Genomic DNA, 57,671 nt, shown 5'->3' on the forward strand with positions numbered 1-57,671 from the left:
AGCATGCCGCCCAGGGCATCGTAGTCGGCCTGCAGGTCGGCCTGCTGCTGCGCGTTGTGCTCGGCCACCAGGTTCGTGTCGATCACGGGATTCTTAATGTCGGTCATGTTCGTCTCCTTCAAGTACCGCCGCCGCGACGGAGCGCGGCGGCTTTCATTTGGCTATTTATAGTACTGGCAAATGCGCTCGGCCAGAAAGCTGTCAGCGCGTGAACGCAGCGGCGTTGCCGGCATCCACGTTCAGCACGTTGCCGGTGCTCTTGCCGGCCTTGTCGCTGGACAGGAAGTACACGGCTTCGGCGATGTCTTCCGGCAGCACCGAACGCTTCAGCATGCTGCGGTCGCGGTAGAAGGCTTCCACGTCGTCCGCCTCGATCTTGTTCGACTGGGCGCGTTCCTGCTTCCACTTGCCGTCCCAGATCTTCGAGCCCTTGATCACGGCGTCCGGGTTGACCACGTTGACGCGGATGCCCAGCGGTGCGCCTTCCAGCGCCACGCAGCGCGCCAGGTGGATCTCGGCGGCTTTCGCGGTGCAGTAGGCCGAAGCGCCGGCCGATGCCACCAGGCCGTTCTTCGAGGCGACGAACACCATCGAACCGCCCAGCTTCTGCGTCTTCATCATGCGGAAGGCGGCGCGGCTGGCCAGGAAGTAGCCCTTGACCAGGATGTCCTGGTTACGGTCCCACACTTCCAGCGTGGTGTCTTCCAGCGGTGCCGAGGAGGCGATGCCGGCATTCGAGATCAGCAGGTCGACGCCGCCGAAGCGCAGGGCCGATTCCGTGAACACCGCTTCCACCTGCTCTTCGCTGGTGATGTTGCCGGTGATCGTGGCCACGTTGTCCTTGCCGGCCACTTTGGCCAGCGACGCCTTGGCTTCCTCGAGGGCGCCGCCGTCGATGTCGGTCAGCAGCACGCAGGCGCCTTCGGACAGCAGCTGCTTCGCCACCGCCTGGCCGATGCCGCCGGCGCCGCCGGTGACGACCGCGATGCGGCCGGCCAGCGATTTCGGCTTCGGCATGCGCTGCAGCTTTGCTTCTTCCAGCAGCCAGTACTCGATGTCGAACGCTTCCTGTTCCGGCAGGCCGACATACTTGTCGACGCCGTTCGCGCCGCGCATCACATTGATCGCGTTGACATAGAACTCGCCGGCGATGCGCGCGGTGGCCTTGTCCTTCGCGAACGACAGCATGCCCACGCCCGGGATCAGGTAGATGATCGGGTTGGCGTCACGCACCGCCGGGCTGTTGTCGCGCTTGCAGCGGTTGTAGTAGGCGGTGTAGTCGGCGCGATAGGCTTCCAGCGCATCGTCCAGGCCGGCGGCAACGGCGTCGAAATCCGGCTTGGTCGGGTCGAAGTCGACGACGAACGGGCGGATCTTGGTACGCAGGAAGTGGTCCGGGCACGAGGTGCCCAGCGCTGCCAGCGGTGCCAGGTCGGCGCTGTTGACGAATTCCAGGATCGTGTCCGAGTCCTCGAAGTGGCCCAGCTTGTATTCGGTCTTGCTGATCTTGCCGCGCAGCAGGGGCATCAGTTTCGCGGCGAACGCGGCGCGCTCCGCTGGTGGCAGTGCCTGGTGCTTCTGGCCGCCGAACACCGGCTGGGCGATGTTCGCTTCCAGCCATTCCTCGGCGCGCTTGATGATCGCCAGCGTGGTTTCGTACGCTTCCTTGGCGGTGTCGCCCCAGGTGAACAGGCCGTGGCCTTCCAGGATGATGCCTTTCAGGTGCGGCTGTTCGGTCGACAGTTTTTCCAGGTCCAGGCCCAGGTCGAAGCCGGGGCGCTTCCATGGCAGCCAGCCCAGCACGCCTTCGAAGATCTTCTCCGTCAGGGCGCGGCTGTTGGCCGTGGCGGCGATCGCGATCAGCGAATCCGGGTGCATGTGATCGACGTGCTTCTTGTTGATGTAGGCATGCAGCGGCGTGTCGATCGAGGCGGCGCGCGGGTTCAGGTTGAAGGTGGCATGCGGCAGGTAGCCGACCATCTCGTCTTCGTGTTCCAGGCCGCGGTAGCGCTTCTTCAGCGCATGCAGCTTGTCCAGGTACAGCGTCGAGAAACCGTCCAGCTTGATGCTGCCCAGGTCGCCGCCCGAACCCTTGACCCACAGTACCTCGACTTTTTCACCCGTCAGCGGGTCATCCATCATCACTTTCGCCGACGTGTTGCCGCCGCCGAAGTTGGTGATGCGCAGGTCCGAGCCCAGCAAATTGGAGCGGTACAGCAGCAGCTCCGGTTCGCTCATCGTTGCGGCCTTCTCGTCATCCCACAGCGACGTGATGGGCTGTTTCTGCTTCGGTTGGTTCATGTGGTCTCCATCGTTGATTTGCATTCGGTTTTGTTCCCGTTTCCGCTCATTTTTTCGGCCGGGAAGCAAGCGGAGTCAGTAGAAATCAGAGCCCTTGGGGGTGTCAATGCACAAGCGATCAACATCGTGACCAAGAATGAATTAATCATTTACTTGAGCGGAATGATCAGAACGTGACAAGCGATTTTGGAAAAAATCATACATTTGAGCGGAGGATGATTGACCTAAGCCTTTCTTAAGCGTTAGGCTTGCCCTTAATAAATAGACCACTCACGGCACCCGCCGCGAAGTAGGATCACGACAAGGAGACGGAAACATGGTGAATCACAAGCGCCGTAAACGTTTGCTCAAACTGCTCGCCGAGCACCAGAATGCCAGCGTTCCCCAGCTGGTCGAATGGCTGAGCGCTTCCCCTGCCACCGTGCGCCGCGACATCAGCTGGCTGGCCGCGCGCAACCTGCTGACCCGCACCCGCGGCGGCGCGGCGAACCTGGCGCAGAAGAAGCGCAACCTCACGCTCACGAGCGAAACCTTCGAACACAACATCCAGTGCTTTGCCGACCGCAAGCGCGCCATTGCCCGCTACGCGGCCGGCATGTGCGAGGAAGGCGAAACGATCGTCATCAACGGCGGCACCACCACGTTCATGATGGCCGACTTCCTGGTCGACAAGCACCTGAAGATCCTGACCAATTCCTTCCTGATGGCCGAGCGCCTGCTGCTGTCGTCGGAAAACGAAGTGATCCTCCCGGGCGGCAAGGTGTACCGTGAGCAGAACGTGATTCTTTCGCCGTTCGACAACGACATCACCCAGCACCACTACGCGGCCAAGATGTTCATGAGCGTCTACGGCCTTTCCCTGCTGGGCCTGATGGAAGCCGATCCGCTGCTGATCCAGGCCGAGAAGCGCCTGATCGGCCAGGCCGAGGAACTGATCGTGCTGGCGGACAGTTCGAAATTCGCCAAGAAGGCCGGCCTGATCCTGTGCGGCCTCGATCGCGTGTCGTGCGTGATCACCGATACCCATGCATCGGACGCCGCCGTCCAGCTGCTCGAGCAGTCCGGCGTCAAGGTCGTCACCGTACAACCGGAAGCCGTGCCGACCCAGGTCGGTTCGCTGCAATTCTCGCACGGGTTCGACTTCCCGGCTTCGTCGCTGTTCCATCCGGAGGCTGCACATTGAAACGCAAGACTTTTATCCTCGCAGCGCTGGCCGCCGCGGTCAGCGCAACCTGCATGACGGGCTGCGGCCAGAAGACTGACAGCGCCGCCGCCGGTGCAGGCGGCGAAAAGATCCGTATCGCGATGGTCGTGAAAAGCCTGGGGAACGGCTTCTTCGATGCCGCCCACACGGGCGCCAAGGAAGCCGCCGGCGAGCTGAAAGACGTGGAAATCATCTACACCGGCCCGACCACGCCGTCGGCCGAAGGCCAGATCGAAATCGTCAATTCGCTGATCAGCCAGAAGGTCGATGCGATCGTCATCTCCGCCAACGATCCGAACGCGCTGGTGCCGATCGCCAAGAAGGCCATGCAGCGCGGCATCAAGGTGGTGTCGTTCGACAGCGGCCTGGCGCCGGAAGGCCGCCTGATGCAGCTGAATCCTTCGAACGCCGAACTGATCGCCCGCAAGCAGCTGCAGATGGCGGCCGACTCGATCGGCGGCGCCGGCGAGATCGCGATCCTGTCGGCTTCGGCGCAGGCGACGAACCAGAACATCTGGATCGACGTGATGAAGACGCAGCTGACGCAGCCGGAATTCTCGAAGCTGAAGCTGGTGGCCACCACGTACGGCGACGACCAGTCAGACAAGAGCTACCGCGAGGCGATCGGCCTGCTGCGCAGCTACCCGAACCTGAAGGCGATCATCGCGCCGACCACCGTCGGCATCGTCGCGGCATCGAAGGCCATCGTCGACGAGAACGTCGTCGGCAAGGTGTTCGTCACCGGCCTGGGCCTGCCTTCGGAGATGGCCGGCCACGTGAAGAGCGGCGCCGTGAAGGAATTCGCGATCTGGAACCCGATCGACCTGGGCTACGCCGCCACCTATGCGGCATATGACTTCGTCAAGGGCGCGCCGGATACCAAGGCGGGCGGCAAGTTCGCCGCGGGCCGGATGGGCAATATCGCGATCGACGCGAAAGGCGAGGCCGCGATGGCCGAACCGTTCACGTACAACCGCGACAACGTCGACAAATTCGCCAAGATTTTCTAAGCCATGCAACAGACAACGAACACACCTGCCGGGAGTGCCATCCCGGCAGGCGAGGCCGTGCTGCGCCTCGAGGGCATCTGCAAGCGCTTCGGCGGCATCACCGCGCTGAACAAGATGGCGCTGACGGTGCGCGCCGGCGAAGTGATGGCCCTCCTGGGCGAGAACGGCGCCGGCAAGTCCACGCTGGTGAAAACGCTGACCGGCATCTACCAGCCGGACGAAGGCACCATCACCCTGAACGGCCAGCAGGTGCGGTTCGCCAACGCGCAGGATGCGATGCACGCCGGCGTCACGGCGGTGCACCAGGAAAGCGTGATGTTCGACGAGCTGACCGTGGCCGAGAACATCTACGTGGGCCGCCAGCCGCAAAAAGGCGGGCGCATCGACTGGGGCCGCATCGAGCGCGAAGCCGAGCAGCTGTTCGCGCGGCTGGAAGTACCGCTGCCGGTGCGCACGAAAGTGAAGGACCTGTCGGTGGCGCAGCGCCACTTCGTGGAAATCGCCCGCGCCCTGTCGCAGGATGCCCGCGTGGTGATCCTCGACGAGCCGACCGCCGCGCTGTCGCAGCGCGAGATCGGTGAGCTGTACCGCATCATCAATCAACTGAAGGCGGCCGGCACGGCCATCATCTTCATCACCCACAAGTTCGACGAGATCTACGCCGTGGCGGACCGCTACACGGTGCTGCGCGACGGCCACTACATCACCGAAGGCGTGCTGGCCGACATCACCGAAGGCGAACTGGTGTCGCTGATGGTGGGCCGCGCCGTGACGCAGGCGTATCCGAAGGCGGACGTGACGCCGGGCGCCACGCTGCTCGAAGTGAAGAATTTCTGCCACCCCACCGAATTCGACGACGTCTCCTTCTCGCTGAGGAAGGGCGAGATCCTGGGCTTCTACGGCCTGGTGGGCGCCGGGCGTTCCGAGGTCATGCAGGCGCTGTTCGGCCTGACGAAGCCGTCGCGCGGCACCGTGCTCATCGACGGCAAGGAAGTGAAGATCGGCTGCGCCGCCGACGGCATCGCCCATGGCATCGCCTACGTGCCGGAAGACCGCCAGCACCAGGGCGCGCACCTGACGATGCCGATCCTGCACAACATCACGCTGCCGATCCTGGACAAGATGGGCTGGTTCCTGCGCGGCGGGAAAGCAAAACGCGAATCGCTGGGCGTGGCGCGGCTGTACAGCGAGCAGCTGGAGCTGAAGGCGCATCACCTGCGCCAGAACGTATCCGAACTCTCCGGCGGCAACCAGCAGAAGGTGGTGCTGGGCAAATGGCTGGCCACCAATCCGAAGGTGATCATCCTCGATGAGCCGACCAAGGGCATCGACATCGGTTCGAAGGCGGCGGTACACCGCTTCGTCGGCGAGCTGGTGAAGCAGGGCCTGTCGGTGATCCTCGTATCGTCCGAACTGCCGGAAGTGCTGGGGCTGTCGGACCGCATCGTGGTGATGCACCAGGGCCGCGTCGAGCGCGTGTATGCGCGCGGCGAGGCGACACCCGAGAATGTTTGCGCGGCCGCCTCGGGCGCCGTGCTGGAGGAAGCCGCATGAAGCTGGCGAAACGGGAATTATTGCTGGCCGCGTCGATCGTGGTCCTGATCGTCGGCGTGGGCATGCGCGCGCCGGTGTTCGTCACCGGCGCCAGCCTGGCCAACCTGCTGACCGACAGCACGCTGCTGGTCATGCTGGCGCTGGCGCAGATGCTGGTCATCGTCACGCGCGGCGTCGACCTGTCGGTGGCATCGAATCTCGCCCTGTCCGGCATGGCCGCGGCCCTGCTGGCCGCCAACAATCCGGATCTGCCGCTGCCGGTGATCGTGCTGGCCGCCGCAGCGCTGGGCCTCGTGCTGGGGCTCGTCAACGGCTACCTGATCGGCTACCTGGACCTGCCGGCGATCGTCGTCACGCTGGGCACGATGAGCGTGTACCGCGGGCTGGTGTTCGTGCTGTCCGGCGGCGCATGGGTGTCTTCGCACCAGATGCCGGAAGCATTCATCGCCTTCCCGCTGACAAAATTCCTCGGCGTGACGAACCTGGTGTGGATCGCCGCGCTGGCCGTGCTGGCCGCCTGGTACCTGGCCAGCCACAGCCGCTTCGGCCGCGACCTGTACGCGGTGGGCAATGCGCCGTCGTGCGCACGCTATGTCGGCATCCCGATGGCGCAGCGGCTGCTGTGGACGTACGGGATTTCCGGCCTGGTGGCCGGCGTATGCGGCTACCTGTGGGTGGCGCGCTACGCGGTGGCCTACACCGAGATCGCCTACGGCTTTGAATTCACCGTGATCGCCGCGTGCGTGATCGGCGGCATCAACATCGCCGGCGGCACCGGCTCCGTGGCCGGCGCCGTGCTGGGCGCGCTGTTCCTCGCCGTGATCGGCAATGCGCTGCCGGTGGTGAAGGTGTCGCCGTTCTGGCAAAGCGCGCTGACCGGCGCCGTGATCCTGATCGCCGTGCTGATCAACGCCCGCGACCGCAAGAAGGAAGGCCGGCAGATCCTGCCGCTGCACCTCGATACCCATCCCACCGTGCCTGTGCGGAGTGCCGCGTGAACACCATGACCGCTACCACCAATTCAACCGACGCTGCGAACACCGAGACGGGCGCCGGCAAATCCCGCTACACCATCCTCGACCAGCCGAAGCTGGGCCTGAAGGGCGTGCTGGGCAAGTGGGAAACCCTGCTTGCGCTGCTGTTCCTGCTGGCCTTCGTCACCAACGGCATGCTGCTGCCGCACTTCCTTGATCCGTACAACCTGGCGGACGGCACGTTCAACTTCAGCGAGAAGGCCCTGATCGCGCTGCCGATGGCGCTGCTGATCATCTGCCGCGAGATCGACATCTCGGTGGCCGGCATCCTGGCCCTGTCGTCGGTGGCAATGGGGCTGGCGATGAACGCCGGCTTCCCGCCCGCTTCGCTGCTGTTCGTGGCGCTGGCCACCGGCGTGGCGTGCGGCACGCTGAACGGCGTACTGGTGACGCGCTTCGGCCTGCCGGCCATCGTCGTCACGATCGGTACCGTGTCGCTGTTCCGCGGCCTGGCTTCCGTGGTGCTGGGCGACAAGGCATTCACCGGCTACCCGCAGGTGATGACGGACTGGGGCCAGGGTTATTTCTTTGATTTCATCCCGCGCGAATTCGTGATCCTGCTGGTGTTCGCGGCAGTTTTCGCCTTCGTGCTGCACGCAACGCGCTGGGGCCGCCGCATCTACGCGATCGGCAACAACCCGATCGCCGCGCGCTTCTCCGGCATCGAGGTGGACCGCTACCGCATCGTGCTGTTCATGCTGACCGGCGCGATGGCGGGCCTGGCGGCCTTCCTGCTGACGGGCCGCATCGGCAGCACGCGCCCGAACATCGCCATGGGCTGGGAGCTGGAAGTGATCACGATGGTGATCCTGGGCGGCGTGTCGATCGCCGGCGGCGCCGGCACCATCGGCGGCGTGATGCTGGCCGTGCTGACGCTGGGAACCGTGACGTATGGCCTGTCGATGGCCAACATCCCGGGCATCTACATGACGATCGTGATCGGGCTGCTGCTGCTGGTGACGATCGCGCTGCCGCGCCTGCTGCGCGGGAAGAAGGTGGCGAAATGAGCGCAGGTGCGGTTGATAGCGTGAGTAGCAGCGTGGGCAACATCATCGTCCTCGATATCGGCAAGACCAATGTCAAGCTGGCCCTGATCGATGCAGCCGGCGAGCAGCTGGCCGAGCGCCGCAAGGCCAATACCGTGCTGCGCGACGGGCCGTATCCGCACCACGACACGGAAGGCATCTGGAACTGGATGCTGGACACGATGAAGGAGTTCGCGGCCATGGCGCCGGTGCGGGCGATCGTGCCGGTGACGCATGGCGCCACGGCGGCGCTGGTCGACGATGCTGATCTGGTGCTGCCGGTGCTCGACTATGAGTTCGAGCCGCCGGCCGCGCAGCGCGCCGACTACCTGGCCGCGCGTCCCGCGTATGACACGACGTATTCGCCGTCGCTGCCGGCCGGCCTGAACCTGGGACGGCAGCTGGCGTGGCTGGCATCGGCCTTCCCCGCCGATTTTGCGCGTACAAAGCACATCCTGATGTATCCGCAGTACTGGGCGTGGCGCCTGTCCGGCGTGGCGGCCAGCGAAGTGACGTCGCTCGGCTGCCATACGGACCTTTGGCAACCGTCGCGCCAGCAGTATTCGCAGCTGGTGGAGGGATCGGGCTGGACTCCGCTGATGCCGCCGCTGCGCAACGCGTGGGATGCGCTGGGCCCCGTGCTGCCGGCGCTGGCTGAACGCACCGGACTGCCGGCCGACTGCCAGATGGTCTGCGGCATCCACGACAGCAATGCCTCTCTGCTGCGCCATCTCGATGCCACGGGCAGCCATGCGGCGCCGCCGGCCATCCTGTCGACCGGCACGTGGGTCATCGCCGCCCTGCCCGGTGGCCAGCTCGACGGCCTGAAGGAAGCGTCGGACATGCTGGCCAACTGCAGCGCGCTGGGCCAGCCGGTGCCGTGCATCCGCTTCATGGGCGGCCGCGAATTCGGCGCCCTGGCAGGTGCGGACGCGGTACCATGCAGCGTGGCCGACCTGCAGCAGATCATCGACCAGGGCACGTATGCCTTGCCCGCGTTCGCCGAAGCGGGCGGACCGTTCGCCGGACGCAAGGGCTCCGTCGTCGGCCCTGCCCTGCCCACCGATGCCGAGCGCACCGCGCTGGCCACGCTGTACTGCGTGCTGATGAGCGACTGGTGCCTGACCGCGCTGGGCTCGGCGGGCGACATCGTCGTCGAAGGCAGCTTCACCAACAACCCGCACTTTGCCCCGCTGCTCGCCGCCCTGCGGCGCGGCCAGCAGGTCACCGTCACCGACGACGCCAGCGGCACCACCAGCGGCGGCTGGATGCTGGCCCACTGGGGCACCGCCCCCGCCGTGCGCTCGCACGCCGCCGACGCCATCGCGCTGCAAGGCTGGGCGCAATACCGCGAACGCTGGCTCGCCCAGCTGTCCTGAAAATAAACTGGGGACGTACCCCTGTTTAGAGGAAATTTCCTCTAAACAGGGGTACGTCCCCAGTTTTTCCTTACCGTCGTTTATCTGCGACCGGTGGGCCGAAGTCCGGGGTGCCGTCGGCGCGCCACGAGATGGCCTGGGCGCGCGTGTGCCGGTCCGGATTGCGCAGCGGGTCGCCGGCGATGTCGCGGTAGTTGCGTGCGTGGTAGACCAGGATGTCGGTCTTGCCGTCCGGCGTGGTGGTGAACGAGTTGTGGCCCGGGCCGTATTGGCCGTTTTGCACGCTGCTGGCCAGCACCGGCTGGGCCGACTTGGTCCACGATTTTTTGTCCAGCAGGTTGGCGTCGGCGCGTGCGGTCAGCATGCCCAGCGCGTAGTTGGCATCGGTGGCGGAAGCCGAATACGTCATGAATACGCGGCCGTTCTTCACCAGCACGGACGGCGCCTCGTTGACGGCGTGCTTCACCTTTTCCCACGCGTATTCGGGCTCGGTCAGCAGCACGGCCGGCCCGGAGATCGACAGCGGCGTATCCATCGGCGCGATGTAGATGTCGGTCTGCTTCTTGCCCTCCTCTTTCGGGCGCTGCGTCCACAGCAGATAGCGCCTGTCGTTAAGTTCAAACGTGGTGGCGTCCAGCGCGAACGATTCCCAGCCCGTTTTCAGCTGGCCGCGTTCCTTCCATGGCCCGCGCAGCGGATCGTCCGACTCGCATTCGAGCACGTACAGGCGGATTTCCCAGATCGCGTCGGAACGGCCGGCGGTGAAGTAGATGTACCACTTGCCGTCGATCCTGTGCATCTCGGGCGCCCAGATATGCGCGCCCATCTCGCCCTTGGCATGCTTGCGCCAGACCGTGTGCGCTTCGGCCTTGCCCAGCTCGTCGAGCGAGCGCGCGCGCCGCACTTCGATGCGGTCGTACTCGGGCACCGTGGCGGTGTAGTAGTACCAGCCGTCCGGCTGCAGCGTCACGTGCGGATCGGCGCGTTGCTTGACCAGCGGGTTGTTGAACTCAGGCGCGGCAGCGGCAGCGGTGGAAGCTGCATGCGCGGGCGCCCCCAAAAGGAAAAGCGCCGCCATTGCGGCAGCGCTTGAGCGTAAAGCTTGTCTCGTCATTGTCAGTATTTGTACGATGCACTCAGGAAGTAACGGCGGCCCGAGAAGGCGAGTTCGTTGACGCGGAACGGATCGCCGGCATCGGTGACCTGCTCCTGGTCGGTGAGGTTCTTGCCTTCGATCGAGAACGTGAGGTTATCGTTATACCGGTATTGGAACTTGGCGTCCAGGAATCCGGTCTTGTTCTGGAAGACCGGGTTGCCCGACACGTCGTTGTTCCCCGTGAAGAAGCGGTCGCGGTAGGTGTAGGCCAGGCGGGCGTTGTACTTGCCCAGGTCGTACCACACGGCGGCGTTGTAGCTGTTCTTCGACAGGCCCGGATACGGCAGCACGGTACCATCGAGTACGTTCAGGCGCTCGGTGCCTTGCGAGTACTTGAACGTCATGCGGGTGTAGTTGCCGTCCACGCCGAAGCCGGACAGCCAGCCGGGCAGGAAGGTCAGCGCGGTACGCGCGGTCAATTCGATACCCTTGGTTTGCGCGCCTTCGCCGTTGATCGGCTGCGTGACGTCGTAGCTCGAGCCATCCTTGAAAAGGTCGACGCCCTTCACCACCGTGCGGTCGAGGATGTAGCTGGTGATCTTCTTCTTGAACAGCGCCAGGCTGACCTGCGAATCGCTGTTCGGGTAGTACTCGAACGACAGGTCGTAGTTCTTGGCGCGGAACGGCTTCAGGTCCGGATTGCCGGCCGTGCAGTCGTCTTCGCCGTCGCCGCCGAATGCCTCGCTGCCGCTGCCGGCGATGCAGTTCGCGTTCGGCGCCAGCAAGTCGATGCGCGGGCGGGCCATCACCTTGCCGAAGCCGGCGCGGACCAGGAACTCGTCCGGGATCGCCCACATCATCACGTTCGCGCTCGGCAGCCAGTCGTGGTACGTGTTGTCCACGGTGGCGACGCTGTTCGAGACGACGAGATCGGTGTAGCCGGTCGTTCCGGTACCGGAGGCTACACGCACGCGCTGGCTGCGCGAACCGGTGGAGATGTCGCGGGTGCGGGTGTAGCGCACGCCGACATTGCCCGAGATGCCGCGGTCGAATAGTTCCGTGTCGAAGTCCAGGCGACCATAGGCTGCCTGGGTTTTCTCGCGCACCTTCCAGGCCGGGATCTGCGCGTACATGTTGCCGTCGCTGCCCGGCGCGTTGTACAGGTACTGGTGGCTGAAGTTCGACGTGTCGAAGTTCGGCGCCGCGGCACTGTAGTTCGGCGAATTCCACGACGTCGGCAGGCCGCTGACGCCATCGAAGCCCTTGAAGAAGGTGCCCGGCGAACGGCCGCTGATCGACTGGACCAGCGCCGCCATCTGCTGCGCGTTGATGTAGTTCGTGGCGTTGAACTGGCTCATGAACGCGAACTTGTCCGGTGCGCGGTTCACGCCGGCCGGTGCCAGCGGATCGAAGATCAGCGTCTGGTTGATGTTCGAGCCCACCACCGTGACGTCGTCGGCCGCGGAATTCAGGTCAGCGCCGTTGCTGGCCAGGTAGCCGCCGCCGTTGTAGCGCTTGCCGGCCGTGTCGCGTGCCTGGGCGCCGAACCACACCTTGCTGAAGAACGGCGTATCGAGCTTGTATTTCAGGTCGATCTTGGCCTGGTCTTCGCGGTTGGTGGTTTCATAGGGGCGGTACTGCAGCTGCACCTGGGTGTAGGCATTCGGATTGTCCGGCGAATACGCTGCCGGGAAATCGAAATGCGGCACGCCCTGTGCGTCGAGCGACACGCGCAGGCCCGGCGCGTTTTGCGTCATGACGACGCTGTTCGAATTGTTGGTGTACTGCGAATTCGAGGTGCCCAGCAGGCCTTCGACTTCCCACTTGCCCTGCTTGTAGTTGAAGCCCGTGGTGGTGTATTTCGAATCGATGTCGAGGGCGAAGTCACGCGCCGACGTGCTGAACGCGCCCTGGCCGCCCTGCCCCGCCGCATACAGGCAATTGCCGACGGTGTACTGGGTGACGTGGTGGTTGTCGACGATCACGCCTTCGGGCGTGGTGGTGGTCGACGCCGCCGTGCAGTTGCCGCCGGACGGAATGCCTGCCGCGTTGTAGGTCGGCGCGGTACCGGCATTGGCCAGGCGGTTGACGTTGCCCAGGTCGGTGCCGAAATTGCGGTCGTTGAGGCGCTGTTCCTGCTTGTTGTGCTGGTAGCTGACATAGGCATTGAAGCTCTTGCTGAACTCGTATTGCGCGGTCAGCTCGGCCGATGCGCGCTTGTGGTCGCGGGTCCAGATGCCATAGCGGGCAATGCCCGGCGAGTAGTCGTTCCACTGGTTGGTACAGGCTGTCTGCTGCGCCGCGGACAGGCCGCTGGTGCCGCAGCCGGCCTTGCTGCCGACGGCCGCGACGGCCGGGTCCTGGCTGACGACGGTCTTGTCGGCCGAAAAATCCCAGTCCCGCAGGAAGCGCCACGAGGTGTTGCGCGCATAGTCGTTGCGCGTCAGTACCTTGTCGTAGACGATGTTGGCCATCACGCCCAGCTTGTTGTCCAGGAAGCGGTCCGCCGCCAGCAGCGACAGGCGCGGCTGCACGCCGCCGCGGCTCGACGACTGCTCGGCCGAGACGGTGGTGGCGATGGTGCGCTTCTTGAAGTCCAGCGGCTTGCGGGTCTTGATGCTGACGGTGCCGCCGACGCCGCCTTCGGTCATGTCGGCGGTGGTGCCCTTGTACACGTCGATCGAGGCGATCAGTTCCGACGCCAGCTCGCGCAGCTCGGCGCCGCGGCCCGCTTCGCCGTTGGTGCCCAGCACCGACATGCCGTTGATCTCCACCCGGTTCAGGTCCGGCTCCACGCCGCGGATCGCTACCTGCGAGCCTTCGCCGAAGTCGCGCGACAGCTGCACGCCGGTGATGCGCGACAGGGCCTCGCCCACGTTCTTGTCGGGGAACTGGTTGATGTCCTCGGCGATGATGGAATCGGATACCGTGGCATTGCGGATCTTGCGGTCGATCGCCGAGGCAACCGACTTGCGGGTGCCGACCACGGTCACCACGGCGCCCTGCCCGACCGCCGGTTCGGCGGCCGGCGTTTGCGGCTGGGTGGGGGCCTGCTGTGCCAGCGCGGCGCCTGCCGCCAGCATCGATGCGGCGATGGCAAAGACGGTCCTGCGGTTCAGGCGGCCAGCTGCCTGCACCTTGTTCGAGTGCTTCGTCACGATGAATCTCCTCCGATTGCCGGCCTGGCGAGCAGGCCGCTAGTAAATGACTATTTTTTTGCAATTCTATGTGAGTCAACCGGATGCAAAGTAGCGCGCAGGCAAAGAATCAAAATGATGATTAGGGAGCGATTTTGCTCAATAAACTGAGCATTTCACGCAATGGCATGCGCGGCGGTGTGGAAACGTTCCCGTAGGCAAGCTCGGACATGCCATGCCCGACCGCGGGCGGCGCAGCGCGGCGCCGCCGGTACAGGCGTAAAAAAACCCGCCATGGCTTGCGGCCCGGCGGGTTTTTTATCGGCTGCGCCGAAAAGCTTACGCTTCGCGCGATGCCTTCTTGCGCTCGTGCTCTTTCAGGAAGCGCTTGCGCAGGCGGATCGATTTCGGCGTGATCTCGACCAGTTCGTCGTCCTCGATGAATTCCACCGCGTATTCGAGCGACATCTGGATCGGCGGCACCAGGCGCACCGCTTCGTCGGTACCGGACGAACGCACGTTGGTCAGCTGCTTGCCCTTGATCGGGTTGACGACCAGGTCGTTGTCGCGCGAGTGGATGCCGATGATCATGCCTTCGTACACCGGGTCGTTGTGCGACACGAACATGCGGCCGCGGTCCTGCAGCTTCCAGATCGCGTAGGCCACGGCGGCGCCGTCATCCTGCGAGATCAGCACGCCGTTGCGGCGGCCAGCCAGCTCGCCGCGGGTGTTGTCGACCGGTGCGTAGGCGTCGAACACGTGGCTCATCAGGCCGGTGCCGCGCGTCAGCGTCATGAATTCGCCCTGGAAGCCGATCAGGCCACGGGCAGGAATGCGGTACTCGAGACGCACGCGGCCCTTGCCGTCCGATTCCATGTTCTGCAGGTCGCCACGGCGGCGGCCCAGTTCTTCCATCACGCCGCCCTGGTTGACTTCTTCCACGTCGACCGACAGGTTTTCATACGGCTCGTGGCGCACGCCATCGACCATCTTGAAGACCACGCGCGGACGCGACACGGCCAGCTCGAAGCCTTCGCGGCGCATGTTCTCGATCAGGATCGTCAGGTGCAGCTCGCCGCGGCCGGACACTTCGAAAATCGTGTCGTCGTCGGTCGGTGCCACGCGCAGTGCCACGTTGGCCTTCAGTTCCTTGTCCAGGCGGTCGCGCAGCTGGCGCGAGGTGACGAACTTGCCTTCGCGGCCGGCCAGCGGCGAGTTGTTGACCATGAAGTTCATCGTCAGGGTCGGCTCGTCGACGGTCAGCATCGGCAGCGGGTCCGGGGTATCCGGTGCGCACACGGTGGAACCGATGCCGATTTCCTCGATACCGTTGATCAGCACGATGTCGCCGGCCACGGCTTCATCGACCAGCACGCGTTCCAGGCCCTTGAAGTTCAGCACCTGGTTGATGCGGCCCTTGATCGGGGTCGCGCCTTCGCCGTCGACCACCACGACATCCTGGCCGGCCTTGATGCGGCCGCGCGAGATGCGGCCGATGCCGATCTTGCCCACGTAGGAGGAGTAGTCCAGCGACGTGACCTGCATCTGCAGCGGGCCGTCCGGATTGTCGTCGCGCACCGGCACGTATTTCAGGATGGCTTCGAACAGCGGCTTCATGTCGCCGCCGCGCACGGATTCATCCATGCCGGCATAGCCGTTCAGGCCCGATGCGTAGATGATCGGGAAGTCCAGCTGCTCGTCGTTGGCGCCCAGCTTGTCGAACAGTTCGAACGTCTGGTTGATCGCCCAGTCGGCGCGCGCGCCCGGACGGTCGATCTTGTTGACCACCACGATCGGCTTCAGGCCCAGCGCCAGCGCCTTGCGCGTGACGAAGCGGGTCTGCGGCATCGGGCCTTCCTGGGCATCGACCAGCAGCAGCACCGAGTCGACCATCGACAGCACGCGTTCCACTTCGCCGCCGAAGTCGGCGTGGCCCGGGGTGTCGACGATGTTGATGTGCGTGCCTTCGTACTCAACCGCGCAATTCTTCGACAGAATCGTGATGCCGCGTTCCTTTTCCAGGTCGTTCGAGTCCATGACCCGGGTGTCGACCTGCTGGTTTTCGCGGAAGGTGCCGGACTGCCGCAGCAGCTGGTCCACGAGGGTCGTCTTGCCATGGTCGACGTGTGCGATGATGGCGATATTGCGAATTGCGCGTTTAGTATTAGACATAGTCGTTGTGTTTGTAAAAACGGGTGGGACGCCGAAGCTGCGGGGTACTCGTGAAGCTGACGTCTGCTGAGCAGGCGCCCCGGCAAATGCGGATGCACTGAACCCACTAGTATAGCATGGGCTTGTGACGTCTCAAAGACAGGCGGACATGTGTGACCTGGACCACCGACCGCCGGTTGCCAGACTGGCATCATTGACCGATGGATTTCCAGGATACCGATGAGTGATCAACTGCCTGACCCGGGTGCCCTCTTCGGCGCCCTGCCCGCGCCCTGCCTGCTGCTGAGTCCTGATTTCACCATCGTCCAGGCCAGCGACGCGTACCTGCGCGCCAACGGCTACCGCCGCGAGCAACTGGTCGGCCGGGATCTGTTCGCCGTGTACGGCGCCCAGCCTGCCGATCCGCGCGCCGATGCCAGGACGATGGACAGCCTGCGTGCTTCCCTGCGCAAGGTACTGGCCACCGGCAAGCCCGACGAGATGGCGGTGCAGCGCTACGAACTCCCGGTGCCCGGCAAGCCGGGCCGGTTCCAGCAGAAACACTGGATCCTGGCCAATTCACCGGTGCCCGACGCTGACGGCAACGTGGCCTGGATCGTCCACCATGTGCGGGACGTGACGGCGCGCGTGCGCGGCACGGCGCGGCGCGATGCGCTGCTCAGCCTCGCGGACGCCTGGCGCGACGTGCGGGCCCCGCGCGATATCGTGCTGGCGGCGCTGGCGATCCTGGGCGAACTGCTGGGCGTGAGCCGGGTTTCCTTCGGCCGCTACAACGACGCCACCGATACGCTGTACGTCGGCGCCGACTGGTGCATGCCCGGCATTCCGTCGCTGGAAGGCACGGTGCACCTGCGCGAATTCGGCTCCTTCGTGGACGAGATGCTGCAGGGCCGCCCCGTGGTGGTCGATGACGTGGCGCAGGATCCCCGCACGGCGGCGCACGCGGGGCCGTTCCGCCGCCATCACGCGCAGTCGTTCGTCGACATCCCGGTGATCGAGCAGGGTAAATTGAAAAGCATCCTGGTGGTCAGCGATACCGTGCCGCGCCAGTGGGCCGCGGAGGACGTGACGCTGATGCGCGAGTTCGCCGAACGCATCCGCACCGCCAGCGAACGGGCGCGCAGCATGGAAGCGCTGGCCACCAGCGAGGCGAAGTTCCGCATCATTACCAATGCCATGCCGCAGATGGTGTGGTCGACGCTGCCCGATGGCTGGCACGATTACTACAACGAGCAATGGTACGAATATACCGGCGTGCCGCCCGGTTCCACCGACGGCCCCGGATGGAACGACATGTTCCATCCCGACGACCGCGAGCGCGCGTGGGCGGCGTGGCGGCACAGCCTGGCCACCGGCGAAGTGTACGAGATCCAGTACCGGCTGCGGCACCGCTCCGGCGAATACCGCTGGACGCTGGGTCGCGCGCTGCCGGTACGCGACGAAACCGGCCGCATCATCCGCTGGATGGGCACCTGCACCGACATCCACAACCAGAAGCTGGCCGAGGATGCGCTGCGCGAAGCGGCCGCGCGCAAGGATGAATTCCTGGCCATGCTGGCGCACGAGCTGCGCAATCCGCTGGCGCCGATCGGCACCGCCGCGCAGTTGCTGAAACGCGGGCTGGCGGACGAGAAGACCCGCATCGCCGCCAGCGACATCATCTCCAGGCAGGTGCGGCACATGGCGCACCTGGTGGACGACCTGCTCGACGTGTCGCGCGTGACGCGCGGGCTGGTGCAGCTGAACATGGCGGACCTGGACCTTGCCGACGCCGTGGCCAGCGCCGTCGAGCAGGCCTTGCCGCTGATCGAGGAACGGCGCCATGCCCTCGACCTGCATCTTGCGGAGACGCCGGCAATGGTGCACGGCGACCGCACCCGTCTCGTGCAGGTGATCGCCAACCTGCTGAACAATGCGGCGAAATACACGCCGCCCGGCGGCCGGATCGCGCTGCGCCTGGACGTGGAGGACGGCCGCGCCCGCATCACGGTGCGCGACAACGGCAATGGCATCGCGCCCGCGCTGCTGCCGCACATCTTCGACCTGTTCATCCAGGGCGAACGGAATCCGGACCGCGCGCAGGGTGGACTGGGGCTTGGCTTGACGCTGGTGAAAAGCATCACCACGCTGCACGACGGCTTCGTGACGGCCCATAGCGACGGGCCCGGCCAGGGCAGCGAATTCTCGATCTGCCTGCCGCTGCGCGATGCCGCGCCGGCGCCGGCACCCGGCGCGCCGCCCGAGGCGGCGGCGCCGGTGCGTCCGTTGCGGCTGCTGGTGGTGGAAGACAATCCCGACGCGGCCGGCGTGCTGGCCGAACTGCTGCGCGCCGAGGGGCACGACGTGGCAGTGGCCGAAGATGCGGAAACGGCGCTGCGGCGCGCCGACCTGGCGGCCACCGACGCCTTCATCCTCGACATCGGCCTGCCCGGCATGGATGGCTACACGCTGGCGCGGCGCCTGCGCGCCGACCCGGCCACGGCAGGCGCCACGCTGATCGCGCTGACCGGCTACGGCCAGCCCAGCGACCGTGCCCAGTCGCACGCCGCCGGATTCAACCGGCACCTCGTCAAGCCCGCCGATCCGGCTGAATTGCTGATGGCGCTGGCCGCCGTCTGAGACGGAGCGGCCGCTCAGGCCTGCTTGCGCTTGCGCCGTGCCGTCCAGCCCAGCAGCCCAAGGCCGGCCAGCAGCATCGCGTAGGTGCCCGGCTCCGGCACGGCCGACACGGACAGGTGCAGGTCGTTCACGGTCGGCCAGATGCCAAAGCCGTCCTCGCCCGGCTGGTCGCCCGCCGATACCGACAGGGAGACGATCTGCGCGTCGGACACGAAGCCCAGGAAGGTGTCGCGCAGCGGGTTCTCGAGCGTGTACTCCAGCGTGGCACCGGTGCTGTCGGTGGCGGTGACGAGTATCCACGGGGCGATGACCGTATAGCCGGCGATGTCGCCGCCGAAGAAGAAGCCGCCGGCGCCGGCAATTGGCTGGTCGAAGCTGGCGAAGGTCATCGAATCGGTGCGGCGGGCCGGCGTCAGGTACCAGTCGTAGTCGTCGTCGCTGGCGCCAAAGGCGTTCGGGTTGCCCGGGCCGGTCGTGGCGACATAGCCGATGTCGCCCGCGGTGCGGGGAAATGGCGTGGCGTAGGGGTCGAGGTCGAGGTCGTCGAAGGTGTCGACGCCGGTGCTGCCCACGGCGGCGAGGTAGGCCGACTGGCTGGTGTAGGTGGTGAGGGCGGCATTTGCCGCCGAGGCGGCGAACAGCAGGATGGCGGAAGCTGCAACGGTGGTAACCGGACGATACGTCTTGCGCACGGTGTGCTCCTTGTGGAAGTGGATGAGGAAGACTGATTGAGATACTTCGGCGCCGAAGCAAGCCAATGTAGCGCTACCTTCTTGCAATCTCAACAAGGTATCGAGAAAGCGTAATAATGATCATCAATGAACGGTAATCCGTTGCGTATCGGCTCAACGTGCCAAATGGGGAATTGACAGGCACCGCATTCCCTGCCGCCAGTCCATGGCCGCGTTGCGCGCGGAGGGAAAATTTTTCGCCGTGCTGGCGAAGCAGGATGCGCCTGCTACACTGAAAAACAGTCGCTTCCCGCCACAGGCCGAAAGGAGCCGCGATGAGTGCAGCGGACATCACGATCCGGCGCGAACTGCTGTATGCGGGCCTGGGCTTCGGGCGCCTGCTGAGGCATGCGCCCGCCATGCGTACGGTGCGCATCGCGCTGCTCGACGGGTTTGCCGATACCTCTGTGTTGCCCGGCTTGCCTGGAGCGGCAATGGCTGGCAGCGCGATGGTCCGCAGCGGCATCGATGGCGGCACGCCCGATGGCGGCACACTCGATGGCGCAGCCGCAGCCTCCGAACACGCCACCGCGATGGCATCGCTGCTGGCGATCCCCGGCGCAAGCGACGGGTATGCGCTGCTGTGCTGGCCGACTCTCGCCGCGCCCGAAGCATGCGCCGCCCACCTGGCGCAGGCCTGCGCCGCCGCTCCCGACTTCATCCTGCTCGGCTTCGAATTCCTCGGTGGCCCGCGCGCGTTCCAGGCATCCGTTCATTCCGCCCTCGACGGCGCGCTGGCCGCCGGCATTCCCGTGCTGGTCCCGGCCGGCAACCACGGCGCCGCGGTCGCGCAGCCGCTGTATGCCCATCCCGCCCTGGTACCGGTCACGGCGGCCGGGCGCGCATGGGGCCCGGTGGTCGCCGCGCGCGGCCTCGCCGCGCCGGGCGACGACATTCCCGTCGTGCTGGCCCGCGCCAGGCATCGCAACGCCAGCGGCACCAGCTTCGCCGCCGCGCTGGCCGCCGCGGCGCTGGCGGCACTGGCGGCACGCACCCGGCTGCCCGCCCGCCAGCTGTGCGCCGCCCTGCGCGCCGGCGCAACGGGCGGCAGCCGTACGCAGCCACCCGCCCTCGACGTGTGGCGCGCCTACCGGCACTTGTCATTGTCCTGAAAGGAGCCCCATCATGATGGAAGCCATATCGGACCAGGCGGGCATGCCGGTCCCGCCCGCCCGGCACCCGCAACATCCGGCACAGGATGCGGCACCGGCGGCGCATGCGCCCTGCCCTGACTGCGCGGCCCGCGCGCAGCCGGCACCGCAGCAGTTCGTGTATGCGCTCGGCCGCATCGAGGCGCGCTTTCCCACGCTGGGCCTGGAACGGGAATACCGGCAGCGCGAACGCGCGCTGGGCGATGCGCCGGACGACCGGCTCGCGCGCCTGTGCGCCGTGCTGCAGAAGAACCCGCACCTGGCGGCCCAGGCATGCTATGTGTTCGCGATCGGCGGCAGCCCGGCCTATATCCTGGCGCCGGCCGGCAACTACCTGCGTGGCGAGCTGTTCGAAGCGCTGGCCGCCGGCGAAAGCCAGGATGCCTACGCGGTCGCCGTCGGCCGTCTCGGGCCGATGGCGCCACCGCAGGCGTGCGGCGGCGTGCTGGCGCCAGTGGTGCTGGTGGACCAGCTGTACACGTTCCGCCTGGCCGACTGGCAGGCCGTGCTGGCGCGCTCCGTGGCGAAGGCGCTCGAGGAACGCGGCATCCCGGAAGACCGTTTCGGCGAAACCGCCGCCGCGCTGTTCCGCCGCATCGTGCAATCGACGGAGAACGTGGGCGCCACGGATGTGCACCGCGCGCTGAACTACCTGCTGATGCAGCACCCCGGCATCTTCCTGGTCGCGGCGGAAAAGCACGAGCGCCACCTGCTCGACCGTATCGAGACCCGCCTCGTCCAGGGCGTTTCGGGGCGCAAGCAGGTAGCCGTCATCCTCGGCTTTGTCGAGCGCTCCACCGGCATCCCCGAACGCTGGTTCACGCGCGTGGATGTCACCGAGGAATGGCCCTTCGTGTCGGACGCGGAAGGTGGCAGCGGCCCGCTCGGCCTGCTGCCATGGCTGGAAAACTCGATGCTGGGCATGCCGCTATGAACCTGGCCGCAGCCGCGATGCCGCTGCTCGGCACCGCCGCCGCGAACGTCGAGTACAGCATCGATCACCGCCCCGGCGTGCATGGCATCACCGTGCCGCTGCGCGGTGCCATCCATGCGGAACTGGGCCGGGTTGCCGCGGCGGCCGGCTTTCCCGGCACCTGGCTGTCCACGGTGTCACGCCTGCTGGATGCCATGCTGCCGGACACCGTGCTGCTGCGCATCGACACGGACGGCCTGCGCATCGGCGCGCTGACGGCTTACCTGCGTTTTACGCGCGAGCCGGAAGCGGCCACGCTGCAGGCGCTGCTGGCCGCGGCGAGCCGCCTCGCGGCGCAGCCGGCGCCACTGGCCGCGCTGGCCCAGGCGCTGCGCTGCCCGGGTGCCCGCGGCCTCGGCGTGCGCACCGGCGTGGATGGCGCGGAACGGCTGTCGGTGTACTTTCGCGTCGAGCGCGACCTGCAGTCGTTCGGCGCCGACACCGTGCGCGATCTCGCCGCCGTATTCGGCTGGCCTGACGCGCACTGCGCGCAACTGGCGCAGGCGCTGCGCGCGCTGCACCCCGGCGGCAGCGTGGGCGTGATCGGCACCGACCTCGACGCCGGCGGTGCTCCGCAGACCCTGAAATGCGATCCGGCCAACGTGCCGCTCGCACGCGCGCTGCCGTTCCTGCTCGCGCACGGCGCGGACACGGAGCGCTGCCTGGCACTGTGCCGCACGCTGCGCGCCCGCACGCTGAGCTACCTGGGCGTCAAGTACGACGCCACCGGTTTCGCCGGCTGGCGTGCCTATTTTTCCTGTCGGCCGCACGGCCCGTCGCGCAACGGCCAGCCGGCGCTGCTGACCGACACGCGCGGCAGCGCCGCGCAACGCATGCCCCACTACTGATCGAGGAGATCGCCATGCTGCCCGGATTCACTGCTCTCGGCGCCATCACGCCGCATTTCACGCCGCACGTCACGCCGCCCATCGCCGCAGCCGGCGTGTGGGATACCCCCAGCCAGGAAGAATGCCGCTACGCGCGTACCGACACGTTCTGCACGCTGCTCGTCATGTGGTGCAAGGAAGTCTACGTGTGCAACAACAATACGGTCCACGGCTATGAGAAGACCAAGACGCCCTACCCGTGTGGCGTCTGTTTCGGCATCAGCGATCCATCGGACTGGTGATGGACGCTCTCGCCGCCGAGGCGGACGAGGCGATCGCCCAGGTGGCCCTGGCGCTGTCACGGCGCCAGGACAGCGACGGCTTCTGGCGCGAGTTCGCGCTGCGGCCCGGGCCGTCCGAAACATGGAGTACCGCATGGACGGGCTGGGGCCTCGCGCACGCCCCGGCGGCCGGGCCCGCCGTGCGCGGCGCGCTGTACCGCGCGACTACGGCGCTGGCCGCCAGCGCGCGGCCCGCCGGCTGGGGCTATAACCGGCTGACCGGCTGCGATGCCGACAGCACCGCCTGGGCCATGCTGCTGCTCGCGGTCACGGCGCCTCCACTGGCGCGCGCCGCCGTGCCGGCCCTGCTGAAGCATGTGGATGCGGCAGGCAATGTGCATACGTTCGCCGAACCGCGCTACGGCGACTGGAGCGGCGCGCATGGCGAAGTGACGGCGTTGGCGGCACTGGCACTTGCCGCGGCCGGCTGTCCGCCAGGCCAGTTTGCGCCGCTGCGCGGCGCGTTGCTCGTCCACGCCCCGGTACCGTTCTGGTGGGACACGGCCAGCTACGGGAACGCCTGGCGCGTCGCCGCGCTGGCCGGCACGGGAGGCATCCCCGCCAAAGCCGCCGGGCAGGCGGCCGCATGGCTCGAGGGCGGGGCCGGACAGGAAGCCAGTCCGTTCGAACATGCGCTGCACCTGCTGGCACTCGGCCATCTGCAGCGGCATGCGTCCGCATATGGAGAACTCGCCGCCTGGCATGCCCACCGGCTGCTGGCGGCGGCCACGCCGCAGGGCTGGCCGGGCAGCTGCGTGCTGCTCGTGCCGGCGCAAGGGCGTGGCGGCAGCGGCACGCTGCCGCGCGGCCCGCACCACGACAGCGGCACCATGACCAGCGCGCTGGCGCTGGCCGCGCTAGCGCGCTGGCGCCGGGCGCAATTGCCGGCACCGGTGCGCCGGCCTGGATGGGGAATTTCGGAAGGAGGTACAGCATGGAACGCAAACACCATCGCGGACGCACGCCCGCCAGGCGGATCGCCGCCGCCGTCGCACTGGGCGCCGGCCTGACGGGATGCCCGCTCCCGCCCGGCGGTCTCAAGATAGCGACGATCCACTACAGCCAGCTCGGCGCGTGCAATTCGGCCCAGTTGCCCGACGGCACGGTGACTGCGCCACCGCACCACGCGATCGTGGTGTTTCGCATCAACTACATCGACAACACGTCGCCACCCGTCGCATGGCAGTTCGATCCCGGCACGCTGCAGGTGAATCCGCCCTCGGACGAGCAGGCCAACCTTGGCAGCAACGGGCCTCCGGTAACGGTGCCGGCCAACGCCACCGTCACCGTCAACCGGCCGGTCGGCATCATGGTCGGCACCAGCAACGCGAACGGCTCGGATGCGGCCACCTACAAATACCAGTTGCTGTATCCGCTGGTGCCGCCCGCGCCGGGCACGATCAGCGTCAACGACACGCTGAATGCTCCCGGCTTCCCGTGGAACCCCAACTGCAACGCGCTGTTCGGCGGCTGAGCGGCGGATGAGCAGCGGGAGTTATTGCGCCGCGGCGATCAGCCGTTCAGGCTTCAGGATCGCCCACTGTTCGAACAGGCCGGTGCCGAGCAGCCGGGCGCCGTCGCCGGCGGGCCCGTACACGCGCACGCGGCCTTCGTACGGCGCGGGCGTCTGCACCTCCGCCTCTTTGCCGAGCGGCAGCCGCTGGCCCTGCAGGAAGCGCTTCGCCAGTTCGGCGGTCAGCTCGATGCGGGGGAACGACGACAGCAGCGCATCCACCGGAGCCAGCAGGGAGAGCGGCGCGGCATGCGCCTGCACGTCCTCCAGCGTCACCATGTTGTCGGCGTTCAGCGCGCCGACACCCGTGCGCCGCAACGCGTTCAGGTGCGCGCCGACACCGAGCGCGGCGCCGATATCCTCGCCCAGCACGCGGATGTAGGTACCCTTGCTGACCGTGGCGGCCAGCCGCAGGAACGGCGCCTCGTACGACAGCAGTTCCAGCTTGTGGATGACGACGTTGCGCGCCTCGCGCTCGAGCGTGATGCCGGCGCGGGCATATTCATACAGCGGCTTGCCGTCGCGCTTCAGGGCCGAGTACATCGGCGGCACCTGCGCGATCGGGCCGCGGAAGCGCGCCAGCACGGCTTCGATTTCCTCGATGCCGATGGAGGCAAGGTCGCGGTCCAGCGCGGGATCGGCGTCGAGCACCAGGCCTTCGGTATCGCCCGTGTCGGTACGCACGCCGAGGTGCACGGTCGTTACATAGGTTTTATCGGCTTCGAGCAGGTCCTGCGAGAACTTGGTGGCCTCGCCGAAGCACAGCGGCAGCAGGCCGGTGGCGAACGGGTCGAGCGTGCCGGTGTGGCCGGCCTTCTTCGCGTTCAGCACGCGCTTGGTCCTGATCAGTGCATCGTTCGACGACAGCCCGACCGGCTTGTCGAGCAGCAGCACGCCGTCGACCAGGTCGCGTACCCGCTTGACGCGGGCAGCCTTGACTTCTTCGGTCATTCTTTTGCTTCGCCCGGATCTTCTTCATAGTCGGCCGCGCGCGTGGCGTTGGCCTGGTCGATCAACGCGGACATCGCCATGCCGCGCGAGGCCGACGTGTCGTGCACGAAGTGCAGCTGCGGCAGCGTGTGGATGTGCAGCCGCTTGCCCAGCTGGTTGCGCAGGTAGCCGGCGGCGGCCTGCAGGCCGGCCAGCGTGTTCTTCACCGTGTCCGGGTCGTCCTTGAGCATCGTGAAGTAGATCTTCGCGTGCGCGTAGTCCGGCGTCAGCTGCACTTCGGCGAGCGTGAGCATGCCCACGCGCGGGTCCTTCAGCTCGAAGGCGATCAGTTCGGAAAGGTCTTTCTGGATCTGGTCCGCCACGCGCAGGCCGCGCGCGGGGATCGATTTGCTGTGTTTAGCCATGATGTTCTACCAAATAAGAAAATGGCGGGTGCGCCCATCCGCTTGCGCGGAGTGGGCGGCACCCGCCACGGATACCGCGTTCCCGATTACAGGGTACGTGCCACTTCCTGGATCTCGAAGACTTCCAGGGTGTCGCCAACCTGGATGTCGTTGTAGTTCTTCAGCGACAGGCCGCACTCGAGACCGGCGCGCACTTCCTTCGCGTCGTCCTTGAATCGCTTCAGCGAGTCGATCTCGCCGGTCCACACGACGATGTTGTTGCGCAGCAGGCGTACCGACGAGGAACGCTTGACCACGCCATCGGTGACCAGGCAGCCGGCAATCGCGCCGACCTTCGACACCAGGATGACCTGGCGGATTTCCACCTGGCCGGTGATGTGCTCGCGCTTCTCCGGAGCCAGCATGCCCGACATTGCCGCCTTCACCTCTTCGATCGCGTCGTAGATGATGTTGTAGTAGCGGATGTCCACGCCGTTCGTCTCGGCCAGCTTGCGCGCCTGGGCGTCGGCACGGGCGTTGAAGCCGATGATGACTGCCTTCGACGCGGTCGCCAGGTTGACGTCCGATTCCGTGATGCCGCCGACGGCCGCGTGCACGATCTGCACACGCACTTCGGAGGTCGACAGTTTCTGCAGCGAGCCGACCAGCGCTTCCTGCGAACCCTGCACGTCGGTCTTGACGATCAGCGGCACGTTCTGCACTTCGCCTTCGGCCATCTGGTCGAACAGGTTTTCCAGCTTGGCGGCCTGCTGCTTGGCCAGCTTGACGTCGCGGAATTTACCCTGACGGAACAGGCCGATTTCACGCGCCTTGCGCTCGTCCGCCATGACCATGACTTCCTCGCCGGCGGCCGGCACTTCGGTCAGGCCCTGGATCTCGACCGGGATCGACGGACCGGCTTCGGTAATCGCCTTGCCGTTTTCGTCCAGCATCGCACGCACACGGCCATACGACGAACCGGCCAGCACCACGTCGCCACGCTTCAGCGTACCGGACTGCACCAGGATCGTGGCGACCGGGCCGCGGCCCTTGTCCAGGCGGGCTTCGACCACCAGGCCGCGCGCCAGGCTTTCCACCGGTGCCTTCAGTTCCAGCACTTCGGCTTGCAGCAGCACGTTTTCCAGCAGCGCATCGATGCCCTGGCCGGTCTTCGCGGACACCGGCACGAACGGCGATTCGCCGCCGTATTCTTCCGGCACCACGCCTTCGGAAATCAGTTCCTGCGTCACGCGTTCCAGGTTGCCGCCCGGCTTGTCGATCTTGTTGATCGCCACCACCAGCGGCACGCCGGCCGCTTTGGCGTGGGCGATCGCTTCCTTCGTTTGCGGCATCACGCCGTCGTCCGCCGCCACCACCAGGATGACGATGTCGGTTGCCTTGGCACCGCGGGCACGCATTGCCGTGAAGGCTTCGTGGCCCGGGGTATCCAGGAACGTGATCATGCCGCGCGGCGTATCGACGTGGTATGCGCCGATGTGCTGCGTGATGCCGCCGGCTTCGCCCGACGCGACCTTGGCGCGGCGGATGTAGTCCAGCAGCGAGGTCTTGCCGTGGTCGACGTGACCCATGACGGTGACCACCGGTGCGCGAGGCTTCGCTTCGAAGTGCGTCTGCTCGCCCTGGTCGGCCAGGATCGCTTCCGGATCGTCCTCGGCTGCGGCATGCGCCTTGTGGCCCATTTCCTCGACGACGATCATCGCCGTTTCCTGGTCCAGCACCTGGTTGATCGTGCACATCTGCCCCAGCTTCATCAGCTGCTTGATCACCTCGGATGCCTTGACGGCCATCTTGTGCGCCAGTTCGGCGACGGTGATGGTTTCCGGCACGTGCACTTCCTTGACGATCGCTTCCGTCGGTGCCTGGAAGTTCGATTCGCGGTCATCGTGGTGCGAGTTGCGGCCACGGCCGCCACGGCCGCCACCGGCACGCCAGCCATCGCGGCTGGTCGGCCCGGTGCTCGTGCCGCGGCCCTTGCCGCCGCCCGGCGCGCCGCGCTTCTTGGCATCGTCCGACCAGGTCGACGACACGTTGGCCGACTTGATCGACTTGCGATCGCCCGGCTTTTTATCGTCTTTCTTGTCGGTCGTCGCAGCCGTGGTGGTGCCCGGCTTCTTGTCGGCCGGCTTGTGCAGCGTGCCAGCCGGCGCAGCCGGCTTGGCGGCCACGGGTGCCGGTTCCGGCGCCTTGATCACGCGGCGCGGCTGCGCCATCATGGCCTTGATCTGGGCCACTTCGTCGGCGACGGCCTTGCGGGCACGCTCGGTGGCCGCGGCACGTTCGGCGGCTTCCTTGGTGGCCTGCTCGGCCTTCTTCTTGGCTTCTTCGGCGTCGGCCGCGCGTTTCTTGTCGGCGGCGTCGGCTTCGGCCTGCTTCTGCGCGTCGCGTGCACCGGCCTTGTCGGCGGCGGCCTTCTCGGCGGCGGCTTTCGCGGCTTCCTCGTCGGCGCGGCGCTTGGCTTCCGCTTCTGCAGCAGCGGTGGCCTTGGCTTGCGCTTCCTTCTCGGCGTCCAGACGCGCCAGGGCCTCCTGCTTCTCGCGCAGGTCCGCTTCCTGGCGGGCGATCAGCTCGGCCTGGCGGCGTGCATCTTCCTCGCGGCGGGCGTTCTCGGCCTCGTCGACCACCGGTGCCGCCGGAGCGGGCGTGGTGGTTGCGGGCAGATCGTCGCGCTGCACGAAGGTGCGCTTCTTGCGCACTTCGACCTGGATCGTGCGGGTCTTGCCGGAGGCATCGGCCTGCTTGATCTCGTTGGTTTCCTTGCGCGTGACCGTGATTTTCTTCTTCTCAGCCTGACCTGCCGCGCCGTGCGTGCGGCGCAGGTGCTCCAGCAGCTTGTCCTTATCATCTTTCGACAATGGATCTGACGCCGAGCTCTTCTCGACGCCGGCGGATCGCAGCTGCGTCAGCAGCAGGTCTGCAGGCATCTTCAGTTCGGTGGCAAATTGGGCTACGTTGTTACTCGCCATTCAGTCCTCTTTTCTATGTGTCGCGTAGATGAATAATTACAAGCTTGGCTGGTTGGGGTGTCCAGGGCGCTCAGGCCTTGGCCGCCTCGGCCAGCGACCATGCCTTGGCCTGCAGGGCCTTGGCGCGATCGTCGTACTTTCCGTCGACCAGCTTCATTTCATCGTCGGTCACATCTTCAAATTCATTTTTAATCAGTTCAGTTGCACGGTCCGTCGACAGGGCCAGGATGGCGCCGAATTCGTCGTATGCCAGGCCGGCGAACTGTTCCAGCGTCTTGATGCCCGCCAGACCCAGCTTGCCAGCCGTGATGCGGTCCATGCCTTCCAGGCCGACCAGCCCTTCGTCCATGCCTTCCAGGCCTTCTTCCGAAGCAATCGCCTCCGTGACCAGCGCATCGCGGGCGCGGGTACGCAGTTCGTTGACGGTGTCTTCGTCGAAGGCTTCGATGTCCAGCATCTCGGAGATCGGCACGTAGGCGATCTCTTCCAGGCTGCTGAAGCCTTCCTCGACCAGGATGTCGGCCACTTCCTGGTCCACATCGAGCTTTTCCATGAACAGCGAGCGTACCGCCGCCGTTTCCTGGGCTGCCTTGTCGGCCGATTCCTCGGCCGTCATGATGTTGATCTTCCAGCCGGTCAGCTCGGAAGCCAGGCGCACGTTCTGGCCGGAACGGCCGATCGCGATCGCCAGGTTTTCCTCGTCGACGACGACGTCCATCGCATGCTTGTCTTCATCGACCATGATCGACGACACGTTGGCCGGAGCCAGCGCGCCGATCACGAACTGCGCCGGGTCTTCGGACCACAGCACGATGTCGACGCGCTCGCCGCCCAGTTCGCCGGTCACGGCCTGCACGCGCGAACCGCGCATGCCGACGCAGGTACCGATCGGGTCGATGCGCTTGTCGGCCGTGAAGACGGCGATCTTGGCGCGCACGCCGGCATCGCGGGCGGCCGATTTAATTTCCAGCATGCCCTGCTCGATTTCCGGCACTTCCAGCTCGAACAGCTTCATGATGAATTCCGGCGCGGTGCGCGACAGGATCACCTGCGGGCCGCGCATATTGCGGTCCACGCGCAGGATGTAGGCCCGCACGCGGTCGCCGATGCGCAGGTTTTCCTTCGGGATCATCTGGTCGCGCGGCAGGCGTGCTTCGATCTTGCCGGACTCGACGATCGCATCGCCGCGTTCCATGCGCTTGATCGTGCCGGTCACCAGCGCGTCGCCGCGCTCGAGGAAGTCCTGCAGGATCTGTTCGCGTTCGGCATCGCGCACGCGCTGCAGCACGACCTGCTTGGTGTCCTGCGCGAAGCGGCGGCCGAATTCCACCGATTCGATCGGCTCTTCGATGTATTCGTCGACTTCGATATCGGGGATCTGTTCCTTGGCTTCGAACAGCAGCACTTCCTGGTCGGGCAATTGCAGGCCGGCTTCGTCGGGCACCACGTGCCAGCGGCGGAAGGATTCGAATTCGCCGGAATCGCGGTCGATCGAAACGCGAATGTCGACTTCGCCTTCATAGCGTTTCTTCGTGGCTTGCGCCAACGCGAATTCGAGCGCGCCGAATACCACGTCCTTGTCGACGTTCTTTTCGCGCGCAAGCGCGTCCACCAATAACAAAACTTCGCGACTCATGCTTTGCGGCTCCTAAAATCCACCTGTGGCACCAAGCGTGCCTTATCCATATCCGCGAGCGTGAAATTCAGCACCGCAGGACCATCTTTACTTTCAAATTCAATTCCCAGCTGGTCACCCTCGGGTGCCTGCAGGATGCCCTGGTAGGACTTGCGGTTGGCGGTGCCCGGCAGCGCCATGCGCAGCTTGACGATTGCCTCGTGGCCGGCAAAGCGCTCGAAATCGGACAGCTTGCGCAGCGGCCGGTCCAGGCCTGGCGAGGAAATCTCCAGCCGTTCGTACGGCACGTTTTCCACCGTCAGCACGTGCGACAGCTGGTGGCTCACCGTAGCGCAGTCTTCCACCGTGATCGGGCCCTTTTCCTCTGCGTCCGCAGGGAGGAAATCGATATACACGCGCAGCAGGCCGCGTTCGGCCCGTTCAAAATCGACCAGGTCGTAGCCGAGACCCGCGACGGTCTTCTCAATCAGTTCCGGCAGTTGCAAAGGAAAATCTCCAGATCGGGGTCTCGCGCACGCCTGAGCGGCGGACCCAATAAAAACATTTACTGAGCAGCTTGCTTCTCGCTTGCTTATTGCTTGCTTATCGCTTGCTTATCGCTCATTTCCTGCCCACGTTTCGCTAACTTCCGCGCTTACTTTTCCGTGAGCAAAAAAAAAATGGGCAACTGCCCATCTTCTTGTACTACCAGCCAGATGAAAGCATCTTTTGAGGAAAGGATCCTTACGAAGTAAGAAACAATCCTTTTGAAGAACTTTTACTAGGCCGCTTATTATAACGGCATATCCATTTCGCTGCAATGCCGCATAGGCAAAGCGGACGCCGTTACAACAGAGTCAAGGTTGTTTTTTCTGCCGAGAAAAAGCTGGCAGCGGGGACAATTCCGGTATCGGACAGCGTTGCATCAACGCAGGACAGCTATCTGCGGCCGCCGCGCCGGAATTCAAGCCCTGCCGGCCCATCGGCCGGCAGGCTTGTTCCCGCCTTAACCCTTGCGACGCCGCGGCATGCCGTGGTCCGTCGCGCCACCGCGCGGCTGGGCGCCACGGCGTTGCGGCTGGGCGCCAAAGCCGAACGTCGTCTGCAGCGGATCCGGCTGGCGCGGACGCCCGCTCTTGCCCTGTTGCGGGCGGCCGCTGCCCTGCTGCGGACGGCCGCTGCCCTGGTCGCCCAGCCCGGCACGGCCGACACCACCGGCACCCCGGCCGGCACGGCCGATGTTGCCGGCGCCGAAGTAGCTGCCGGCGCCCTGGCTGCCCGGACGGCCACGCGGCGCCTGCGGGAACGGATCGGCGTTTTTGTTGGAAACATCCATCCGGTTGAAATTCGGTTCGCTGTCGCGCTCGCGATCACGGCCGCGGCCGCCGGGCTTTTCGCCGCGTTCGCCACCATTGCCCCGTTCGGCACCATTGCCGCGCCCGCCACCATTGCCGCGCTCACCGCCCTGGCGTTCGCCGCCCTGGCGTTCGCCACCCTGGCGCTCGCCGGCTTTCTTCTCGCCGCCGGGCGCCTTCTTCTCGACACCCACGAAGGCCATCAGGTCGCGCACGGTGTTTTCTTCCATCTCTTCCCAGCGGCCGCGCTTCAGGTTCGACGGCAGCGTCAGCGCACCGTAGCGGGTGCGGATCAGGCGCGACACGGTCAGGCCCACGGCTTCGAACATGCGGCGCACTTCGCGGTTGCGGCCTTCGCCGATCACCACGCGGTACCACTTGTTGACGCCTTCGCCACCGCCGTCGGCGATCTTCGAGAACTGCGCCAGGCCGTCTTCCAGCTCGACGCCGGCCAGCAGTTTCTGGCGCATGCCCTCTTCCAGCTCGCCGAGCGTGCGCACGGCGTATTCGCGGTCGATGTTGTAACGGGGGTGCATCAGGCGGTTCGCCAGGTCGCCGGACGTGGTGAACAGCAGCAGGCCTTCGGTATTGAAGTCCAGGCGGCCCACGGCCAGCCATTTGCCGACCTTCATCTGCGGCAGGCGGTCGAATACGGACGGACGGCCGTCCGGATCGTCATGCGACACGATCTCGCCGGCCGGCTTGTGGTACACCAGCACGCGCGGCGGCTTCTTGGTGACTTTCCGCTGGATCAGCTTGCCATTGATGCGCACCGCATCGGTCGGCAGGATGCGCTGGCCGATGTGGGCCGGCTCGCCGTTCACCGACACGCGGCCGGCAACGATCAGGTCTTCCATGTCGCGGCGCGAGCCCAGGCCCGCCTCGGCCAGCACCTTGTGCAGCTTCGGCGCGTCGTCGTCGGCCGTCAGGTCGCGGCGCACGGGCTTTTGCTGCCCCTTGCCGCGCGCGCCGTCTTCCTGGTCGAACGCGTCGGACGTGACGAACGAGAACACGGCATCGGCTTCGCTCGGCTTGCCGCCCCCCTGGCGCTGGCCTTGCGGGTTCTGGCGCTGGCCCTGCCCCTTGCCGCGGGCGTTCTGGGCATTCTTGTCGTTGCCGCCGCGGTTGGCTTCATTACGATTGGTGTCGTTACGATTGGCTTCGTTACGATTCCTGCCCTTGTTGCGGCCACCTTCGCGGCGCGCTTCACCGCCCGCGGCGCGTTCCTGCGCGGCGGCTTCGGCCTGTACCGGCGCCACGGCGGGCGCTTCCGCAGGCTGCGCGGCCGGCTCGGCCGGCTGCAGTTCGGCAACGGCCGGTGCCTGCTCGGCTTTCAGCGCCTCGCGCACGGCACGCTCTTCGCGCATCTGGCGCGGACCACGCGGCGCGCGGGCCTTTTTCGGCGCCGCTTCCGCGTCACTGCCGGCTTCGGCAGGCTTGGCGGCCGCTTCAGTGGCCACCCTGGCCGCCGGTTGCGCTACCGCGGCGGCTGGTGCCGCTTCGGCAGGCGCTTCGGCCTTCGGCTTGCGGGCACGGGGCTTCTTCACGGGGGCGGCGTCGTCCGCGGCCGGAGCGGCAGCGGCAGGCACCTCGGCGACCGCTGCTTCCGGAGCGGGCGCAGCTTCCACCTTCTTGCGCGTGCGCTTCGGCTTGGCTGGCGTTTCGGCCGCCGCGGCCTGTGCCGGCGCCGCGGTTTCGGCGGGCGCGGCTGCCGCTTCGGCGGCGATCTGCGCCTTGGTGCGGCGCTTCGGCTTCACAGCCGGGTCGGCCGGCGTGCCGGTCTCAATGATGTTCTCAGTATTGTTCATGCGTGTTTTCTTGCGTGGGCTCAGCGTCAGGCGCCTGCACCGCATCGGTGGCGGGTGCTTCCCCGGGCGCTGCATTGTCAGTGACATCGGCGGCATGCGCCGCCTTCTCGAAATTCTCCTGCAGCGCGGCTTCGAGCATCTCGATCGAATTGGCGTTCTGCGTATCGCTGATTTGCTGCAAAGGCGGCAGCTGGGACAGCGACTGTAAGCCCAGATCGTCCAGGAACTGTTTCGTGGTACCGAGAAGCGCCGGACGGCCCGGCACGTCGCGGTGGCCGATCGTGTCGACCCAGCCGCGCTCTTCCAGCATCCGGATCGTCTGCGAATTCACCGCCACGCCGCGAATCTCCTCGATATCGCCGCGCGTGACGGGCTGGCGGTAAGCGATGATCGCCAGCGTCTCGAGCGTGGCCCGCGAATACTTCTGCGGCTTTTCAGGATTCAGGCGGTCCAGGTACTGCTTCATTTCGGGCCGGCTCTGGAAACGCCATCCGGAAGCCAGGCTGACGACTTCGACACCCCGGCCCTGCCAGTCCTGCCGCAACTGCTCGAGCAGGGCCCGGATCTCCTCGGTACCGGCGCCCTCGGCCAATGGGCGGCCCGCATCGTCGACATCGACGAACAGCCGGCGCAGGCTGTTCATCGACAACGGCTCACGCGCGCACAGCAATGCGGTTTCGAGGACTTTTTTCGCCTCAGCTGTATCCATATGCCAACATGTGGTCGCCGCGTTCCGGCTGAAAAAATCCAGCTAATTTCTGCGAATTGCCGGAAACACCGGGGCGTAACTGCCCGGGGCCGCACGGGCGTCAGTTATCAAACCAGGGCGTAAATTATCAATAAGGTCAATGATGGAGAGAAGTGTTTTCAAGACCTGAAAACCTTGTCGGCCTTACCCGGAAGAATTGCTGGATCGGGTGGCGCCGTTTCATCCAATGACGGGCATTGTACTCCATAAAACCGCGGGAAGTGCAATTCGCGGTTGAGGCGTAACGAGACAGTGTACCCGATCAGGCGCCGAGGCGCTCGGCAAGGATTGCGGAAACGCCAACGAAGGCCGGATATTCCGCAGTGATGACAAAGGCCGGAATGCCCGACAGGTACTGGCGGAAGCGGCCTTTCGCCTCGAAGCGGGCGCGGAAGCAGGAGCGGTCGAAGCGCTCGCCCAGCTTCGGCACGATGCCGCCGCCGATGTAGATGCCGCCCTGCGCGCCCAGCGTGACCGCGAGATTGGCGGCGATCGTGCCCAGCATGCCGCAGAAGGTTTCGATCGCCTCGTCGCACAGCGCACAATCGCCGGCCAGCGCGCGGCGCGCGATCTCGGCCGGAGCGAGCGCCTCGGCCGGCAGCTTGCGGCGATCGGCCAGCGCGCGGTAGATCAGCTCGATGCCGGCGCCGGACATCAGCCGTTCGGCCGACACGTGCTCGAATTCGCGCCAGGCAAACTGCAGGATCGCCACTTCGGTTTCATTGACGGGCGAGAAGCTGACGTGGCCACCTTCGGAAAGCAGTGCCGTCCACCCCGAGGCGCTGGGGATCAGGCCCGACACGCCCAGGCCGGTACCGGCGCCGATCAGGCCCAGCGGCGCATCCGGCACCGCCGTGCCGCCGCCCACCTGGCGCTTGTGCGCCCCCAGGAACGGCAGCGAACGGGCCAGCGCCGTGAAGTCGTTGACGACCGCCAGCACCTCGAAGCCGCACTCCTGGCGCATGCCTTCGATCGAGAATTCCCAATGATGGTTGGTCATCCGCACGTAATCGCCGGTCACGGGATTGGCGATCGCGATCGCACCGTGGCGCACGGCGGGCGCGGCGGCCGCCACGTCGGGCAAGGCCAGGTAAGCCTGCAGTGCCGCCGCCAGCGTCGGATACCCGGCCCCCGCCAGCACGTGGATGTGGCTGACCTGCCCCGGCGCCGACTCCAGCGCGAAGCGCGCATTGGTACCACCCACGTCGGCCAGCAGCCGGGGCCCACCGGGAAAAGCGGAAACAAGGGTCTGCTGCGCGGGAGTCGACATGGCGTTCATGGGCATGAAAGAAAAAGTTGAAGCCCAATGCTAGCGGATTTCTTGGCGAACGCGCAAGAGTTGACTGTAGTTTGGGTACAAACCGCGCCTCAACTGTGGGGCAGCTGCAAAATCGCCGCAGTAGTATGACTACCAAACCGGTGACAGGCTCCGATTATTCCGAAACGTTTCCCTGGAACTGGAGCCTGTGCCCGTTTCTCGGCAGGGTGCGTCAGCGGTCCGTGGCGGGGATCTGCTCGCCGACCAGCACCGTGTCGCCGGCGCGGAACGCGGTGTTGTAGGCTTCGAGCCCGCCATGCAGGGGTTTGGCCAGCGTGTAGCCGCGCTCGTGCAGTTGCTTGGCCACGCTGGCCGCGGTGACGTCGTTCGGGCAACTGCAGTAGACGACGATGTGCCGGTCGCGCGGCAGCGCGTCGAGCAGTCCGGCCAGGTTGCCGTCCACCGGCAGCGCGCCGGGCACGGGCGGGTCCAGCTGGCGCGCCGTGGCGCTGCGGGCATCGACCATCACCGGATCGTGGCCGGCGTCGACCAGCGCGCGCAGCTGCTCGACGTTGATCCGTTCGGTCTGCATCGCGCGCTGGAAGCGGCGCCGCTCGATGTACTTGAACAGCACGAACAGCGCCAGCAGGATGCCGAGCACGGCCAGCGCGGTGCCGCCCATCGTCGACAGGATTTCCAGCACTTCGTCGATGTTCTCGTTGAAATACACGCCGATCAGGATGCCCGTCAGGCTCCACAGCAGCCCGCCCAGCAGGCTGAACGACAGGAACAGGGACAGGCGGGTGCCCATCGCGCCGGCCATCGGCGGCGCGATCGTGTTGAAGCCGGGGATGAACTTGGCCACCACCATCGACTTCACGCCCCACTTCCTGAAATTGTCTTCCGTCTGGGAGACGCAGTAATCGGGCGACAGGGAGATCCGGCACAGCACCTTCAGGATGCGCTTGCCATAGCGGCGCCCGGCACTGAACCAGAACAGGTCGGCCATCACGCAGCCGGCCAGCGCCACGGCCAGCACGCCGGGCAGCGGTGTGCCGCCGTGCATCGCCAGCGCGCCGGCCACGATCAGCACCGGATACGCGGGGATCGGCGCACCCATCTGCTCGACCAGGACGACGATAAAGACGATCAGCACGCCGTATTCCTGCAACAGATAGATCAAGTTCGCCATAGTCTTGCCATCTTACTCCACGCCACGGGGAAATGCCGACAACAAGCTGCGCGTATACGGATGCCGGGGGTTGCGGTACAACTCGTCCGCATCGGCGGTTTCCACCACCGCGCCGCCGCGCATCACCATGACCCGGTCCGAGATGTACTTGACCACCGCCAGGTCGTGCGAGATGAACAGGTAGGACAGGCCGAACTCGTCCTGCAGGTCCTGCAGCAGGTTCAGCACCTGGGCCTGCACCGACACGTCCAGCGCCGACACCGATTCGTCGCAGACGAGGATTTCCGGCTGCATCGTCAGGCAGCGGGCAATGGCGATGCGCTGGCGCTGCCCGCCGCTGAACTCGTGCGGATAGCGGTGCAAGGCCTGCGCCGGCATGCCCACGCGGGCCAGCAGTTCCAGCGCCATCGCCACCCTTTGCGCATCATCGGCGCCGATACGGTGCAAACGCATCGGTTCGAGCAGGATCTGCCCGACCGTGAAGCGGGGATTCAGCGACGCGTAGGGATTCTGGAAGACGATCTGGATGCGCCGCCTGTACGGGCGGAATGCGCGGTCCGTCAGCGCCAGCAAGTCTTGCCCGTCGAACAGCGCGCTGCCGCCGGTGGCGCGGTGCAGCCGCAGCAGGGTCAGGCCCACCGTGCTCTTGCCGGAGCCGGATTCGCCCACCACGCCCAGCGTCTTCCCGCGCGGCAGCTGGAACGACACGTCCTTCACGGCCTGGAACTCGCGCTTGCCGAACCACCCGTCGCGGACCCAGAAACTCTTGCGCAGCTGGCGCACGTCCAGGATGATCTCGTCGTCTGCGGAATAGCCGCGCGTGCGCTGCGGCACCGCTTCCGCCGCTGCCCGCTCCTCCTCGCGCGCGCGCGCCGGCATCTTCGCCATGGACTCCTTCTCCATGGACTCTTTCTCCATATAGTCGGCGATCACCGGCAGCCGCACCGGCCGCGCGTCCAGCGTCGGCCGGCAGTGCAGCAATGCCCGCGTGTACGGGTCGCGCGGGGCGCCGAGCACCTGCCGCGCGGTGCCGGACTCGCGGATCTCGCCATGCCGCATCACGATCACGCGGTCGGCGATCTCGCCCACCAGGCCCAGGTCGTGCGTGATGAACAGCACCGCCATGCCGCGCTCGCGCTGCAGCCGGGCGATCAGCGCCAGGATCTGCTGCTGGATCGTCACGTCGAGCGCGGTGGTCGGCTCGTCGGCGATCAGCAGCTTCGGTTCGCAGGCGATCGCCATCGCGATCATCACGCGCTGCTGCTGGCCGCCGGACAGCTGGCCCGGATACGCATCGATCTTCGTGGCCGGATCGGCAATACCCACCTCTTCCAGCAGGGCCAGGGTGCGGGCGCGGGCCTGCCGCCGGCCCATGCCCATGTGCCGGCGCAGCACCTCGCCCACCTGGAAACCCACCGTGAACACCGGATTCAGCGACGACATCGGTTCCTGGAAGATCATCGCGATCTCGCGGCCGCACAGCGCGCGCCGCTCGCGTGCCGGCAGGCACAGCAAGTCGCGGCCGTCGAAACGGATGCTGCCGGCCGGGCCGACCAGCGTGCTCTCCGCCGGCAGCAGGCCCATCACCGCCAGCGAACTGACCGACTTGCCGCTGCCCGATTCGCCCACCAGCGCCACGATCGCGTTGCGCGGCACGTCGAACGAAATGCCCTTGACGGCTTCCACCGTGCGCCACCTGTCGACCTTGAACGCGATGCGCAGGCCGCGCACCGACAGCAGGGGTTCGTCCACCGGGCTCACCCCTTCACCTTCGGATCGAGCGCGTCGCGCAGCGCGTCGGCAACCAGCGAGAAGGCCGTCACGAGCAGCGCCATCGCCGACGCGGCAGCCGCCAGCTGCCACCATTTACCCAGCAACAGCTCGTTTTGCGCCTCGTTCAGCATCGATCCCCACGACACCACGCCGGCCGGCACGCCGAAGCCGAGGAACGACAGGATCACCTCGGCCTTGATGAAGCCCACCACCAGGATCGAGAGCTGCACCAGCGCCACGTGGCTGACGTTCGGGAAGATGTGGGCGAACATCTGGCGCCACGCGGAAGCGCCGATGGCCTGCGCCGCGAGCACGTACTCGCGCGCCTTGTGGCGCAGGTACTCGGCGCGCATCAGCCGGTACGGCCCGGTCCAGCCGGTCAGCCCGAGGATCAGCACGATGGTGGCCACGCCCTTGGTGTGCAGCACCGCGGCCACCGTGAGGATCATCAGGATGGACGGGATCGCCGTGAACACGCTGTACAGCCACTCGAACAGGTCGTCGACGATGCCGCCGAAGTAGCCGGCCAGCGCACCCGCCAGCGTGCCCAGGCCCACGGCGAGGCAGGCCGCCACCAGGCCGACGACGATCGACGTCTCGGCCCCCTTGATGGTTTTCTGCACGATGTCGTGGCCCCATTTGTCGGCACCGAACGGCAGCGTGGTGCGGCGCGCGTGCGCCGCGGCGCCGTCCGGCAGCGTGGCGCGCAGCGCGGCCAGGTCGGCGGCGAGCGGATCGAACGGATTGGCGCGAACGGCCGGCGGCGCCGCGGCGGGCGGAGCGGAAGCAGAAGCTGAAGCGGAAGGCGCCGCGCCGAGGAACGATGGCGGCGCGTAGCTGACGCCCACCTCCCGCTCCCAGCCGGCGGCAAGCAGCCCGGCGGCGGACAGCGCGACCAGCACCAGCCAGCCGGCCACCACGGCCAGCGCCGCCATGGCCAGCCGGTCGGCGCGCAGCCGCCGCCAGGCAAGGGTCCACAGGCCGGCCTGGAATCGCGTCATGCCAGCCGTCATGCCGGCCGCACCCGCGGATCGGCCACCCGGTACAGCACATCGGCCAGCAGGTTGAACACCATCGTGGCGGCGGCCACGTACACCGTGATCGCCTTGATGACGGGGAAGTCGCTGCGCTCGACGGCCAGGATCACTTCCCTGCCGATGCCGGGAATGCCGAAGAAGCGCTCCAGCAGGAACGCGCCGATCAGCAGCGCCGGCAGGCTGGCCATCACGTGCGTGATGATCGGAATCGCCGCGTTGCGCAGCACGTGCACCCACATCACGCGCCGCTCCGGCAAGCCCTTGGCGCGCGCGGTGCGCACGTAATCCTGGCTGGCTTCGTCCAGCACGAAGCTGCGGTAAAGGCGCAGCGTGGGCGCCACCGATACCGCCAGGCCGATGAGGATCGGCAGCGGCGCATAGCGCAGCAGGTTCTCGCCCAGGCTGTCGCCCCAGCCCTGCACCGGAAACAGGCCCAGCCGGTAGGCCAAGCCGTACTGGAACGCGATGATGTAGACCAGGATCGACACCGACATGGCTGCCGTGCAGGCCACCATCACGGCGCGGTCGGTCAGCGAACCGCGCACGAAGGCGACGGCCAGCGCCAGCGCGATGCAGAGCGCCGTTTCCAGGATCGTCAGCGGCACCAGCACCGTCAGCGACGGCCCCAGGCGCGACGCGATGATGTGGCCGACCGGTTCGCCGGTGGCCCAGCTCTGGCCGAAGTCGAACGTGGCGATCTGTTTCACGAAGATCAGCAACTGCACGTGATACGGCTCATCGACGCCCAGCTGGCGGCGGATGCCGGCGATGGCTTCCGCGCTGGACATCTTCCCGGCCAGTACATAGGCAGGATCGCCGCCGACCCAGTTGAATAGCGCGAACACCAGCAGCACGACGCCCGCCATGGTGGGCAGCATCTGCCACAGGCGGCGCAGGAGGAATGAAAGCATGGATGGGCCGCTGGTCGAAAACGTAACGGTAACGCAAAACCTTACCGCACGGCAGTGCGTCGTTTACACATAATAAAGTTGCTACATGAAAAGATAAGCAAAGAAGTGTATCAATTCGCCCACAACGTTGATATCCCAATTGTTCAAACAGGAAATCTTGAGATGGCCGAAGATCATTGCAGAAGATGCGAAGTCAACAAAATTTTCTGTTTTTACTTGCCTTGCCTATATCTTCATCGCCCAGCCATACATTTCGGCAAATACACTTCGACAACTATTTATTTGACCGTCATCAAGGCGAAATGATTACATGCAGCCTCAAGGAAGCAGAGCGCTTCCTGAAAACGAGCAACGGATACGCACACAACGCCGCCTTTGTAGCTCATCAGAAATTATTTGTGGAGGTAGTACCCATGGTAGAGAAAATGATGGCACGTTCGGTTCGCCTGTTATACGCGGGCGGCCTGATGGCCACGCTGGGCATGGCAGGCACGGCCGTGGCCCAGGACAGCACGAATATCCAGCGCGTCGAGATCACCGGCTCGAGCATCAAGCGCGCATCCGCGGAAACCGCGTCGCCGGTCACGGTGATCGGCCGCGACGAACTGCTGCGCTCCGGCAAGAGCACCGTGTCGGAATACCTGCAGACGCTGACCGTCGACGGTGCCGGCTCGCTGCCGACCGGCTTCGGCAACGGCTTTGCCGCCGGTTCCACCGCGATCTCGCTGCGCGGCCTGGGCGCCACCTCCACGCTGGTACTGCTGAATGGCCGCCGCATGGCGCCGTTCGCACGCGCCGACGATGGCCAGAAAAGCTTCACCGATATTTCCACCGTGCCGATGCAGATCGTCGAGCGCATCGAGATCCTGAAGGATGGCGCGTCGTCCACCTACGGCGCCGATGCGATCGCCGGCGTGGTCAACATCATCCTGCGCAAGGACGTGCAAGGCCTGGAAGTGAAGGCCGACACCGGCTGGTCGCGCTATGACGACGGCAAGGCCAACAAGGCTTCGATCACCTACGGCATCGGCGACCTGGACGAAGACAAGTTCAACTGGGTGGTCAACGCCGAATACAACCAGAGCGACCGCATCAAGAACAGCGACCGCGCCAACCGCCGCGCCCATATCGGCAACGGCGACCTGCGCGGCTACGGCTTCCCGATCGGCACCCAGTTCGCCGGCGGCTACATCAACGGCACCAACAACGTGAGCCCGTCGCCGACCGGCATGGTACGCGACCCGGTGTCCACGAACTACGTGAATCTGCCGGGCTGCTCGGCGATCTCGACCACCACCGACCAGACCGGCGCCAAGGGCGGCTGCCTGTACTACCAGGATCAGTGGCGCGACATGCAGCCGGAGATCGAGTCGCTGAACCTGTACTCGAAGGGCACGTGGCAGATCAACGCGGACACCCAGGCTTACGTGGAACTGGGCTACTCGAAGCGCTCGACCGCCTTCACGATGACGCCGCCATCGGTGACGCCGACCGTGGCCTTCCCGCCGAACGCGCAGACGCCGCAAGGCTTCATCAACTACGGCAACCTGAACCTGATGTCGGCCGCGCACCCGCAGAATCCGTTCGGCGCGAACGCCCGGATGCGCTACATCGCCGCCGACATCGGTCCTTCCGAGCGCAACGCGGACAACGAGTTCCGCCGCTTCGTGGTGGGCGTCAAGGGTTCGGCCATGGGCTGGGACTACGACACCGGCTTCACCTACTCCGATTCGAAGCTGGACCTGCTGTACACGAACATGCTGAACATGAACGTACTGACGCAGGCGCTGAGCAATCCGGCCTCGCAGTACTTCCCGTACTATATCGGCGCGGAAGCCGGCCGCAATCCGGCCTCGCTGTACCAGGCCATGGTGGTGAATGCGATGTCGCATTCGAAGACCAGCCTGTCCGTGATCGATTTCAAGGCATCGCGCGAACTGCCGATCGCACTGCCGGGCGGTAACATCGGCCTGGCCTTCGGTGCCGAGCACCGTCGCGAGAAAGTGTCGAACCCGTCGCTGGCCGGTTCCGAGAATGGCTCGATCAACTCCAGCTATGTGGCCGCGTTCGGCGACTCGAAAGTGTCGGCGGTGTATGCCGAGATCCTGGCGCCGCTGCTGAAATCGCTGGAACTGTCCGCCGCCGTGCGTTACGACAAATACGACAACTTCAATTCGACCACGCCGAAAGTGGGCCTGAAGTGGACGCCGGTCCGCACGTTCGCCCTGCGCGGCACGTACACGGAAGGCTTCCGTGCGCCAGGCCCTGCGGAAGGCAGCTCGGCATCGCAGTCGACCGGCACCTCCACCGTGCGCGACCCGATCCGCTGCCCTGGCAACGTTCCTGCCGCCGGCGGCGCCACGGCGACCGACTGCGCGATTCCCGTGGCCGCCGTCAAGGTCGGCGATGCCAACCTGCAGCCGGAAACGTCGAAAGGCATGACGCTGGGCCTGGTATGGGATCCGTTCGAAGGCACCAGCGTGGCGCTCGACGGCTGGAAGATCAAGCGTGAAAACGAGATCAATCCGCTGCCGTACAACGAAGCGGCCGCGCTGCCGACGGCGATCCGCAACGACAACAACCTGGTGCAGAATGGCCAGGTGATCCCGAACTCGGGCACGCTGATCCTGACGCAGGCGCCTTACCGCAACTCGAGCTACACCGAGATCTCGGGCGTGGACCTGGACATCAAGCAGCGCCTGCGCCTGGGTAACTACGGCCGCGCCACGGTGGGCATGGTGATTACCCACGTGGCATCGTGGGCGCGTCACGAAAGCGCGACGACCTCGTACCAGTTCGCCGGCACGCACGGCAACTGCGATACGTCGAACTGCGCCGGCACGCCGAAGAACAAGGTCAACCTGAACGCTTCCTGGGATATCGGCGCGTGGAACTTCACGAGCAACCTGAACTGGCGCGACAAGATGAAGAATATCTCGTTCGAAGGTGCCGCCTGTGCGTCGACGCTGGCCAATGGCCAGCCGGGCACGAAGGATTGCGAAATCGCTTCGTTCACGACGGTGGACCTGTCGACCCGCTTCAACGTGAGCAAGAACTTCACGCTGTTTGCATCGGTCAACAACGTGTTCGACAAGATCGCCCCGCTCGATCCGCTGACCTACGGCGGCATCAGCTACAACCCGATGGATGCATCGGGCGCGATCGGCCGTTACTTCCGGGTTGGCGCGAGCTACAAGTTCTTCTGACCTGACTGTCGCAGTGCCACAAAGGCGCCCCATTTGGGGCGCTTTTTTTATCTGTTGTATTTACGTAACATACCATCGCATGCTGGGTATGTCGTCGGCATCCCTTTGCCAACTCCGAATTCACAGATGTACATTCTATTGATGTAACTACCAAACGCTTCGTAAGGACTTTGTTCATTTGACAAATCCTTGGCAGCGGTCCGCTACTTTTCCTTACATTCGCCGAACAAAAATTGACAAGAAGCATCGATAGATGGTTTGATACGCACCCCCGTGATTATTTGTGAGAATCACAGGGGCTAGTGGTTACTGTATACCAGTTACTTCCAGTTGCAGCATGGGCTGCGCCGGCGGCCGCCCTACCCGGGCGGCCGCCGCTTTGTCGTTCGCAATAACCTGAAAGAAGTTTCATGATTGAGAAAGTATTGTCTCGCTCGCTGCGCGTAATGTTCGCGGGCAGCCTGGCGATGGGCATGCATGCCGCGACCGCGCAGGAAGCCGGCGAGCAGCCCATGCAACGCGTTGAGATCACCGGCTCGTCCATCAAGCGCATCGCCGCCGAAGCGTCGCTGCCGGTGCAGTCCTTTAACCAGAAGGACATCAAGAAAACCGGTGTCACCACGGTTACCGACTTCATCCAGCAGATCCCGGCGATGCAGGGCTTCACCGCGGCGGCCCAGTCCGTCGGCGGCGGTGGTGGCGGCGTTACCACGGCATCCATCCACGACATCGGCGAGCAGTACACGCTGGTGCTGCTGAACGGCCGCCGCATCGCGCCGTCCAATTCCGGCACCACGATCGACCTGAACTCGATCCCGCTGTCCGCCGTCGAGCGCGTGGAAGTGCTGACCGACGGCGCCTCGGCGCTGTACGGTGCCGACGCCATTGCCGGCGTCGTCAACTTCATCCTGAAGAAGGGTGCTTCCGACTGGCAGATCGACGCCAAGTACAACAACCCGGAACGTTCCGGCGGCGCATCGAACTCGATCTCCATCTCGAAAGGCTTCGGCGACATCGATGAAGACGGCTACAGCGTGTTCTTCTCCGCCAGCCACGACGTGCAGAAGTCGCTGAAGGCTTCGCAGCGCAACTTCGCCAAGAGCGGCTTCATCAACTTCACCGACCCGGCCACCGGCAAGGAAATGCTGTTCGCGACCGGTTCGAGCCGCGCGCTGCCGGCCAACGCCTCGGTGCGCTACACGGCTGCCGACGGCACGGCGAAGGCTGTGAACCTGAACCCGTACGCACTTTCGCACAACGGCGCCTGCGCACCGCTGAACGCCGACCTGTACGGCGACGGCAACTGCTACTTCGATTCCTCGTCGACCATCGAGATCAACCCTGAAACGAAGCGCGATGGCGTGTTCAGCTCTGGCGAACTGAAGCTGGGCAATACCGGCTTCCGCGGTTTCTACGACTTCGCGTTCACGAAAGCCAACGTGCGTTCGGCGATCGCCCCGTTCCCGGCGCAGTTCTCGATTGCCAAGGACTCGTCGCTGTACAACCAGTACATCCTGCCGTACCTGACCGCCGAACAGGCTGCCGGCGTGACGGCCGTGAATGCGAACTACCGCCTGATGGAAATGGGCAACCGCACGTACGACTACGGCACCAAGGCCACCCACCTCGTGGCCGGCGTGGACGGCAGTGCGTTCGGCTGGGACCTGAACTCGGCGTTCACCTGGTCGCGCAACCGCCAGACGCAGGACTACGTCAGGGGCTTCCCGCTGGCTGCGAAGTTCGAATCGGCGATCGATGCCGGCCTGCTGGACCCGTTCAGCTACGGCCTGGGCCAGATGCCGGAGGCGATGAAGAACACGCTGCTGGGCACCGGCTTCTCCGGCCTGTACCAGACGCAGACCGTGATCATGAAGGGCTGGGATGCGCGGGGCTCGCGTGAAGCGTTCAAGCTGCCGGGCGGCACCGCCATGCTGGGCGTGGGCGTCGACTACCGCGACACCAACTATCACGTGGATTCCGAGAGTGTCGCGGAAAACGCCGAGATCCTGTATGAAGGCGGCGCCGTCGACAGCGGCTACCACCGCGCCAACGCGGGTGCCTACGCCGAGCTGATGATGCCGTTGACGAAGTCGCTGGAAGTGACCGCCTCGGCGCGCTACGACCGGATCGGCGCCGTCAAGGACAACGTCGGCGGCAAGACCTACGGCGACACCGAAAGCGCCAACACCTGGAAACTGTCGGGCAAGTACTCGGCCACGAAGAACCTGATGTTCCGCGCCGCGGCCGGCACCGGCTTCCGCGCCGCGACGATGCAGCAGATCGCCGGCGTGCAGGAAGACTGGGGCGTCACCGCAGGTACCTACAACTGCCCGCTGGCCGGCACCAGCCATCCGCTGGCGTCTTACTGCAACGGCATCGGCCGCACGCAGTTCGAGGCATTCCGCGCAGGTAACGCGGAACTGAAGCCGGAGAAGTCGAAGCAGTGGTCGATCGGCACCGTGTGGGAACCGCTGAACGGCCTGTCGTTGGCACTGGACCTGTGGAACGTGGAAATCAGCGACCAGGTGAGCGACGTTGCCGAATCGCGCATCTTCGCCGACCCGGTCACGTACGCGAACCTGTACACCACCAAGTACCTGAACTCGACCGGTGCCAACGAGCTGGCGATCATCTATGCGCCGATCAACATCGGCAAGACGGAAAACCGCGGCATCGACTACGACCTGACCCACAAGATGAACGTGTGGGGCGGCCGCCTGACGAACCGCCTGGCCGGTACGTACCTGCTGCGCTCGCGCTACACCGAGCCGGGCACCGACGACGTCTGGACCACCAGCCTGAATCGCTACGGCAGCAACGACATGGTCAGCTTCCGCCACGTGATCAAGGCGTCGACGTCGTTCGAGACGAAGCAGCTGACGCACACGCTGACCGCTTCGTACCGCAACGGCTACGTCGACAAGGCGTGGAGCGTGGACGACTGCACCGTGATCGCGGTCGGTTCGGGCGAATGCCAGGCCGTCACGCTCGACGTGCCGAGCTACACCACGTTCGACTACCAGGTGGCCTACCGCCCGCTGAACAACGTGGAAATCTCGGCCGGCTTCCTGAACATGTTCGACCGCAACCCGCCGCTGTCGCTGCGTAACGCCGGTTCGCACCAGATGGGCTACAACCCTGCCTACTCCAGCGCGCTGGGCCGGCAGCTGTACATCTCCGGTTCCTACCGGTTCTGATGTCCCCCGGGCCTCGCGGCCCGGTGGCCCAACGAAAAGCGGCGCCTCGTGCGCCGCTTTTTTTTTGCGCGAAACCGGGGCGCAGCAGGAGTTGTTGCCAAAAACCGGGGTCAGACCCCGAATTTAGGAAATATTGCCTGGAACCGGGGTCAGACCCCGATTTCAGGCAATATTTCGTTCTCTATTCTCCCTTCAGGCGGCGCTGGCGGACGGCGTCGGCGAGCTGGTCGAGGACTTTTTCGCTGGCTTCCCAGTCGATGCAGCCGTCGGTGACGGATTGGCCGTAGGTCAGTTCCTTGCCCGGCACCAGGTCCTGGCGGCCGGCGACGAGGTGGGATTCGACCATCACGCCGACGATGCGCGTGTCGCCGCCGGCCACCTGGCCGGCGATGTCGGCGCAGACCGGTACCTGGTTCTCCGGCTTCTTCGAGCTGTTCGCGTGCGATGCGTCGATCATCAGGCGGGCGGCCAGGCCGTGGCCGGCGATCGCGGCCGAGGTTTCGGCGACGCTGGCGGCGTCGTAGTTCGGCGCCTTGCCGCCGCGCAGGATGACGTGGCAGTCCTCGTTGCCGCTGGTGGAGACGATCGCCGAGTGGCCGCCCTTCGTGACCGACAGGAAGTGGTGCGGCTGCGACGCGGCCTTGATGGCTTCGACGGCGATCTTGATGTTGCCGTCGGTGCCGTTCTTGAAGCCCACCGGGCACGACAGCCCCGACGCCAGTTCGCGGTGCACCTGCGATTCGGTGGTGCGGGCGCCGATCGCGCCCCAGGCGATCAGGTCGGCGATGTACTGCGGGCTGATCACGTCGAGGAACTCGGTGCCGGCCGGCAGGCCCAGCTCGTTGATGTCGCGCAGCAGTTCGCGCGCCATGCGCAGGCCGTCGTTGATGCGGAAGCTGTTGTCCATGTACGGGTCGTTGATCAGGCCCTTCCAGCCCACCGTGGTGCGCGGCTTCTCGAAGTACACGCGCATCACGATTTCCAGGTCGTCCTTCAGGCGCTCGCGCACCTGGACCAGGCGGCGCGCATATTCCATCGCCGCCTTCGGATCGTGGATCGAGCACGGGCCGATGACCACCATCAGGCGGTCGTCCTGTCCATGCAGGATGCGGTGCAATGCCACCCGCGCGCCGGACGCCGTGGCGGAAGCGGCTTCGGTGCAGGGGAATTCGCGGATCAGGTGCGAAGGGGGCGTCAGTTCCTTCATCTCGCGGATGCGCAGGTCGTCGGTGCGTTGCATGGTGCTCTCCTGGAAAAATGCGGCGTGATCATGGTCTGGAAAATGCAGGTAAAAAAAAACCGCCATCACTGGCGGTTTATTCGTATCTGCTGGACTCGTTTGCTTCTCGCTTACGTGCACCGGCCTTTACTCAACCGCCTGGAGGCAGGGAGCCAAAAGTAGAAAAAGCCGGTAAAGAAAACAAAGCGGTGCATGGAAACAGGTCCTATGAGTTGAGTTCACTATAACAACAAGCCGCGCGGTTTGGCAAGCAATTGTTTGACGGAAGGCATTGCCCTACCGGCCAGTTCGGCATACGCGGCGCTAGCACACGTGGGACGGCAGCATGGCTACAACAAAAACGCGCCGTCGAATGCATTTTATTCAACAACGATTTGTGGACGATCAATACCGTGTCAAAGTGTTATTGCGAGCTGATGCATATAAGTGAAAGCATCGGCTACTTCCTGGCAGTTCCACGCAACTACTTGAGGAGAATCCCCGTCCATGAATACCTCCCGCCCACGCTCTCCCCGCTTCCTCCGCCTCGCCGCCATCCCCCTCGCACTCGCTTCCCTGTCCGCCCACGCCCAGCAGGCCCAGGAAGGCCAGGTCGCCCGGGTGGAAATCACCGGTTCGTCGATCAAGCGCATCCAGTCGGAAACGGCAACGCCGCTGACGGTGTTCCGCGCCGAGGAGTTCGTCAAGCAGGGCCTGACGACGGCGCAGGAGGTGCTGGACCGGATCCCGTCGAACCAGAGCAGCTTCGGCGCCGCCAACGCGGTGGGCGGCAATGCCAGCGGCCTGCCGACCGGCGGCCAGGCCACGGCCGACCTGCGCGGCCTGGGCGGCGACAAGACCCTCGTGCTGCTCAATGGCCGGCGCCTGGCCACCCACCCGTACGACGGCGCCAGCGTCGACCTGAACCTGATCCCGGTGGCGGCGCTCGAGCGCGTCGAAGTGCTGCGCGACGGCGCCTCGGCGATCTACGGCACCGATGCGATCGGCGGCGTGATCAACTTCATCACCAAGCGCGGCGTCGACCGCGCCACCATCGCGCTGGAAGCCACGTTTCCCGAAGAGACGGGCGGGCGCGAACGGCGCGCCAACCTGACCGCCGGCGGCGGCGACCTGGACCGCGACCGCTGGAGCGTGCTGGGCGTGTTCGACTACCACAAGCAAGATGTGATGACGTCGCAGCAGCGGCCCTTCTCGGCCACCGGCGTGATCCCGTCGCGCGGCCTCAACGAAACGTCGGGCACGCCGTTCCCGGCCAATTACTTCGACCCCGGCAGCGAGGTGGCAGGCAACCCGTATTTCGCCGCCGGCTGCGATGCGCCGCTGTCGGTCCCGCGCGCCAGCGACGGCACCTGCCGCCAGGACTACACGCGCCTGATCGACAATATCCCCGAGCAGGAGCACGTCACCGCCTACGGCAAGGCCAGCATGAAGCTGGGTGCCGACCACACCGCGTCGGTCGAACTGCTGTACTCGGTGAACAACGTGATGTCGCGCACCGCGCCGCCGCCGCAGACCGGCCTGGTCCTGCCATCGACCAGCCCCTTCTATCCGGGCAACGCGGGCGGCGTGCCGGCACAGCCCGGGCTGTCCGGTGACCCGCTCAATGTCAGCTGGCGGCCCACCGAGGCCGGACAGCGCCAGATCCAGTCGAAAGGCCGGGGCACGCGCCTGGTCGGCTCACTCGAAGGGGTCATTGCCGGCTGGGATTACCAGGGCGGCCTGAGCTTCTCGGTCAGCCGTTCCGAAGAGAATTTCACGGGCGGCTACGTGCAGGATGCCAGCTTTGCCGCGGGCGTCCTGAACGGTATCCTGAACCCGTTCGGCCTGCAGGACGAAGCGGGCCGCGCCTATCTGGCCACCACGGCGCTGCGCGGCCGCGTGCAGGATGCCAAGAACCAGCAGACGGCCTTCGACCTCAAGGCCAGCCGCGAGCTGTTCGACATGGCCGGCGGCAAGTTCGCCGTCGCGCTCGGCACCGAGCTGCGCCACGAGAACGCCGACTTCAACGTCAACCGCGAGATCGCCAGCCAGGCCACCAGCTCGGGCCTGTCCGGCTCGCTGTCGAAGGATGGCAGCCGCACGATCCAGGCCGTGTTCGGCGAAGTCAGTGCACCGTTCATGAAAAGCCTGGAAGCCTCGCTGGCCGCCCGCTACGACCACTACAGCGATGCCGGCAGCACCTGGAATCCCAAGGCGTCGCTGCGCTTCCAGCCGCACCAGGCGCTGGTGCTGCGCGGCTCGGCCAGCACGGGGTTCAGGGCGCCCACGCTGTTCGAGAAGAACGCCCCGCTGTCGCGCAACGATACCAGCAACAGCTACGACGATCCGATCCTGTGCCCGGGCGGCGTGCCGCAGCCGGGCGCCAATCCGCTGCGCGACTGCGACCTGCAGCAGTTCAAGCTGCAAGGCGGCAATCCCGACCTGAAGCCCGAGAAGTCGCGCACGTTCTCGGTCGGCGCCGTGTTCGAACCGGTGCCGGCCATCACGCTGGCGGTGGACTACTGGGACATCCACCTGCGCGACAAGATCGGCGCGCTGCCCGAACAGACCATTTTCGGCAACTTCGAGCGGTACCGCGACCGCTTCCTGCGCTTCGCGGACGGTTCGCCGAACGCGATCCTGGACCTGAACGAAAACCTCGGCAAGGTGGAAACGGACGGCATCGACGTCAGCCTGACGGCGCGCACGCCGAACCAGAGCTGGGGCGGGCTCACGTTCACGCTCGACGGCACGTGGGTGCACAGCTACGAGTACCAGAACGAACGCGAGGGCGAGTTCATCCAGAACGTCGGCCGCTATGCGGACAACAACGTGGTCTTCCGCTGGCGCCACAACGCGGCGCTGTCGTGGCGCTCCGGAGCGTGGAGCGCCACCGTCGCCCACAACTTCAAGACGCGCTACGACGACCAGAACCTGGTCGCTGACGAGTACTTCAACCGCGTGTCGTCGTACAGCCTGGTGAACCTGTCGGGCACCTACACAGGCTTCCGGAATGTCACGCTGACCGCCGGCGTGAAGAACCTGTTCGACAAGGATCCGCCGTTCTCGAACCAGGGCACCGTGTTCCAGAAAGGCTACGACCCGCGCTACACCGACCCGATCGGCCGGGCCCTCTACCTGCGCGGCTCCTACACGTTCTGACCAAAAAATGGGGACGGACCCTGTTTTTCAGGAAATTTCCTGAAAAACAGGGTCCGTCCCCAATTTTGAAGTGGCGGAGCGAGGTTACGCGGTGCCGCCGACGGTCACGCCGTCGAGGCGCAGGGTCGGCTGGCCGACGCCCACAGGCACGCTCTGGCCTTCCTTGCCGCACACGCCCACGCCCGGGTCCAGCTTCATGTCGTTGCCGATCATCGATACGCGGTTCAGCACGTCCGGGCCGTTGCCGATCAGCGTGGCGCCCTTCACCGGGTAGGTGACCTTGCCGTCTTCGATCATGTAGGCTTCGCTGGCCGAGAACACGAACTTGCCGTTCGTGATGTCGACCTGGCCGCCGCCGAAGTTCACCGCGTACAGGCCGTTCTTCACGGAGGCGAGGATCTCGCCCGGGTCCTTGTCGCCGGCCAGCATGTAGGTGTTCGTCATGCGCGGCATCGGCAGGTGCGCGAACGATTCGCGGCGGGCGTTGCCCGTCACCGGCATCTTCATCAGGCGCGCGTTCAGCGTGTCCTGGATGTAGCCGCGCAGGATGCCGTCCTCGATCAGCGTGGTGCACTGCGTGGGGTTTCCCTCGTCGTCGATGTTCAGCGAGCCGCGGCGGTCCTGCAGGGTGCCGTCGTCGACCACCGTCACGCCCTTGGCCGCGACGCGTTCGCCGATGCGGCCGGCAAACGTGGACGAGCCCTTGCGGTTGAAGTCGCCTTCCAGGCCGTGGCCGATCGCCTCGTGCAGCAGGATGCCGGGCCAGCCCGGGCCCAGCACCACGGTCATCGGGCCGGCCGGGGCCGGGCGCGAATCCAGGTTGACCAGCGCGCCCTTGACGGCATCTTCGGCGTACTGCGTCAGCAGTTCGTCGGTGAAATAGCCGTAGTCGTAGCGGCCACCGCCGCCGGACGAGCCCATCTCGCGCCGGCCGTCCTGCTCGACGATGACGGTGACCGACACGCGCACCAGCGGGCGGATGTCCGCCGCCAGCACGCCGTCGCTGCGCACCACCAGCACCACGTCGTATTCGCCGGCCAGGCCGGCCATCACCTGCACCACGCGCGGATCCTTGGCGCGGGCGATTTTTTCCACCCTTTCCAGCAGCTTCACCTTGGCCGCGGCATCGAGCGAGGTCAACGGATCATGCGGCAGGTACAGCGAACGGCCACCCTGCTGGGCCAGGCTGCCGGCCACCTTGATCTTGCCGGCGCCGGCGCGCGCGATGGTGCGCGTGGCGGCGGCCGCGTCGAGCAGCGCCGCTTCGGAAATCTCGTCGGAGTACGAAAACGCGGTCTTCTCGCCGGACACGGCGCGCACGCCCACGCCCTGGTCGATCGAGAAGCTGCCGGTCTTGACAATGCCTTCCTCCAGGCTCCAGCCTTCGTTCTTGGTGAACTGGAAGTACAGGTCGGCGTAGTCGACCTTGTGCGTGAACATGGTGCCGAGCGTCTTGATCAGCTTGCCTTCGTCCAGGCCGAACGGGGTCAGCAATACATCGCGCGCGACGGCCAGCGACGTGAGGTTCGGTTCGAATGGTTTCATGGTGTATTTCCCGAGCTATGACTGGCTGTCATTGTAGTGGATTCATCGGGCGGACGCCGCCGCCCCGCCGCGCCTGCATCGTCGGCGCCTTGCATTCTTCAAGCTCACATGGTCCGATGCCGCAGCGCCGGCAGCTTCTGCCGCACGCTGTCGATCAGCTCGCGATCGACGAGTCCGCCGCAGACGCCCTCGCCCTCCTCGATGATCGCGCGTACCTCGCCCCACGGGTCGATCAGCTGGCTGTGGCCCCAGGTGCGCCGGCCGTTGACGTGCGTGCCGCCCTGCGCCGCGGCCAGCACGTAGCACTGGTTCTCGATGGCGCGGGCGCGCAGCAGCGTGTCCCAGTGCGCCGCCCCGGTCGTGTAGGTAAACGCGGCGGGCACCACGATCAGGTCCACCGGCCCCATCGCGCGGAACAGCTCCGGGAAGCGCAGGTCGTAGCAGATCGCCATGCCCACCTTGCCGGCGCCCGTCTCGACGGTGCCGACATGCTTGCCCGGCACGATGGTGCGCGCCTCGTCGTACGATTCGGTGTCGGTGGCAAAGCCGAACAGGTGGATCTTGTCGTAGCGCGACACCTGCGCGCCGGCCGGGTCGAACACCAGCGTGGTGTTGAGCACCTTGCCCGCCTCGCCGCTGACCAGCGGCAGCGTGCCGCCGAACAGCCAGATGCCGTGCGTGCGTGCCAGCTCGGCCATGGTGGCCTGGATGATGCCGCTGCCGAGCTGTTCGGCCAGCGCCACCTTGTCGGTATCGCTCATGCCCATCACCGGCCAGTACTCGGGCAGCACGACGAGGCCGGCACCGTTCGCGGCGGCCTGCCCGACGAGGCGGCGGGCGGTGGCGATGTTTTCGGCCACGTCGGGCGTGGAAACCATCTGGACGGCGGCAACGAAGTTGGGAACGGTGGTCATGACGGCCTCACTGGGTTCGGGTGGTGGTGGACAGATCCGGCGTGGCCAGGTCGCTGCGGCCGGATTCGAGCCTGTTGTTGTCGAGTTTCGTGATGACGGGCGCCTTCCACGGCCCCGTCACCTGCATCTGGTACGTCAGCGCCTTCATCATCGGCTGGGACAGGAACAGCTGGGCCAGGTAGCTGCCCAGCCCGATCACGGGATTGACGGCCAGCGCGTAGACCAGCGGCGCGGTGCCGAAGTTCAGCTCCGGGATCACGACCACGTGCAGGTCCGCCGACTCGTTGGCGATGTCCGCCGTGCCCGCCATCAGCACGGTCGCCTGCACGCCGTGCATTTTCAGGTCCTCCGTCTTCACGATGCCGCGGTCGATCTGCGCATTGGCCGTCAGGCCGTCGAACTGCAGCCCTTGCGAGAACACGTCGTTGAAATCGAACTTCAGCAGCCGCGGCAGCGCCTGCAGGCTCAGCACGCCCAGCAGTTTCGCCGCACCCGGATCCTGCTTCAGGAACTGGCCCTTTTCCACGTTCAGGTCGAGCTTGCCGGACAGCGTGGGAATATCGAGGGAGTACGGCAACCCCTGCCAGGCGATATCGCCGGACAGCTTGCCCTTGCCGCCCTTGACCGTGTCGGCAAAGCCGAAGCGCTCCAGCAGCTTGCCCGCATCGTGGATCTCCAGGTTGAAATTGAGCGCGGTGTTGTGCCGCTCGCCCGATTGCCGGCCGCGCTGGTCGTCCTGGCGGCCGCCGCGGCTGACCCAGCGGCCGGTGCCGTGCAGCGCGCCGTCGGCATTGACCAGCGCCAGCTTCGATACGCGCCATTCGCGCGACGAGGTGATCAGCGCATTGTAGGCCTGCAGCTCCAGGCTGCCCAGCGGGCGGTTGAACAGCTCGAAGCGCTCGGCCACGATGTCGAGGGCGGGAATGGCCGGCGAACTGGCCGACTGTTCCAGCATGTCCTTCACGTCGCCGGCCGCCGATTCGGGGATGATCAGGCTGGACAGGCGGGCCGTCACCTTGCCCATGCCGCGCCCGGTCGGCGATTCGGCCCAGGTGATATAGCCGTTGGCCTGGCGCGAATCGATGCTGGCCTGCCAGGTGCCGCCGCGGTGCGTGGCGCCCAGCACCACACCGTCGAGCTTGCGGCTCGCCAGGATCAGTTCGTCGGCGCGCGCCGCCATCGTTTCCGGCACGATGTACTGCGCCAGGTTCATGCCCTCGCCGCCGCCGGTTCCGGCACCGCCGTTCCCTTCCCCGGCGCCGGCGATGTCGGTGCCCAGCGCCAGCCATTCGTCGACGTTCAACGTTTTCATGCTGACGTTCAGCCCCATGCCGCTGTCCGGCTCCGGCGCCGGCGTGTTGACGCCGATGCCGCCGCGCAGCAGTTGCCATGCGCCGCGCTCCTGCCCGCGGTTTTGCCGCTGGCGCTGGTAATAGGCGGCCACGGTGTTGCCGAGCGAGATGCGGATATCGTCGCGCGCCAGCCCCGCTTCATCGGTGGCCGCGCCGTTCAGCACGAAGTGCAGCGGCAGCGCATCGGCGGCATTCTTGACGAGCGGTGCCGGGAAATCCAGGTCCACCCCGGTCAGCAGCGATTCGACGACGACCTGGTAGCGATGGTTGTGCGCGGTGACCAGGCCGTTGTAGCGGGCGCCGCCCTTGATGTGCCGGGCCAGCCGCTGCATCGCCGGCGATGGATAGGTACGGCGCAGGCCGTCGGCCGTGACGTTGCCGCCGATCCGCACGGCGATCGTGCCGTCGCGCTGCGTGCCGCCGCCGACGCTCAGCTGGCCGCCCAGCAGCGTGCCGTTCAAGCCGTTCAGGTTGACGCCACGCTCGTTGAATTCGATCTTGCCGGTGGCCAGCAGCACGGGCGGCATGTCGTTCCACAAGGTCACGTCGTTGCCCTGCAATTGCAGCGTGCCGTTGACCTTGCTGTCGAGCAGGCGGTTCAGCGGCAGGTCCAGGCGCAGCGCCAGTTTCGCGTTGCCGGTGGCCGTGGTCTGGTCGGTGAAGTGGCCGATCCAGCCCAGCACCGGGCTGTTGGCCACGTAGCGCAGGTAATCGCTCATCGCGCCGGCCGCGTTGCCGTCGATTTCCAGCACGCTGTCGTGGTGGATCAGGTCGGCGATGACCGCCTTCACGTCTGCCAGGGCGACGTTGCCGGTCCTGGCGGTATCGGCGCGGATCTCCATGCGCGCGCGCTCGAACACGAAGCCGCCGCGGATCTGCTCGGCCAGCGGCCACAGCGGCGACTTGCCATCCGGCGCGAAATGGGCCGGCTCGTAGTTCAGCTTGCCGTCCAGGATGCGGCCGGCGATGCGGAACTGCCCCTTGCCGGCATCGGGCGTATCGGCCGCGAAGGGAAAATGCGCGAGGTCGCCGGCCAGCCGCAGCGACACGTCGTGCGCGCTGCCGCCTTGCAGCGCGCCGGTCAGCCAGGCTTTCAGGTGTTCCGGCGTGGCGATCGGCAGGTAGCGGCCGATGCGGTTGATCGTGAAGCCATCCAGCCGGCCTTCGATGTCGGCGATGCCGGGGCCGGCAAGCCTGCCGTCTTTCCCGGCCGGCAGCACGTGGCTGCCGGACAGCTTGCCCGTCAGGCCGTCCTGGTCGAATTCCAGCTGGCCCAGGTCGACGCGCATGCCGTCGCCGTCGCGCGACCACGAGGCATCCAGCACCAGCTTCCTGAACGGCATTTTCGCCGTGTCGAACCAGGCGGGCATGTCGAGCACGAAACCGGGCGCGTCGAGCACCACGCTGCCGCCGCTGTCACGCGCATCGATGGTGCCGGACAGCCGCTCGAAACCCGGCAGGGCCGGAATGGCCGGCAACGCGGCCGATGTGCCATCCGCCGGCACGGCCGCGCGCGCGGCCAGCGCCGCCACGCCGAATTCGCGCAGGTCCGCCCTGATCCGCCATCCGGCCGGTGCCGACAGCGGCCCCTGCCACTGCGCATGCAGGTTTTCCACCCGCCCGCGCGGCGCCAGGTCGGCCAGCAGGCCACGCTGGGCGGCCGGCAGCGGCAGCCGCGTGGCCAGCCCGGCCAGCGCCTGCAAGTCCAGCGCCGGCGCCGTCACTTCGGTGCGCGCCGGAGTGCTTTTCGTAGCGGCCGTGGTGCGCTCGGCCACCGTGGTCGGCGCCAGCACGGCGCCGTCGCGGGTGCGCAGCGTCAGGCCGGTCACGCTGGCGCTGTGGCCGTAGGCGCCGGGCGCGTTGCGGTCGGCGCCGCGCGGTGCCTTGTCCTCGCTGAAGGCAAGCCGTCCCGCCAGGGCGGCCAGGTCCAGCCGCGGCAAATCCGGGCCCAGCGTGGCGACGACGTCGTCCAGCGCCACGTCGGCCGTCGCGCCCGTCAGGCGGGCGCGGTCGATGTCGAACCAGGCCTGCAGGCTGCCGCGGCCGGATTCCAGCTCGTGCGGATACGGCAGGTGCGGTTTCCAGGCGGCCAGGTCGGCGCCCTTCACGGCCGCATACAGCGTGCCGCGCCATTGCTTGACGTCGGCCGCATGCTGCGTGAATGCCGGCTGTTTGAAATCGGCGCGGATGTCGAGCGTGCCGCCCAGCCCGCGCGGCGGCGCGGCCCTGATGCCGAAGCGATGCCGGCCCCAGCTGTTGTGCAGCACCACGTGCACGTCCTGCAATGCCAGCGGCGCGGTGCCGCGCAGCGCATCGGTCCATGTCACCCGGCCCTCGCGGATAACGATCTCGCGTTGCGCCAGCAGCCAGTCGGCACCGCTGCCGTCATCCTTGCGGTTCGGGTCGAGCAGCACGCCTGCCACATAGAGCTTGCCATCGGCCTCGCGCCGCACGTCCAGGTTCGGCCGGATCAGTTCGAGCGATTCGAAGCGCACGCCGAACGACGCCAGGCTCCACCACGACAGCGTGGCCGAGACGCTGGGCAGCCGCAATGCCTGCCGGCCCGCGTCGTCGCGCAGCACCACGTCGCCCAGGAACAGGTTCGGCCGCAGGCCGGACCAGGAAGCATAGATGCGTTCGATCGTGACGGGATTGCCGGCGGCGCGGCTGGCCAGCCGTTCGATATCGTCCTTGTAGTGATCGATATTGGGCAGCACGACCCAGCGCAGCGCAAGGAACAGCAGCGCCAGCGCGAAGTACACGACCAGCACCAGCTTGATCGTGAATCCCAGTATGTGGTGGGTGGCCAGGTTGCACAGGCGGTAAGCAGCCTGGAGGCGGTGCCAGCGCGCAACCAGCGGGCCCTCGCCTGTCAGCTCTTTCTCTGCCGTTTGTTCCGTCAACGCACAATCCCTGGGTCAGCCGCTGCAAGCATGGGGCAGCAGCAAAAATAAAAATCGGTCCATTCACGCCAAAGGGGCACCTGGCAACGTC

General features: G+C 66.1%; 38 protein-coding genes (1 of these 38 cut by a window edge). 16 read left to right on the forward strand and 22 right to left on the reverse strand.

The genetic code is table 11. The features are described 5' to 3' along the window. Both rhaI and ACY34H_RS22690 read right to left on the reverse strand, forming a co-directional pair. A protein-coding gene (gene rhaI / locus ACY34H_RS22685) for an L-rhamnose catabolism isomerase (protein WP_464979733.1) crosses the window boundary here: on the reverse strand, positions 1-107 show its 5' end (the start). It extends 1,210 nt beyond the left edge of the window; the window shows 107 of its 1,317 coding nt (coding positions 1-107); the start codon lies at positions 105-107; its stop codon lies beyond the left edge, outside the window. Between the two features lie 94 nt (positions 108-201). Next, complete coding sequence (locus ACY34H_RS22690) at positions 202-2,301, reverse strand: bifunctional rhamnulose-1-phosphate aldolase/short-chain dehydrogenase (protein ID WP_464979734.1); 2,100 nt, start codon at positions 2,299-2,301, stop codon at positions 202-204. A gap of 316 nt (positions 2,302-2,617) precedes the next feature. Here ACY34H_RS22690 and ACY34H_RS22695 point away from each other — a divergent pair, with 316 nt between their 5' ends. Genes ACY34H_RS22695 through ACY34H_RS22720 form a run of 6 tightly spaced genes read left to right on the forward strand, consistent with a single transcriptional unit; the run spans position 2,618 to position 9,507 of the window. Beyond that, a complete protein-coding gene (locus tag ACY34H_RS22695; RefSeq protein WP_464979735.1) occupies positions 2,618-3,484 on the forward strand; it encodes a DeoR/GlpR family DNA-binding transcription regulator in 867 nt (288 codons plus the stop codon). Further along, positions 3,481-4,515 (forward strand): rhamnose ABC transporter substrate-binding protein, encoded by a 1,035-nt coding sequence (rhaS, locus tag ACY34H_RS22700; protein ID WP_464979736.1) that lies wholly within the window; start codon positions 3,481-3,483, stop codon positions 4,513-4,515. The genes ACY34H_RS22695 and rhaS overlap by 4 nt, the downstream gene beginning before the upstream one ends. Positions 4,516-4,518: 3 nt before the next feature. Next, a complete protein-coding gene (locus tag ACY34H_RS22705) occupies positions 4,519-6,069 on the forward strand; it encodes a sugar ABC transporter ATP-binding protein (protein ID WP_464979737.1) in 1,551 nt (516 codons plus the stop codon). Then, positions 6,066-7,067 carry an ABC transporter permease gene (locus tag ACY34H_RS22710; RefSeq protein ID WP_464979738.1) on the forward strand — a complete coding sequence of 334 codons (1,002 nt, stop codon included), beginning with the start codon at positions 6,066-6,068 and terminating at the stop codon, positions 7,065-7,067. The genes ACY34H_RS22705 and ACY34H_RS22710 overlap by 4 nt, the downstream gene beginning before the upstream one ends. A 5-nt stretch (positions 7,068-7,072) precedes the next feature. Next, a complete protein-coding gene (locus ACY34H_RS22715; protein ID WP_464979771.1) occupies positions 7,073-8,110 on the forward strand; it encodes an ABC transporter permease in 1,038 nt (345 codons plus the stop codon). A 20-nt stretch (positions 8,111-8,130) separates the two neighbouring features. Beyond that, on the forward strand, positions 8,131-9,507 hold the full coding sequence (locus tag ACY34H_RS22720) for an FGGY-family carbohydrate kinase (RefSeq protein ID WP_464979739.1): 1,377 nt from the start codon (positions 8,131-8,133) through the stop codon (positions 9,505-9,507). Positions 9,508-9,577: 70 nt separating this feature from the next. On the opposite strand, the gene ACY34H_RS22725 is transcribed toward ACY34H_RS22720, so the two are convergent. The 3 genes from ACY34H_RS22725 to typA all read right to left on the reverse strand — a co-directional run bounded on the left by ACY34H_RS22725 (position 9,578) and on the right by typA (position 15,912). Beyond that, positions 9,578-10,585, reverse strand: coding sequence for a glycoside hydrolase family 43 protein (locus tag ACY34H_RS22725; RefSeq protein ID WP_464979740.1), 1,008 nt, complete (start codon positions 10,583-10,585; stop codon positions 9,578-9,580). Positions 10,586-10,623: 38 nt separating this feature from the next. Beyond that, entirely contained in the window at positions 10,624-13,761 is a 3,138-nt protein-coding gene (locus ACY34H_RS22730) for a TonB-dependent receptor (RefSeq protein ID WP_464979741.1), read from the reverse strand. A 318-nt stretch (positions 13,762-14,079) separates the two neighbouring features. Further along, complete coding sequence (gene typA / locus ACY34H_RS22735; RefSeq protein ID WP_464979742.1) at positions 14,080-15,912, reverse strand: translational GTPase TypA; 1,833 nt, start codon at positions 15,910-15,912, stop codon at positions 14,080-14,082. Positions 15,913-16,131: 219 nt separating this feature from the next. Here typA and ACY34H_RS22740 point away from each other — a divergent pair, with 219 nt between their 5' ends. Continuing rightward, positions 16,132-18,531 carry an ATP-binding protein gene (locus ACY34H_RS22740; protein ID WP_464979743.1) on the forward strand — a complete coding sequence of 800 codons (2,400 nt, stop codon included), beginning with the start codon at positions 16,132-16,134 and terminating at the stop codon, positions 18,529-18,531. 14 nt (positions 18,532-18,545) lie between these two features. Here the strand turns inward: ACY34H_RS22740 and ACY34H_RS22745 are convergent, their stop codons facing one another. After that, positions 18,546-19,223: a PEP-CTERM sorting domain-containing protein gene (locus ACY34H_RS22745; protein WP_464979744.1), complete on the reverse strand. Its 678-nt coding sequence runs from the start codon at positions 19,221-19,223 to the stop codon at positions 18,546-18,548. A gap of 314 nt (positions 19,224-19,537) precedes the next feature. Here ACY34H_RS22745 and ACY34H_RS22750 point away from each other — a divergent pair, with 314 nt between their 5' ends. The 6 genes from ACY34H_RS22750 to ACY34H_RS22775 are packed head-to-tail and all read left to right on the forward strand — an operon-like array spanning position 19,538 to position 24,028. Continuing rightward, entirely contained in the window at positions 19,538-20,374 is an 837-nt protein-coding gene (locus tag ACY34H_RS22750) for a hypothetical protein (protein WP_464979745.1), read from the forward strand. A gap of 13 nt (positions 20,375-20,387) precedes the next feature. Beyond that, the gene (locus ACY34H_RS22755; RefSeq protein WP_464979746.1) at positions 20,388-21,347 is read left to right on the forward strand and encodes a cyanobactin maturation protease PatG family protein; all 960 of its coding nucleotides are present in this window, start codon (positions 20,388-20,390) and stop codon (positions 21,345-21,347) included. Continuing rightward, positions 21,344-22,234 (forward strand): hypothetical protein, encoded by an 891-nt coding sequence (locus tag ACY34H_RS22760; RefSeq protein ID WP_464979747.1) that lies wholly within the window; start codon positions 21,344-21,346, stop codon positions 22,232-22,234. Before ACY34H_RS22755 ends, ACY34H_RS22760 begins: the two co-directional genes overlap by 4 nt. Before the next feature lie 14 nt (positions 22,235-22,248). Further along, positions 22,249-22,515 (forward strand): hypothetical protein, encoded by a 267-nt coding sequence (locus ACY34H_RS22765; protein WP_464979748.1) that lies wholly within the window; start codon positions 22,249-22,251, stop codon positions 22,513-22,515. After that, entirely contained in the window at positions 22,515-23,564 is a 1,050-nt protein-coding gene (locus ACY34H_RS22770; protein WP_464979749.1) for a hypothetical protein, read from the forward strand. Before ACY34H_RS22765 ends, ACY34H_RS22770 begins: the two co-directional genes overlap by 1 nt. Further along, positions 23,489-24,028: a hypothetical protein gene (locus ACY34H_RS22775; protein WP_464979750.1), complete on the forward strand. Its 540-nt coding sequence runs from the start codon at positions 23,489-23,491 to the stop codon at positions 24,026-24,028. The genes ACY34H_RS22770 and ACY34H_RS22775 overlap by 76 nt, the downstream gene beginning before the upstream one ends. A gap of 21 nt (positions 24,029-24,049) precedes the next feature. Here the strand turns inward: ACY34H_RS22775 and truB are convergent, their stop codons facing one another. The 12 genes from truB to ACY34H_RS22835 all read right to left on the reverse strand — a co-directional run bounded on the left by truB (position 24,050) and on the right by ACY34H_RS22835 (position 40,082). Next, positions 24,050-25,018: a tRNA pseudouridine(55) synthase TruB gene (truB, locus tag ACY34H_RS22780; RefSeq protein ID WP_464979751.1), complete on the reverse strand. Its 969-nt coding sequence runs from the start codon at positions 25,016-25,018 to the stop codon at positions 24,050-24,052. After that, entirely contained in the window at positions 25,015-25,422 is a 408-nt protein-coding gene (rbfA, locus tag ACY34H_RS22785) for a 30S ribosome-binding factor RbfA (RefSeq protein WP_464979752.1), read from the reverse strand. The genes truB and rbfA overlap by 4 nt, the downstream gene beginning before the upstream one ends. Positions 25,423-25,508: 86 nt before the next feature. Continuing rightward, the gene (gene infB, locus ACY34H_RS22790) at positions 25,509-28,385 is read right to left on the reverse strand and encodes a translation initiation factor IF-2 (protein ID WP_464979753.1); all 2,877 of its coding nucleotides are present in this window, start codon (positions 28,383-28,385) and stop codon (positions 25,509-25,511) included. Between the two features lie 70 nt (positions 28,386-28,455). Further along, on the reverse strand, positions 28,456-30,021 hold the full coding sequence (nusA, locus tag ACY34H_RS22795) for a transcription termination factor NusA (RefSeq protein ID WP_131147441.1): 1,566 nt from the start codon (positions 30,019-30,021) through the stop codon (positions 28,456-28,458). After that, positions 30,018-30,506, reverse strand: coding sequence for a ribosome maturation factor RimP (rimP, locus tag ACY34H_RS22800; protein WP_281610269.1), 489 nt, complete (start codon positions 30,504-30,506; stop codon positions 30,018-30,020). The genes nusA and rimP overlap by 4 nt, the downstream gene beginning before the upstream one ends. Before the next feature lie 500 nt (positions 30,507-31,006). Next, a complete protein-coding gene (rluB, locus tag ACY34H_RS22805) occupies positions 31,007-33,163 on the reverse strand; it encodes a 23S rRNA pseudouridine(2605) synthase RluB (RefSeq protein WP_464979754.1) in 2,157 nt (718 codons plus the stop codon). Next, entirely contained in the window at positions 33,150-33,872 is a 723-nt protein-coding gene (gene scpB / locus ACY34H_RS22810; RefSeq protein WP_464979755.1) for an SMC-Scp complex subunit ScpB, read from the reverse strand. The genes rluB and scpB overlap by 14 nt, the downstream gene beginning before the upstream one ends. A gap of 301 nt (positions 33,873-34,173) precedes the next feature. Next, complete coding sequence (locus ACY34H_RS22815) at positions 34,174-35,190, reverse strand: glucokinase (protein ID WP_464979756.1); 1,017 nt, start codon at positions 35,188-35,190, stop codon at positions 34,174-34,176. Between the two features lie 211 nt (positions 35,191-35,401). Then, positions 35,402-36,361 carry a VTT domain-containing protein gene (locus ACY34H_RS22820; RefSeq protein ID WP_464979757.1) on the reverse strand — a complete coding sequence of 320 codons (960 nt, stop codon included), beginning with the start codon at positions 36,359-36,361 and terminating at the stop codon, positions 35,402-35,404. A gap of 12 nt (positions 36,362-36,373) precedes the next feature. After that, on the reverse strand, positions 36,374-38,113 hold the full coding sequence (locus ACY34H_RS22825) for an ABC transporter ATP-binding protein (protein ID WP_464979758.1): 1,740 nt from the start codon (positions 38,111-38,113) through the stop codon (positions 36,374-36,376). 5 nt (positions 38,114-38,118) lie between these two features. Beyond that, positions 38,119-39,135, reverse strand: coding sequence for an ABC transporter permease (locus ACY34H_RS22830; protein ID WP_464979759.1), 1,017 nt, complete (start codon positions 39,133-39,135; stop codon positions 38,119-38,121). 8 nt (positions 39,136-39,143) lie between these two features. Then, positions 39,144-40,082 (reverse strand): ABC transporter permease, encoded by a 939-nt coding sequence (locus tag ACY34H_RS22835; RefSeq protein WP_464979760.1) that lies wholly within the window; start codon positions 40,080-40,082, stop codon positions 39,144-39,146. 428 nt (positions 40,083-40,510) lie between these two features. Between ACY34H_RS22835 and ACY34H_RS22840 the strand changes: the two genes are divergently transcribed. Next, positions 40,511-43,288, forward strand: coding sequence for a TonB-dependent receptor (locus ACY34H_RS22840; RefSeq protein WP_464979761.1), 2,778 nt, complete (start codon positions 40,511-40,513; stop codon positions 43,286-43,288). A 410-nt stretch (positions 43,289-43,698) separates the two neighbouring features. After that, positions 43,699-46,485 (forward strand): TonB-dependent receptor domain-containing protein, encoded by a 2,787-nt coding sequence (locus tag ACY34H_RS22845; RefSeq protein ID WP_464979762.1) that lies wholly within the window; start codon positions 43,699-43,701, stop codon positions 46,483-46,485. A 181-nt stretch (positions 46,486-46,666) separates the two neighbouring features. On the opposite strand, the gene aroG is transcribed toward ACY34H_RS22845, so the two are convergent. Next, positions 46,667-47,725, reverse strand: coding sequence for a 3-deoxy-7-phosphoheptulonate synthase AroG (gene aroG, locus ACY34H_RS22850; protein WP_464979763.1), 1,059 nt, complete (start codon positions 47,723-47,725; stop codon positions 46,667-46,669). 486 nt (positions 47,726-48,211) lie between these two features. On the opposite strand from aroG, the gene ACY34H_RS22855 reads away from it, so the two are divergent. Then, positions 48,212-50,866, forward strand: coding sequence for a TonB-dependent receptor plug domain-containing protein (locus ACY34H_RS22855; protein WP_464979764.1), 2,655 nt, complete (start codon positions 48,212-48,214; stop codon positions 50,864-50,866). A gap of 84 nt (positions 50,867-50,950) precedes the next feature. Here the strand turns inward: ACY34H_RS22855 and tldD are convergent, their stop codons facing one another. The 3 genes from tldD to ACY34H_RS22870 all read right to left on the reverse strand — a co-directional run bounded on the left by tldD (position 50,951) and on the right by ACY34H_RS22870 (position 57,580). After that, the gene (gene tldD, locus ACY34H_RS22860) at positions 50,951-52,411 is read right to left on the reverse strand and encodes a metalloprotease TldD (protein WP_464979765.1); all 1,461 of its coding nucleotides are present in this window, start codon (positions 52,409-52,411) and stop codon (positions 50,951-50,953) included. Between the two features lie 104 nt (positions 52,412-52,515). Continuing rightward, positions 52,516-53,325 (reverse strand): carbon-nitrogen hydrolase family protein, encoded by an 810-nt coding sequence (locus ACY34H_RS22865; RefSeq protein ID WP_464979766.1) that lies wholly within the window; start codon positions 53,323-53,325, stop codon positions 52,516-52,518. A gap of 7 nt (positions 53,326-53,332) precedes the next feature. Next, positions 53,333-57,580, reverse strand: coding sequence for a YhdP family protein (locus ACY34H_RS22870; RefSeq protein ID WP_464979767.1), 4,248 nt, complete (start codon positions 57,578-57,580; stop codon positions 53,333-53,335). Positions 57,581-57,671: the final 91 nt, after the last annotated feature.

Source organism: Pseudoduganella sp. jia 9 (genome assembly GCF_055502615.1).

Excerpts from the sequence above, each read along its gene's own strand:
- ACY34H_RS22690 (WP_464979734.1), bottom strand. The coding sequence starts at position 2,301 with ATGAACCAACCGAAGCAGAAACAGCCCATCACGTCGCTGTGGGATGAC.
- ACY34H_RS22695 (WP_464979735.1), top strand. The coding sequence starts at position 2,618 with ATGGTGAATCACAAGCGCCGTAAACGTTTGCTCAAACTGCTCGCCGAG.
- ACY34H_RS22705 (WP_464979737.1), top strand. The coding sequence starts at position 4,519 with ATGCAACAGACAACGAACACACCTGCCGGGAGTGCCATCCCGGCAGGC.
- ACY34H_RS22710 (WP_464979738.1), top strand. The coding sequence starts at position 6,066 with ATGAAGCTGGCGAAACGGGAATTATTGCTGGCCGCGTCGATCGTGGTC.
- ACY34H_RS22715 (WP_464979771.1), top strand. The coding sequence starts at position 7,073 with ATGACCGCTACCACCAATTCAACCGACGCTGCGAACACCGAGACGGGC.
- ACY34H_RS22725 (WP_464979740.1), bottom strand. The coding sequence starts at position 10,585 with ATGGCGGCGCTTTTCCTTTTGGGGGCGCCCGCGCATGCAGCTTCCACC.
- typA (WP_464979742.1), bottom strand. The coding sequence starts at position 15,912 with ATGTCTAATACTAAACGCGCAATTCGCAATATCGCCATCATCGCACAC.
- ACY34H_RS22740 (WP_464979743.1), top strand. The coding sequence starts at position 16,132 with ATGAGTGATCAACTGCCTGACCCGGGTGCCCTCTTCGGCGCCCTGCCC.
- ACY34H_RS22750 (WP_464979745.1), top strand. The coding sequence starts at position 19,538 with ATGAGTGCAGCGGACATCACGATCCGGCGCGAACTGCTGTATGCGGGC.
- ACY34H_RS22755 (WP_464979746.1), top strand. The coding sequence starts at position 20,388 with ATGATGGAAGCCATATCGGACCAGGCGGGCATGCCGGTCCCGCCCGCC.
- ACY34H_RS22760 (WP_464979747.1), top strand. The coding sequence starts at position 21,344 with ATGAACCTGGCCGCAGCCGCGATGCCGCTGCTCGGCACCGCCGCCGCG.
- ACY34H_RS22765 (WP_464979748.1), top strand. The coding sequence starts at position 22,249 with ATGCTGCCCGGATTCACTGCTCTCGGCGCCATCACGCCGCATTTCACG.
- ACY34H_RS22770 (WP_464979749.1), top strand. The coding sequence starts at position 22,515 with ATGGACGCTCTCGCCGCCGAGGCGGACGAGGCGATCGCCCAGGTGGCC.
- ACY34H_RS22775 (WP_464979750.1), top strand. The coding sequence starts at position 23,489 with ATGGAACGCAAACACCATCGCGGACGCACGCCCGCCAGGCGGATCGCC.
- truB (WP_464979751.1), bottom strand. The coding sequence starts at position 25,018 with ATGACCGAAGAAGTCAAGGCTGCCCGCGTCAAGCGGGTACGCGACCTG.
- rbfA (WP_464979752.1), bottom strand. The coding sequence starts at position 25,422 with ATGGCTAAACACAGCAAATCGATCCCCGCGCGCGGCCTGCGCGTGGCG.
- infB (WP_464979753.1), bottom strand. The coding sequence starts at position 28,385 with ATGGCGAGTAACAACGTAGCCCAATTTGCCACCGAACTGAAGATGCCT.
- nusA (WP_131147441.1), bottom strand. The coding sequence starts at position 30,021 with ATGAGTCGCGAAGTTTTGTTATTGGTGGACGCGCTTGCGCGCGAAAAG.
- rluB (WP_464979754.1), bottom strand. The coding sequence starts at position 33,163 with ATGAACAATACTGAGAACATCATTGAGACCGGCACGCCGGCCGACCCG.
- scpB (WP_464979755.1), bottom strand. The coding sequence starts at position 33,872 with ATGGATACAGCTGAGGCGAAAAAAGTCCTCGAAACCGCATTGCTGTGC.
- ACY34H_RS22815 (WP_464979756.1), bottom strand. The coding sequence starts at position 35,190 with ATGAACGCCATGTCGACTCCCGCGCAGCAGACCCTTGTTTCCGCTTTT.
- ACY34H_RS22820 (WP_464979757.1), bottom strand. The coding sequence starts at position 36,361 with ATGGCGAACTTGATCTATCTGTTGCAGGAATACGGCGTGCTGATCGTC.
- ACY34H_RS22830 (WP_464979759.1), bottom strand. The coding sequence starts at position 39,135 with ATGACGCGATTCCAGGCCGGCCTGTGGACCCTTGCCTGGCGGCGGCTG.
- ACY34H_RS22835 (WP_464979760.1), bottom strand. The coding sequence starts at position 40,082 with ATGCTTTCATTCCTCCTGCGCCGCCTGTGGCAGATGCTGCCCACCATG.
- ACY34H_RS22840 (WP_464979761.1), top strand. The coding sequence starts at position 40,511 with ATGGCACGTTCGGTTCGCCTGTTATACGCGGGCGGCCTGATGGCCACG.
- ACY34H_RS22845 (WP_464979762.1), top strand. The coding sequence starts at position 43,699 with ATGATTGAGAAAGTATTGTCTCGCTCGCTGCGCGTAATGTTCGCGGGC.
- aroG (WP_464979763.1), bottom strand. The coding sequence starts at position 47,725 with ATGCAACGCACCGACGACCTGCGCATCCGCGAGATGAAGGAACTGACG.
- ACY34H_RS22855 (WP_464979764.1), top strand. The coding sequence starts at position 48,212 with ATGAATACCTCCCGCCCACGCTCTCCCCGCTTCCTCCGCCTCGCCGCC.
- tldD (WP_464979765.1), bottom strand. The coding sequence starts at position 52,411 with ATGAAACCATTCGAACCGAACCTCACGTCGCTGGCCGTCGCGCGCGAT.
- ACY34H_RS22865 (WP_464979766.1), bottom strand. The coding sequence starts at position 53,325 with ATGACCACCGTTCCCAACTTCGTTGCCGCCGTCCAGATGGTTTCCACG.